The organism is Nocardia jejuensis NBRC 103114 (genome assembly GCF_001613145.1).
Lineage (GTDB): Bacteria > Actinomycetota > Actinomycetes > Mycobacteriales > Mycobacteriaceae > Nocardia > Nocardia jejuensis.
The window spans coordinates 57672-115342 of sequence record NZ_BDBU01000025.1; the positions used below are offsets into that span (position 1 = coordinate 57672).

A 57671-nucleotide genomic window follows, 5' to 3' on the forward strand; every position below is an offset into this window, starting at 1 on the left:
CCGGCCTGCACCAGCACCTCGTGCCCGTGCCGCACCAACTCCCCGGCGCCGGCCGGTGTCAGCGCGACCCGATACTCCTGCTCCTTGACCTCCTGTGGAACCCCGATCCTCATACCGCCATCGTTGCCCACCCACCCCGCACGACCCCTGAACGCCACGGCATCGATTCACCCACCGCGACGTCGCGAGTCAGATACGGGCGGCGGGCGACAACGCGACGCCCGGGGTCGGGACGACCAGCTGATCCGCGCGCCCGGCGTAGCCGAAGTTGCGGGTCAGGTAGTCGAGGGTTTCGGAGAAGTGCGCCCAGCCCTCGCCGTGCACCGGCACGATCGTCGCGTTCCCCAGGGCCGCTGCGGCTTTGACCGCGCTGCGGCCGTTGAGGGTCAGGTCGCTGTCGCCGAAACGGTCGACGTTCGCCGCGCCCACGAACAGGATGGCGACGTCGATGTCGAAGCGAGCGGCGATCTCGGTGACGAGATCGACCGAGGCGTTGTCGCCGGAGACGTAGACGGTCGGCAGCCCCGCGCCCTGCAGCACGAACCCGGTGACCACACCCGAGAGCGCCTCGGCGCCCTCCGGCCCGTGCAGTGCGGGCACACCGGTGACGGTGACCTCGCCGATCCGCACCTCCTCCCAATTGGCCAGGCCCTGAACGCCTTCCATGCGCGCGGCGGCGTCCGGAGTGGACAGCACCCGCTCGACACCGGCCAGGAACTCACGCCCCGAGCGATCGAGGTTGTCGGGGTGCTGATCGTGCGAGAGCAGCACCGCGTCCACGGTCCCGATCTCCGCGGCGGAGACCGCGGGGCCGGTCAGCTTGTGCAGGGTGATGGGCCCGGCGGGGTAGTCACCCGGCTCGTCGAACGTGGGATCGGTGAGCCACGTGAGGTTTCCGTAGCGCAGGCGCACGGTGGGCCCGCCGATGTGCAGGATCTCGAAGGGGGCCGCGCCCTCGGACCGCGAAGCGGTGGACTGCGAATCCGCCGACTGCGAAGGGGTGGACTGCGAGCCGGTGGCGGCGATCGTGTTCGTCATGGGATCGAGTTTCGTCCCGCCCGGCTCCGCGCAACAGTGGCCCGAAGGCCGCCCAGCGCTAAGATCGGGCCATGCATTCCGTGGCCGTGCTCGCGTTCGATCAGATCAGCCCCTTCCACCTGTCCGTGCCGGGCCTGGTGTTCGGAATGCACGGCGTCCAGGGCCAGGCCGAGTCGCCGTACCGGGTGCGAGTGTGTGCGGAGAACCCCGGAACGGTCTCCACCCCAGCCGGATTCGACATCACCGTGCCGCACGGACTGGAGGTGGTGGCCGAGGCCGACACCGTCGTCGTCCCGAGCTGGCGGCGCGATCTGCCGCTTCCCGATCGCACCCGCGACGCGTTGCGCGAGGCCCACGCGGGCGGAGCGCGCATCGTCGGACTCTGCCTGGGCGCGTGGGCGATCGCCGCCACCGGCCTGGCCGACGGCCGCGAGATCACCACGCACTGGTCCGCGGCCGAGGCGCTGGCCCGCGCCTACCCCGCCGTCCGGGTCCGCGCCGACACCCTGTGGTCCGACCACGGCGATCTCATCACCTCCGCGGGCGTGGCCGCCGCCCTGGACTGCTGCCTGCATCTGGTCCGCGCCGACCACGGCAGTCGCGTCGCGACCACCCTCGCGCGCGCCCTGGTGCTGGCCCCGCACCGCAGCGGCTCCCAGGCGCAGTACATCCCGGTGGCCGTGCCCGATGCCATCGACGACGACCCGATCGAGCACGCGATGCTCTGGGCCCGAACCCATCTCGACGAGCCCGTGGATCTGGACACCTGGGCCCACACCGCCCTCATGTCCCGCCGCACCTTCACCCGCCGCTTCCGCGACCGCACCGGCTCGAGCCCGCAGCAATGGCTGCTGCACCAGCGCGTGGATCAGGCCCGGCTGCTCCTGGAATCCACCGACGACACCGTCGAGCGCATCGCCGCCGAAACCGGCCTCGGCACCGCGGTCAACCTGCGCCACCATTTCCACCGCCTGCTCGGCACCTCCCCCGCCGCCCACCGCACCCAATTCCGCCGGGCCTCATAGGCGTCCGAGTCCACGAGTGGCCGCTGTTCGCGTGGATCCCGCGGTGCGACACAAAGGCCGCGAGCCGGGGCGAATGCGAAACGGACCGACCGCGCGCTAGGTTCTCGACTATGAGGATTCAGCTGGGCGAGCATGCGCCGCAGGTCGAGGACAGCGCGTGGATCGCGCCCAATGCCACGGTGATCGGGCGCGTGCGCCTCGGGTCCGAGGTGAGCATCTGGTACTCGGCCGTCGTGCGCGGAGACCTGGAGGACATCACCATCGGCGAGCGCTCCAATATTCAGGACGGCGCGGTGCTTCATGCCGACCCGGGGTTCCCCCTGACCGTGGGCGCGGGGGTGTCGGTGGGGCACAACGCGATTCTGCACGGCTGCACGATCGGGGACGATGTGCTGGTCGGCATGGGCGCGACGGTGCTCAACGGCGCGGTGATCGGCGCGGGCAGCCTGATCGCCGCGAATGCGCTGATTCCCGAGGGCGCGCAGATCCCGCCGGGGTCGCTGGTGGCGGGCGTGCCGGGCAAGGTCCGGCGTGAACTGGGCGACGCCGAGCTGGATCGGATTCGGCTCAATGCCGCCGTCTACCTGCACAACACGTCGCTGCACCGCTCCGGTCAAGAGTTGTGACTGAAGGGGGTGTGTGAAAAACCACACACTGAACAAGCGACCATATAAGCCGCTGTTAGCATCGTGCCCAAGCGTTCCCGGCGGCCCGGGCTGTGCCGCCGCAAGCCGGGTGCGCGCATGGGGCTAGCAGGAGGTTTCTACGGTGGCGTACGAGCACGACGGTATGCACCGGCGGCGGATCAGCGTGGCCGATATCGCCGAACAGCCGGGGGGCATCGAGGCGCTACAGCGCCGGGTTCACGAGTTGCGTTCCAATGGAATCGATTTCGCGGCGAACGCGATAGAGCACGAGATGGCGGCGCTGAACGTCCGCTGATCGGGTCGCCACGGCTGCCCACCGGACGGTCGGCACCCGGTCGCGCGCGCTGCGGTGAGATAATGGCGCGGCCATCGCCGCAATGTCGCGGATGCCAACCGATCGACTGGAGACTCGATGCCGTCCGTGCCCTCTATCCTGCAACGCATCCTGGAGAAGCCGCGGTCGGAGGGTGAACAGCTGCTCGAGAGCGCGCTCTCGGCGTTCCTGGACTTCGGCATCAAGCGAACCAGCATGGGGGAGATCGCCCGTCGCGCCGGCATCAGTCCCGCGACGCTGTACCGGCGCTTCGAATCCAAGAACGATCTGGTCGAAGCCGTCAGTGTGCGCGAGGCACAGCAGTTCATCGCCGAGATCGACGAGCGGGTCCGGCAGGTGGCCGGCAATGGCGACGCCGGCGAGGAACAGATGGTGGAGATCTTCGTCGCCTTCATCACCAATCTGGCGAACAATCAACTGCTGCAACGACTCCTGCGCACCGAACCGGACGTGATCCTGCCCCGGCTCACCACCGAGGCCGGGCCGATCCTCGCGGTCGGCCGCACCTACCTCGCCGAAAAGCTCCGCTCGCTACAGGAATCGGTGTCGGTACCGAGCTTCGACGCCGATCTGGTCGCGGAAGTCCTTGCGCGCCTGGGCCAGTCACTGGTGCTGACGCCGGACGGGTTGATCCCGCTGGCAGACGAGCAGGCGGCGCGCGAATTCGCGCGCCGCACCATGCTTCCCATGATCGGACTGCACCCGGCCTGAACCAGGCGCGGCCGCAAGGCTCCACCGGCGGCCAGGCCTTGTCACCGCCCCGCGGCTAGGCCTTGCTCGCGACCTTCGCGCCGTCCACCTCGACCTTCGACCTCGGTCGAGCGAAACGCCGCATGATCGGCAGATCGACCCACTGGTACAGCACCGCCGCGATCGCCGTCGCCACCACCAGGCTCAGCAGCGCGAACCCGGCCCAGCCCAGGATCCCGAACTGCCTGCCGCCGATGAGATGCCGGGTGATCAGCACCATCACCGGGAACTGGATCAGGTAGAAGGCGAAGGAGATGTTCCCCAGCCACACCATGCGCGGATGCGAGTTGAGCCCGCTGATCCCGGCCAGATCGCGCGCCGCCAGGGTGGCCACGACCGCGGTCATGGGCACCAGCAGCAACACCGACATCTTGTAGTTCACCGGCACCACCCAGGTGGCGGCGTAGGCGGCCACCAGGGCCAGCAGCGGCAGCGTCATCCGGGTGTTGCGCCAGCGGCCCTCGAGCACCATGCGCGCGGCCAGCACGCCCAGGAAGAACTCGGGCAGTCGCGAGCCGGGGAAGGTGTAGCTGAGCCAATACGACGGCGACACAGGGATGTTCGGCTGGACGAACCAGGCCGGTGACGCGTGCAGCTCGTAGTACGGCGAGTCGTTGCCCGGAACCAGTCGCGGTGCGAAGGCGTTCGCGATGCCCTTGGGCCCGTCGACCCACAGGAAGTACGAGGTGTGCAGCGCGATGATGGCGAGCATCAGCAGACCCGCCGCCAGCAGCAGCCGACGGGTGGGAATCTTCATGATCAGCGGGAGCACCAGCGGAAAGCTCAGGTAGAACAGCATTTCCGCGGCCAGCGACCAGGCGGGCACGTTCAGCCCGCCGATGGTGGTCCACTTGGGCACCCAGGTGTGCACCAGCAGCAGGTTCGGCACCCACACGATCAGCCGCGAGAGCGGAACGCTGGCAACGACTATGAACGCGGCCGCGGCCAGCAGATGCGTCGGATAGATCTTCAGCACCCGGCGCCGGTAGAACCCGCGCACCGACATTCCCGGCCGGAACGACCAGTAGATGATGAACCCGGACAGCACGAAGAAGAACGTGACGCCCGCGGCGCCGAGCTGCATCGGCACCCACTGGTGAATGTGCCGGAACAGCTCGGACTTCTGGAACGGATACACCGGCAGGAACACCAGCGCGTGCAACACGAACACCGCGAAGGCCGCCCACCAGCGCGCGCCGGTCAGCGACGGCAGCGCGGGACGCCGGTCGGCGAGCGCCGAAGCCGGAGATACCGGCGCCGCCGCACGCTCGGGCGCGCGTTCCGGCGCGACGGTGGCCGCCGCGCCGGGAATCGATTCGTCTCTGGCGGAGGATATCTCGGCAGAACGTGTCATTTTCCGTACCTGTCATAGATCGCTTTCGCGACGACGGCATCGCCCTGAGCGGACGGGTGAAAGAACAGACCGTCGACGTCCGTGCGCGGATCGGCCACACCGTTCAGCCACGGTTCCGTCGAGCAGAGTCCGTGCCCGGTGGTCAGCGCGCGAGCGTCGAGGAAGTCCAGTTTCAGGATCTGGGCGGCCTCGCGCTGCGCCTGGTTCATCCGATCGAAGTACTCGACGACCGCGCGCCCGCGCGGCTGGATGTACGGCGCGACGCCGAAGAAGTTGAGGCACAGGGTGTCCTGCCCCGACGGGAACAGTTCCGGATACCCGACCAGCACGATGCGCGCGTTGGATGCGTAGTACCGGATGTAGGTGACCACATTGCGGATGCGATCGGCGTAGATCGATCCCTTGACGCCGTTGTAGTCGGTCATACGACCCTGATCCACCGCATCGGGACCGCAGCCCTCGACGAGGTTGAACACACACTTCTGCAGCGAATTCCACAGTGTCTGTTTGGATTCGCCCCAGTGGTCGTTCAGACCCATCTGAATCGTCACCAGTTTGGTGCGCGGTCCGAACGCTCCGGCCTTGTCGGCCTTGGAGGTCTCCATGCCCAGCGTGTAGCCGGGCCCGCTGTCGATCGACGCACCCGGGCACGACGGGTCCTCGACCCGATCGGTCCCGTGCACCCCCATCAGCGCGCTCAGTTGCGCCGGCCACGCCGAGGCGCCGTGGTGCAGGCAGGTGTTGTCCGCCTCCATGAAATCCCACGCGTTGGCAGCGAACGAATCACCGAGCACCACCAGATCTTTCCCCTCGGGAGCACTGTCGGCTCCCGCTCCCCCGGCCCCGGTCACCGCCGCGGTGACCGCCATAGCGGCAGCACACAGCCACCGACCACTGTTGCCGAACACTTCGAATTACCCGGCTTTCTCAGTACCCTGCGCGGGGTTCGAACCCGGGAGCGTCGAGGGTCGGCGGGGCGGCGGGCTTCTCCTGCTGGGTCTGCGGCGCCGGCTTGGGTGCGGCGGGCTGGGTGACGACCGGCTCCGGAGCGGCCGGCTGCGGTGCTGCCGGTTCGACCGCGGCGGGCGCGGGTGCGGGGGCCTCGGTGGTGGGAGCGGGCGCGGGTGCGGCCGTGGTGCTCGCCGGAGCAGGTGGTGCGACGACCGCGCTGGTGCTGCTGGTGGCACCGCCCGATCCGTCGTCAGCCTTGTCGCTGCCGCAGGCCGCCACGCCGCCGACCAGCAGAACGCCGCCGATCAGAGCCGTCGCCGCACGTGCTGCGAATACACCGGATGTGGAGAACTTCATCAAAACCTCGAATCATGAACTGAAGTGTCCTCTGTTCACTTCAGCCCGGAGTGTACAAAGCCACCCCACAGCACACCGCGGATTCGAGAAAACCACACGACCCGATTTCCCGGGTCGGCTCGTCAAACACGGAGGCTATCAATAAACAACTCGTCGGGAGGTGCGTTTCCGCCGGAATTGCGGAAAACCCACGGACGCGGAAAGCCCCCTGTTCCGTCGGGGAACAGGGGGCGGATGCGGCCATATGCGGTTGGCCGCACCGGCTCACTGCGGCGTGGGAAGATTCCCCGCCGTCATGGCGGCACTGCCGGCCGCACCCGATACGACCGCGCTACCTGTCAAGAGGCCGCCGAGCAGCAGAGCAAGAAGCATCACACACACCTTTCGATCCGAACGAGACAGTTCGAAAAGTACCGATGCCCAACGGCATTCGACCAGGTCCAGCGGCATTCTCTGTGCCTACTCCATGCCGATACCCAGTAGGTTCACAGCCACCCGCACGCGCGCGGCGTGCCGGCGGCGACCAAACGGGCCTGCCTCACGCGATCGGGTCGCCGTGCCGCAGCGCCTCGACGATCGCGAGCGTCGGCGCGCGTCCGGCTTCGGTGTGACTGAGCATCGTGTATTCGGCCAGTCGCTCGTCGCCCGAGGCGATCGCGGCGATCAGATGCCGGTGCTCGTCGAGTTGTTCGGCCGAATCGCGCGCGGTGGTGAGAAAGAAGAGCCACGCCATCCGCGTGAGAATGGCGCGCATGAGCTGGGTGAGCAGCGAATTTCCGGCCAACTCGACGATCGTCCCGTGCAGCCGCGCATTCGCCTCCGCGATCCGCAACGGCTCCCCGGACTCGTTGGCCGCCAGCGATTCCGCGAGCGCCGCGTGCAACGGCGCGCTGTCGGCGCCCTGACGGATCCGGGCGGCGGCCAGCCGGGCCGCCACCGGCTCCAGCCCGATCCGCACATCGAACAGCTCGACCACGGCCGTGCGGTCCCAGCGGTGCACCACCGCGCTGCGCCGCGGTCGCGCACTCACCATTCCGTCGAATTCCAGGCGCGCCAGCGCTTCTCGCACGGGTAGTCGTGAGGTGCCCAGAATCTCGGCCAGCCGCGCCTCGGGCAGCTTCTCCCCCTCGCGGTACTCACCGGTGATGATGCTCCGCCGCAACTCCTCGTAGATCCGCCCGGTCTGGGAGGTGTCGTCGACGATTTCCGGAGCGGGACTCGGATTTCTGGGCACCGAGCCAGTCTAGGAATACGAAGCCTGCACAAGGAACCCTCGATCTGACAATCGACACCGTCGATCGCCGGATCGGCCGGATTCCGCACCGCACCCCGTCCCGTGATAACACCGGCGCTCTCACCATCGATTTTGTTGCGAATCCAGGACGCGCCGGGTGCGGCGATATCCGATACTGTCCCGGACCGCTCACGCGAATCCACGGGTGAGTAGCGCACAGGCTTTGGCCGGGGGACTCGCCACTGTCGCGCGCTGAGATTCACGAATCTTCTGGGAGGACAGCGTGCACACGATCATGAATTCTTCGGTGAGTCCGAAACGCCGGGTGCGCATGGCATTCGGCGCGGCAGCGCTCGTGGCGGTGGCCGTGCTCGGCACCGCGTGCAACGGGGACAAGGGAAATCCCGTCGCCGCGACCACCTCGGCCGGGCAGCCGGACGGGGCACAGCAGCAGAACGGCGGTGGACAGCAGAAGGACAAGCAGAAGCAGTCGACCGTCCGCACCATCGGCAAGACCGGCTGGTACGAGGGCTTCGAGATCACCGTCGACAAGGCGACCGTGGTGCCGGACGAGTTCGGCGGCGGCAAGCTGACCGTCGACATCACCTACAAGAACACCCGGCTCGACAACGCCACCATGAGCAACAACACCTATCTGCAGGTGGGTGGGCAGGTCGACGGCGGCGCGAGTTTCGACAGCCCGGAGGTGCCCGGAAAGGGCTCGGCCACCGGCAAGGTCACCACCCCCATCCGCGCGCTCGAGGATGCCAACCACTGGCTCGACACCGTGACCGTCCTCTACGGCCAGAGTTCGGACAACCAGACCAAGATCCCGCTCAGCGCGAGCGGCAAGGTCGAGAGCGTGCAGCCGCGATCGGTGAACGTCACCGGCACCCTGACGCAGGATCAGACCACCATCGAGATCACCGGCGCGACACTGACTCCCAGCTACACCAAGAACGAGCTGGGCAAGATGGAACTCGCGCTGCACGTCAAGATCATCGGCGGGTCCGGGATCAGCGACGGCGGGTCGAACATCTACTACGACTGGTTCAGCATCAAGACGCCCGCCGGGCAGCTGGTGACCGCCGACACTCGCGGCCCGATCAACGAGCTGCTCAACCGCAACGAGACCATCGACAACCCGAAGAACGAGGCGATCTTCGTGGTGCCGTCGCCGGGCACCGGGCAGTACGTGCTGACGTACAACGCGCTCAAGGACGCGGGCGCGGCGAGTGCGCCGACGCTGAACTTCACGGTCAGCTGAGCCGAACCGGCAGCCGAGTTCGCGTCGGCGTCCCGGTCACACCACCGACAAGGCAGGCCCCCAGCGGATTTCCGCCGGGGGCCTGCTGTGTCACTCGACCCGGTCGGGCACGGGCCACGGTCGTACGACGCGGGTCAGTTGTAGACCGCGCCGAACGACGGCACCGAGATGGTGCCCAGCTGATACTGGTACCCATCGGGATTGGCATCGCTGACCGGTACCGACCAGCGGTGCCACAGATTGCCGTAGACGGCGGCCACGATCATGCCGCTGCCGGTGTCCAGCGCTCGCGTGCGGATCGTGGTGTCGACCGGCACATCCTCGTGCACATTGAGAATCTCGGTGCCGCTGCGGCCGTTGGAGACATTGATCCACAGCACCTCGAGCTTGGCTCCGCCCTGATTCGGGGAGATCGTGCCGGGTCCGCCGAAGAATCCGAGGCGGAAACCGTCCAGCCCGAGCGCGATTCCGGATCCGTAGACTCCGGCCGCGCGCCCGTCCCGCCCGATGTCGGACTGCGCCGGAATCTGGAAGGGCTGCGCGGGCAGAGCGACCTGGTCTGTCCGCTGCCCGGATGAGATCAGTTGGTCCACAGCCTTTTCCGCGGCCGGATTACCGGCGGCGGCCACCCGCAGCTGCGAGGTGGCCTCGGCCCAGTCCAGGGCCGTGGGATCGGCCGCCGAATATCCGGTGGCGGCGACGGTGATCGCCGCGGTGGCGGCGCATGCGATGGTGAGGCGACGCGCAAAACTCAGTCGATGCATAACCAGCTCCTGGGGGTTCTCTGGCACAGCTTGCTGAAGAGTCGTTCGCAAGATACTTCAGTCCGAAAATACCAACCGGCATCGCTGATGCCGGGGCTGCCCCGGCCTCAGCCGTGCGGCCGCACCGGTAGGCCGGTCAGACCACGAATCACGACATTCGGATGCCAGCGCAACTCCGACTCGTCCACGGCGAGTCGGAGTTCGGGGAATCGGCGCAGCAGCGCGGTGAACGCCACCCGCGCTTCCAGCCGCGCCAGGGGTGCGCCCACACAGAAGTGGATTCCGTGCCCGAAACCCAGATGACCACCGTGATCAGCGGCTGGATCCAGCAGATCCGCGTCGCGGTAGTGCCGCGGATCGCGATTCGCCGCCGCCAGAGCGACATAGACGATCTCGTCCGCCGCGATGACGGTGTCGCCCACCGTGATCGGCGCGTTCGTGAAGCGCGGGGTGGACAGGTCGACCGGCCCGTCGAACCGCAGGAACTCCTCCACCGCGGCGGGCACCAGGGTCGGATCCGCGCGCAGCCGGTCCCACCAGCCCCGGTCTCGCATGAGCGCGAGGACCCCGTTGCCGATCAGATTGACAGTGGTCTCGTGGCCCGCGACCAGCAACAGCAGGGCCATGCCCACCAGTTCCGGCTCGCTCAACCGGGCGTCGTCGTCGGTGACCAGCACCGAGAGCAGATCGTCGCCCGGGTTCTCGCGCTTGTCCTGCAGCATCTTTCGCAGGAAGCGCACCATCTCGTCGTAGGCCCGGGCCGGGTCGGCATCCGGATCCAGCGTTCCCACCAGGGCTTTGGTCCACTCCCGGAAGGTGTCCTGGTCGTCGATCTCGACGTCGAGCAGATGGCAGATCACCGAGACCGGCAGCGGAACGGCGAAGGCCCGCAGCAGATCCACGTCCTCGCGCTGCGCCATCGCGGTCAGCAGTTCGTCGGCGGTTCGCTCGATCACCGGCTCCAGCGCGGCCACCCGCCGGGCCGAGAACGCCTTGGACACCGCCTTGCGCAGACGGGTGTGCGCGGGCGGATCTGCATTGAGCATGTGCCGCAGCGCCGCCGAGGTGCGCGGATCGGCCGCGTCACCGCGTTTGCGCGCGAGCATCGCGTCGAAGAGATCGATGTCCTTGACCAGCCGCGGATCCGCCAGCGCCGCACGACCTTCCTCGAAGCCCAGGATGATCCACCGCGTCAGACCGTCACCGAAATCCACCCGGCGCACGGGACCCTCCGCACGCCAACGCCGGTAGTACTCCTGGGGATCGGCGAAGAACGCACCGTCGAGTCGCTCGGTCACGAGTCGACGCTACGGACGCCCGCCGACACCGCGCAAGTGCCGCCGGCGGGCGAGGCCGCGCACCGAATCACCGGCAACCACCGGATCGATCCGGCGCACCGAATCAATTGACCGCACCGGTGATCGAGCGTGCCCGGTTGATCATCGCATTGACCGGACCGAACACGTCCATGTTCATCGGCGGCATCGAGTCGATGGCATGACGCAGCGAGTTGCCGGTCTCGTCGGGCTCGGCGTAGGCGGCCTCGGATACGCTCGAAACGAACTGCGCCACACTGGCCTTGACCGCCGCCACCGTGGAGGGCGTCGCGGCCGGAACTGGGGCGTGGCTCGGTTTCTTGGCCTTCGCCGGAGCGGGCGCCGGTGCGGCTGCTTCGGCCCCGTCGCTCAGCGCGCCGCCGACCACGGCCCACAGTGTTCCACCGCCCACGACGCAGCCCATCACCGCGCCCGCGACCACACCGCCCTGCACGCTCAGCGCCACCGCGGGAATCGCGGACACCAGGCCGCCGACCATACCGCCGGTAACCAGGCCCGAGACCGAACCCACCAGCGTCAGTACGCGTTCCGCGACGCGGCCGCCGCTCGTCACCACGGGCTCCCCGGCCACAGACTCTCCGCCCGCAGACTCTCCGCCCGCATGCTCCGAGCTCACCGGGACCGCCGCGACGGTCTTCGAACGCGCGGAATTCGCGGGTGCGGCGTCGGCCCGGGAGCTCGCCGGTCCCGCGCTCTCGGCGACGCTCGCGACCACGGCGGCGGGAGTCGTCACGAGATCGATTGCCGCGGAGGCCGCAACCGTCTGCTCGGACACCGCCGCTGTCCGAAGCACCGCATCCGCGCGCGGGAACTCACCGTGAACGACGGTGAGCTTCCATTTCGCTACGCCCCGGCAGAAAAGGCCCCGTTCCCGCGCCCACAGGTGCAGCCCGCCGCGCCGCCGCACCGTCGCCGAACTGACCCGAAGCGTGCGCAGGTCGTACGGCACCACCACCCGGGTCGACATGGCGTCGGGCGCGGAGACCTCACGGCTCATCAGGATCGGCAACCCCTGTGACGTGGTGAAACCGTACTTCCCAGCCTCTTCGAATCCCCCGACAGCAGATTCCTGAAAGCCTCGACTCCCCATGTCGAAACCCCCTCTCCGCGAAGCGAATACGGCCCATCGACAGGGCCGCGAGATCAGCCTGAACCACTCCGCCCTCCAGTGTGAACGAATTGCCCTAATTTCTCCCGTTCACAGCGCATTCGTTTCCTCTGGAACCCCATACGGCACATCGGCACACACCCGCCCCAGACCCCGGCAACCGTCCGGCAGGCGAAATCCACTTCTCGAGCGGGGATGATCACCGCTACTGTGCGCCCATGACGCGTTTGAATCAGATTGTCGCCGTAGAGAAAGGGATCAAGTCCCGAACCTTCTCCGAGCTCACCGAAGCCCACCACAAGCTGGGCAAGAGCCCGCTGCTGAGCGGCATCTCACGCACCTACCGCCCGAAGGACGAGGAGGGCGAGCAGCTGCCGCCCGAATCGACTCGCGTGCAGGTGAAGTCGGACGAGGTGCTCGCGGCCACGGCGGAGATTCTGACCAAACTGTTCGACGTGGTGGCCACCAAGGACTGGGCCAACTGCACGGCCACCGCCGACGTGGTGGTCGACGGCCGCACCCTGGTGCAGGACGCGCCCGTCACGTATCTGCTGTTCCTGGAGAAGCAGCTGATCGACCTGCACACCTTCGTGCGCAAGCTGCCGGTGCTGGACTCCTCGGAGACCTGGGAGTACGACTCCTCCGCGGACTGCTACGCCACCGAGCCGGTGCAGACCGTGCGCACCAAGAAGATTCCGCGCAACCACGTGAAAGCCGAAGCGACGGAGAAGCATCCGGCGCAGGTCGAGGTGTATCACGAGGATGTGGTGGTCGGTTACTGGCGCACCATCAAGTTCTCGGGCGCGCTGCCGGCCAAGCGGGTCAACGAGCTGACCGATCGCGTCGAGAAGCTCCAGCACGCGGTCAAATTCGCGCGTGAGGAGGCGAACAACGCCGAGATCACCCAGCGCAAGTTCGGCGCGGACGTCTTCGGATATTTGTTTGGCTGACCGCGCGGCACCGGCTAGGGTCGGTGCTGCGCAAGAGCGCAAGCTGAATCAGAAGTTCGATGTGACAGGCACTTGCGGTACAGCGGAGGTTCGAATCCTCCTCCCGCCACACACGGCGGGGTAGCCCAGCGGAAGAGGCGCCGCGGCCCTCAAACTCACGTTATCGCTCCAGTTTCAGCATTTTCCGCCGAACGCCGAATCGAAGGAACGGATCGACCACGCGAAGGTTGCGGGTTCAACTCCCGCCGGCTCAGCCACCAATGGGCCGTAGCTCAATCGCAGAGCATCGCGTCATTGAAACTCAGTTCGTTCTTAAACGTGTCGGCGCGTCGCAAATGGGCGGACACCGAGGCCCCGGGGCAGGCTAGCCCCCGGGGCTTCCCCATTTCCGGGGTGATTCAGCGGACCTGCGCGTAGAGGCCGTTCGCGAGCGCGGTGTCACCGGGCTCGGCGGGGTGGAAGGGAATCGCGTTGGGCTGCTTGGGATCCTGGTAGCTGTTGATCCAGGGCTGATCCGAGCACAGTCCGTGCCCCGCGGTCGCGGCGCGGGTATCGAAGAATCCGATCCCGAGCAGCTGCGCGGCCTCCCGCTGCGCCGTATCGAGGCGATCGACCATCTCCATCGCGCCCTGGCCGCGGGGCTGCACGAAATTCGTGACGCCGAACGCGCCGAAGCACACCGAGTTCTGACCGCCCTTGAACACCTCGGGGTAGCCCACGAGCACGATGCGCGCGGCGGGCGCGTAGTACTTCACGTACTCGACAACGCTGCGAATGCGATCGGCATAGGCCGCTCCGGTCACACTGCGCGGATCGGGCATCCGGCCCTGCCCGGCGGCGTCGGTGCCGCAGCCCTGCACCAGATTCAGCACGCACTGCTGCAGCGCGAACCAGGCGGTGGCCTCGGCGGTGCCCCATTTGTCGTTGATTCCGAACTGCAGCGCGACGACCTTGGTACGCGGCCCGAAGGCTCCCGCCTTGTCGGCCTGCTTCGTCTCCCAGCTCGCCGTGTAATTCGGCGGCGTGTCCAGCGATGCGCCGGGGCAGGACATATCCAGATAGTTATCGGTGCCCGCCACGCCCATCAGGCGACTGAGTTTCGTCGGCCACGAGGTGTCCCCGTGCCGGCATTCGGAGGTTTGGGACTGCACGATCCAAGCATTGGCGCTGAACGAATCCCCCAGTACGACAAGGTCTTTACCCTGCGGTGCGTCGGCAGACCCACTACCGACCGCCGAGACCGACGCGGCGATGGCAACCGCGGCCGTACATATCCAGCGCGCGCCGATTCTCATACTCACTGCGCGACGCCTCTCACTGCCCGGCCCGCGGCCGAAGCCACCGGCCGGAATCTGAAACACAAATTCTTCACTGGGGCGTGAGTGTAAACATCATCCTGGTTGCTCCGAAAGGATTCGGGGCACTTTCCCGGCCCCCCAATTCCTGTCCCCCCGAGACTGTGGGCACCCACAATCGACGGCGAACAGGCGTCCCACTCGCGTGGGACGAGTGGAACGCCTGCCGTCCACGCTCGGCACACGCGCTTACCGAGCGAAGCCGCTCACCGTATGGTGCCGAGCCCCGGCACCAGCGGAAGATCGAGCGCGGTGACCCACCCCGGCGGCAGATCGTTCACCGCGGGCACCGCGTTGAGCGCGCGCATGCCGGTGGCCAGACAGCCCGCGACCGCGGGCGTGCGGCCCGAGCCGTCGGTGAACCGGAAGGACGTCTCCTGCGAGATCGACGGCGAGCCGACGATGTCCACGCGATAGACGTCGTCGCGGGTGCCCGCGGGCCACTCGGGCGCGGCATCGAGGCCGATCCGGTTGACGTGTTCGAGCGTGATCACCTCGCGGTCGCGGTACACGCCGTTGATGGTGAAGCGGATCGCGGCCACGGTGCCCGCCTCGACGATCCCCTTGGCCGACACCCGATCCTCCGGTGTCACCCACTTCTCCCAGGTGGTGGTGATCCGGTCCAGTTCGATCCCCGCCGCCGCGGCGAGCATCGGAACGGTCCCGCCCCACGCCATGATCAGCACGTCGGGGTACTCGAGCATGGCCTGGAACTCCGGGGGATGCCCGATACCCATCTCGAATTCGTAGTCACCCTCGTAGTCGGTGTAGTCCAGCAGTTCCGAGGCGCGCACCGATTCGACCTCGCCGCACAGGCCCATCAGGGTCATCGGGAACAGGTCGTTGGCGAAGCCCGGATCGATGCCGGTGGTGAAGCAGGACGCCTTGCCCGCCTCGCACGCCTCGGTGATGGGATCGCGCCATACGTCCGGGGTCTGGGCCATGTCCGGCCACACCCACGGCGTCATCGCCGTGGAGCACACGTCGATCCCGGCTCGCAGGAACGAGCCGATCACCCGCATGTTCTCCTCGGCGAACTGCGCGGTCGGGCCGTAGTGCACCACCGCGTCGGGCCGCAACGCGATCAGGTCCTCGACCGAATCCGTTGCCAGCACCCCGGTTTCGCCCGCACCGCACAGCTCACCCGCGTCGCGACCGACCTTGTCGGGATTGCTCACCCCGACCCCGACCAGCTCGAATCGCGGGTGGCGCAGGATCTCGGCCAGGACCATCGATCCCACGACGCCGGTGCCCCACAGGACGATTCGCTTCTTCTCGTTCGACATCTTCTCGTTCGACATCTTTTCGTTCGACACTGCTACTCCTGAATTCCTGACGGTGCCGCGAGCCGGATCAGCTGTGGTACTCGCCGCAGTCGACGGTCAGCGTCTGACCGGTGACCGCGGAGGCGAGATCGCTGGCCAGGAACAGCGTGGCGCGCGCGACCTCCTCCGGATCCGCGAGACGCTTGAGATCGGTGGGTTCGGCCTTCTGCCGGTAGATGTCGTCGTGAGTGAGGTTCGCCTGCGACGCGAGCCAGTCGAAGTACGCCTTGTTCAGGTCCTCGTAGATATAGGACGGCGCGACGCTGTTGACCCGGATACCGCGCGGGCCGAACTCGGTGGCCAGCGACGAAGCCAGATGCGCCAGTGTGCCTTTGGAGAGTTTGTAGCCCGAGTACACCGGCTCGGAATCGTATTGCACGCAGGAATTGAGCATGATGATCGAGCCGCGCGATTCGGCCAGCGCGTCGGCGAACAATGTCGAAAGGCGCAGCGGCGCGAACACATTCGTCTCGTTCACACTGCGCAGCGCCGCCAATCCGATCTGGCTGATCGGGTCCATCGGCGGAATGGCGAAGGCGTTGTTGATCAGGCAGTCGACCCGGCCGAACTCGGCCAGGGCGGCCTCGACCAACGCGGCCCGCTGCTCCTCGTCGGTGATATCGGTCGGCACGATCAGCGCCTTGCGCCCGTGCGAGCGCACCAGCTCGGCCATCTGCTCCAGACGCGACTCGGTGCGGCTGACAAGTACCAGGTCGGCGCCCATGCGGGCGGCCTCCTCGGCGAGCGAACGCCCCAGGCCGGGGCCGACTCCCGAGAGCACGATGACTTTGTCCTGCAGCAGCGGCACCGGGCGATACGCCTCGGCGGGTGCGGACACATGCGCGGCAGCTGACACGGTTCCTCCTCGAACCCTCAAGCAGTTACAGAGTGTAACGACTTAGGTGTGACAGACTGTATCGACGTCTGCTCGTGATCACAAGGGATGGAGTTCCGTGACCGCACGTCATCGTCTCGGCCCGCATCGAGATCCCGCGGTGGATGAGGCGGTGCTCGAGGCGGCCCGGGCCCTGCTGGTCGAACGCGGCTACGCCGCCGCATCGATCGACGCGATCGCGAACCGCGCCGGGGTGAGCCGCCCGGCCATCTACCGCCGCTGGCCGTCCAAGGCCCACCTGATCGCGAAGGCCGTGTTCCCCAAACCCGGCACCGCCGAGCCGGCGCCCGACCTGATCTCGGAAATCCGCAAGGTCATCCGGGGCACCATCCAGCTCTTCGGCGCCCCCGCCGCCCGCGAAGCCATGCCCGGTCTGATGGCGGACATGCGCGCCGATTCCAGTCTCTACCAAAAGCTTTCGGCCCGCCTGGACACCCCCACCCGGCACGAGCTCGACGACTACCTGCAGGCCGAAACCCTCCCCGGCCATCCCACCCTCGACCCCAACACCCTCTTGGACGCCATCGCCGGAGCCGCTCTCTTCGCCATGTGCATCCGCAACATCGACGACCTCGACACCTTCGCCGAGTCTCTGGAGAATCTCCTGCTCTACGGCTTGGCAGGTCCCCCGCCCGACCCGGAATCCACCTGATCGCCGCCGCGGCGACGGTCAGCCGATCACCGGAAAACGGCGCTCGTCCGCGAGTTCGCTGAGCCGGTCCTGCATGCGGCCGGTCACCAGTTCGTATGCCGCGTCGAGATCGTCGGGCTCATGCCCGCCGGCCTCGAGCTCCGCGCGCAGATCGATCGGAGCGCGAAACTCCACGACGATCTTCGCGGGAAGGGGAATATGCCCGAACGCGTCGCTGATATTGATCCCCCACGGCAGCGCCAGCGAAATCGGAAACACCTTGACCCGCATCAACCGATCCAATCGGAGCGCACGGGCGATGCGATCGCCTCGCGTGAAGATGTACAGCGTTTCCTGCCCGCCGATGGTGACCACGGGAACGATCGGCACATTCTCCGCGAGAGCCAGCCGAAGGAATCCCTTGCGCCCCGCGAAATCGATCTGATCGGACTCGGACGTCGGCCGCATGACCTCCCAGTCCCCACCCGGATAGACCAGCACGGCGGCCCCGCTGCGCAAGGCGTCCCGGGCATTGTCCGGCGCCGCGGCCAGCGTCCCGTACTTCCGCGCGACCTGACCGACGCCGGGCAGCGACACCACCAGGTCATGTGCCAGTTGATAGAACGACCGATCCGCGCCGAAGTGCCGGAAGAACGCCAACGCGGTCACCGGCACCTCCGGCGCGGTGATCCCGCCGGTGTGATTGCCCACCAGCAGAACCGGCCCCTGTGCGGGGACCCGCTCGATGCCCCGTACCTCGGCACGGAAATACACCCGAACCAGCCGCCATCCCAATTCGACTGTCCGAGTGATGAATTGCGGATCCCGCTCGGAAAGGTCGGCGTCGGGCACCAGACGGCGCACCCATTCGGCCACGGTATCCACCGGCGACGACACTTCCCACTGCACGATCCAAGCTTGCCCGCGCCCGAACGGTTGAAACACCGCGCTGGTCATCGACGCTGCGGGCGGGCGAAAATGCAGTGGGAGAGCGACGCGCTCGAAAGCTAGTCTTCGATACCAGCGACCGAGACGACAGATCGAAAAACCCACCATGACAACACATGCCGCCGCATACACCCGGCCGCCGACGAATGACCCGTACGAGGATTTTCTGGCCGGCGTGCGGCAGACGTTCCAGTCGAATGCCCGCGAGGGCGTCGAACTGTTCACCGTGCACAGCGACGATCTGTACCAGGTGTTCCTCGACGCGCTCACCCCGGAAATCGCGGCGGAGAATTCCTGCGGAACCTGCCGCGCGTTCGTGCGGCGCCACGGCGGACTGGTCACCATCGACTCGAACGGAAAGTCGAAATCCGCGTTGTGGTCGGCGAAAGGCGTTCCCGCGCCGTACGCGACGGCGGTCGCCGCGCTCGCCGCCGAAGTCGAACGCCGAGCGATCACCTCGCTGTTCCGCTCGACCGCGACGAATTGGGGACATGCCGAGCGCGGCGGCTGGACGCATCTGGCGCTCACCCCGCCCGCGCACCTGGTGCACACCGAATCAGCCCTGACGACGGTGCGGCGGTATGTCGCGGCGAAGAATCACGACCACGAAACGCTCGCGCGCGCGGTCGAGGAATTCCCGGAAGCGGTCGTGAAAAGGACTGTGGCCCTGCTGCGCACCGAGAAGCTGTACCGCTCCGACGCCATTCTCGGAGTCGCGACCTGGCTGGCGGCGCTGCACGAGAGGCTCGACTCGGCGCCCCGTCGTGGTGAACCGGCTCAGCGCCGCCGCGAGAACCTGATCCGGCTCGCGGCCGCCACCGCGCCCGCGGGATATTGTCACGTCAAGAGCGGAATGATCGGCACCCTGCTGAGCGACCTGACCGACGGCCTCCCCTTCGCCACCGTCGAGCGCCGATTCGCGGAGAAGATGCATCCGCTGCAGTACCGTCGGCCCACCGCCGCGCCCACCGCGACGATGATCGCGCGCGCCGAACGCGTCATCGCCGAACTGCGCGCGGCCGGGTCCCTCGAACGACGCTTCGCGAGACTCGCTGACGTGCAGCCGATCTGGTCGACGACCGCGAAACAGGAGCGCTCCGGCGGCGTCTTCGGACATTTGACGCCCGCCGAGAAACACCGCGGAGCAACCGATCTCGACGTCCCTCCGGTGACGATCACCTGGGAGAAGTTCTCCCGCACCGTACTTCCAGCCGCGACGCACATCGCGTTCCGGGTTCCGCACGCGAACACCAGCTACGGCGCCATGGTGACCGCGGCGAATCCCGATGCTCCGCCGATCGTGCAGTGGGACAACCAGACCCGCCGCAACCCCGTGACCTGGTACGTGTACGTGAACGGCTCCGCACCGGGCAAGTGGGGCCTGCGCCCGGACGAGTATCGAACGGTGACCGCCGTGGTCCCGCACCCCGCGACCTGGCACGTGGCGAACGATCGCACCGGTCGCGAACAATCGGTGCTCTTCGCGCTCGCGGGCGCGACCGACACGACGTACTCCTCGGGCGCGGGCTTCTTCCCGGAGTTCCTGTCCAGTGAGCTGCACGAGATACGAAAAACCCTGGAGGAGTACGCCAAATCCGCGGTCGTCGCGGACCGTGACCGGGCCGAGGTCTGCGGGCTGCTGATCTCCAAGGGCGACGCGAGTGGCCACACCTTCCGCGTCACCTCCGACGGGGTCCGCACGCTGTACACCATCGACCGGTGGGACTGAGAAATTGTCGCGTGTGGCACAAAAGTGACGTGCCACGGTTTGCGGCGCGCTCTCGGGGTATCGCTATCCACGTGCCCGGCACGGCGACGTCCGTGCGGCACGGGCGATCGCGATGAAGCGGCGACGGGATGATCCCGTCGCCGCTTCGTCATTTCGAGACCAGGTAACGGATTTCGTCACCGAAAGGACCCACGAGCGATGACCGACACCATGACCGAATCCCCCACCGTCCGACTACAGATCGCCCACCCCGACCCGCACTCCCGGCCGGAACCGGCCACCCGCACACCCTCCCCCGAGTCTCTGGTGTGGCAGAACGCCAAAACCGTTCTGGTGACCCGGGTCGCCGGGGACCGGCATCTGATCACCGTGCCACGCCTGGTGATCCCGATCGGCGAGGCCGGGATCGCCTTCCGGGTCTCCTCGAACTCCGCCGAAGCCGAGCAGCTCGAGCAGGACAGCCGAGTGCTGGTCCAGCCCGCCGATTGGCGGGGCAACCCGATCCTCGGCACCCATCAGCGCCAGGGGCGAACCCAGATCGTCACCGCCGGAACGCTGCTCGCGCATGTGCAGTCCGAGACCGAGAGCAAATACCGCTGGCGGTTGTCGCTGGCGCGTCTCGGGCATCGGCTGGCGCACCGCGGAACTCCCTACGGCGACATCATCGCGCTGGTCACGGTGTTCGAGCCCAGCCCGATTCCGCTGCCCGCGCCGACCACCGCCTAGTCCGGAAGTCCCGCACGGCTCGAACTCGCTCCGCCCGCGCCGAAGTCGGCGGGATGAACGAGTCGGTCAGTCCCACCAGAATCGCCACAGCGGTGCGGCCGCCAGCGGTTTGAGCTCGTCGAGGGTTCCCGCGCCCTGGTGAACCTGGTCCGAGCAGTACAGGAACCGTTCCAGCGCGACCGACAACGCCGCATCGTCGTCCACGGGCGGGTTCGCGACCCGCAGTGTGAGGGTGTCCAGACTCAACGCGACCAACTCCGCACCCCAGTGCCCCGCCCAACGACGCAGCAGCGCAGCGTGATCCATGCCGTTCAGATCGTGATTGCACGCGCCCCACCAGTTCAGCAGGTACGGCACCAGCCAGGGATGTGCCGCGGGCACCAGGATGAGCTGATCGCTGTCGTCGTCGATCACATTCCACGCGTCGTCCCAGCCGAATCCCTCGTGATCACGGTCCTCGTCGGTGAGGTCGCGGGTGCTCCTGGGGACCGAGGCGACCTCGCCGGGGTCGGCGGCCACTGCTCGCTCGAGCCAGGCCGCGCCCTCGGATTCGATCGGCGCGGCGGTGTTCTCTCGCTCGCCCTCCGGCTCGAATTCCTCGAGGCCCTCCAGGGCGCGCGGCGCGATGAGCAACGGCCACAGGCCGGTACGCGCATACACCGCCCGAACGCGCTGCCACAGATCGGTGGCCGGGTAGCCCGTCTCCACCTGCGCCATCCAGACCGGATGCCCGTCGAGGGTCGCGGCGACTCGCGTCAGCGGCGGAAGTTCGATGCCGAGCGTCGCGTACAGCTCGGTCGGATCCAGATCTCCGGCCACCACCTCGACCGCCGGAGCCGGATCGGCGTCCGGTCGAAATGGTTTTACACCAAGTGAATTCAGCACGGCGTCATACAACCACTGATGGACGACAACAGATTCCGCGACTGCACCGCGCGAACGCGATCGGCCATCCCGCGAAACCGGGATGGCCGACCGTGCCGAAAGCTCTCGCGTCGAGAGGGAATCACCCCACGGTGAGCGCATCCGAGCGATCCTGCGACACCAGCTGCGGGTACGTCGGGTATTCGATACCCGAGATGTACTGCACGGTCCGCACGACCTGGCACGAGTAGCCGAATTCGTTGTCGTACCAGAGGTACAGGATCGCGGTGTCACCATCGACGATGGTGGCATTGGCATCCACGATCGACGCCGCACGCGAGCCGATGAAATCGCTCGACACCACATCGGTGGCGGCGGTGTAGTCGAGATTCCGGCTCAGCGACCCCGACAGCGACACCTGACGCAGGTAGTCGAGAACCTCTTCCCGGGTGGTCTCGCGCTGCAACTGCAGATTCAGGATCGCGATCGACACATCCTGGGTGGGAACGCGAATCGAGCTGCCGGTGATCTTGGCCTTGAAGTCCGGCATCGCCTTCGCGACCGCGGAGGCCGCACCGGTCTCGGTCAGCACCAGGTTGAACGGCGCGGAACGACCGCGTCGGTCGGCCTTGTGATAGTTGTCCAGCAGGTTCTGGTCGTTGGTGAACGAGTGCACCGTCTCCACGTGACCGCGCACGATGCCGAACTCCGCGTCCATCGCCTTGAGCGGCGGCACGATCGCATTGGTGGTGCAGGACGCGCACGACACGATCGTGTCCGACGGATCCAGCGCCAGATGGTTGACCCCGTGCACGATATTCGGCACGTCGCCCTTGCCCGGCGCGGTGAGCAGCACCTTCGCGATGCCGGGCCGCAGATGCTGCTCCAGACCCGCGCGGTCGCGCCACTTACCGGTGTTGTCGATCAGGATCGCGTTCTCGATCCCGTACTCGGTGTAGTCGATCGCGGCCGGGTCATTGCTGTAGATGAACTTGATGACATTGCCGTTGGCGATGATCGCGTTGTTCTCGGCATCGACCTTGATGGTGCCGTTGAACTTCCCGTGCACCGAATCCCGGCGCAGCAGCGACGCCCGCTTGACCAGATCGTCCTCACCGCCCTTGCGCACCACCACGGCCCGCAGGTTCAGCCCGTTCCCCGACCCGGTCTTCTCGATCAGCAGCCGGGTGACCAGCCGCCCGATCCGCCCGAACCCGTACAGCACCACATCCCGGGGCCCCTGGGCCTTCGCCTTGTTCCCGTCGGTGATGTCGGCGAACACGGCGGCCGTGAACTCCGGTACCCCCAGTCCCTGTCCGTCGGCCCGATACGCCATCACCAACCGGCCGAGGTCGATCTTGCACGGCCCCACATCCAGCGCGCTGATCACCTCGAGGAACGGCAGCGTCTCCTCGATCGAGAGCTCCTCCCCCTCGATCTGCCGCGCGAACCGATGCGTCCGCAAAATACTGATCACCGACTTGTTCACCAGCGACCGGCTGTGCAGAAGGATGGTCACACCCTTCTCGCGGTACAGCCGTCCGATGATCGGAATCATCGCCTCCGCCGAAGCCTCGTGAGCGTTCCAGCGGTCAAGATGGTCGTTAGTCAACACACGTCCTCGGGGTTCCCTAGCAGTCCGACCCTTCGATGCTAACCACCCCCGTAACCTTCACAAACGCCAGCTACCCCACTGTGAGCTGCACCTCTACGCACGGCGCCGACGTCGGGCCGCGATATCGCCCGGTCGTGTAATCGCGCACACGAGGTGGTTACGACCTGTCGCCGTGTGATAGCCCTGACGATATGGGACAGCGCTACCACCACCTCGCGTTCGGAGCCGAAACCCTCGCGCGACAGCGCGCCGTCGGCAGCATCACCGCCTACGGCGCCGACCTCACCGCACCCATCGCCGCACCACAGGAACTCGACTCCCGCGAAATCGCCCTCATCAAGAGCGTTTTCCAGTTCCAGATGGCCACCGTGACACCGGCGGGCTGGCCGTACATCCAATACCGCAGCGGCCCACCAGGATTCCTGCACCACCTCGGCGGCTCCCGCATCGGCTTCGCCGACTTCCACGGCAACCAGCAGTTCGTCTCCGTCGGCAATATCGACTCCAACGGAAAAGTAGCGCTCTTCCTCGCCGACTACCCCCTCAAACAGCGTCTGAAGGTATTCGGCCACGCCACCGTCGTGGACGCGGCAGACGACCCCGAACTCCTGGCCCGCCTCCGCAAGATCGGCAACGCGGAAATCGCCGCCCGCTGCGAACGCAGCATCGTCATCGACGTCGAAGCCTTCGACTGGAACTGCTCCCGCAGCCTCATCCCCCAATACCGCCGCGAAGAAGTCCAGGCCCTCAATCAGCGCCACGCAGACGAAATCGCAAGGCTCCGAGCCGAACTCGACGAGGCCAGAACCCAACTGGCCGCGCGTCAGGACGGGTGAATTCCACCGGTGGTGATATCGACACCGCCGACGTCGCTCGGCGCTGGTCGCCAGTTTTCCGACGATCAGTTCGTCGGGTCGGGGCGGTGGCGGTGGGGGTCCGTCGTGCGAGCGGGGTAGGTCACGATGCGTTGGGCGACCCGCGCGGCCATGAGGGTGGAGACGCCGCTGGGCAGCAGGGGGTCGTAGCCGGTGAGTTCCGCGATGCGGGAGAGCCGGTACGTGACCGTGTTGCGATGGATGAACAGCGCTTGAGCGGCGGCGCTGTGGTTGAACTCGTTGTCGATGAACGAATCGAGTGTTTCCAGCAGCGCGGGATTATCGGCAAGCGGATCGAGCAGCGCGGCCAGGGCCGCCAGCGTGGCACCGCCCGCGGCCACGGAGTATTCGAACATCATGTGCTTTCGGGTGCAGATGGTTTCGGGCCGGGCCAGAGCACGGGCCGTCTCGGCGACGGTGTGCGCCTCGGTGTAGGCCCGGGGGATGTCGGCGCGAGCGAGTGCGGTCGCGACGCCGATCCAGCACTCGGGCTGAACGGCTCTGCTGGGCAACCCGATTCGCCGGGCCAGCGCCGCCGCCGGGTCGCCTTCGTCGACCGGGCGCCGAGGAACGAGTGCGATCCAGCCGCCGTTGTCTCGGTAGAGGAAGGTACCCGGAAGCAGCCCGAGCCGATTGCGGATAGTCGTGAGGGTGCCGGGCGCCGGTTCGCCGAGCCGTACCGCCGCAACCAGGAACGCTTCCGCGATGGGAATTTCGGGTGTGCCGTTCCAGGTGACCTCGCGTCCGGCCAGCAGGTCCGCGGCGATCTCGCCCTGTCGTTCCAGGACGTCCCAGCGTGGTTGCCGACTGTCCTCGACCAGTGCGGTAGCGATGTGCGTGACCACCAGATTGAGGTAGTTGGTCAAGCGCAGCCCGAGTTCCGGGAGCAGCAGGTACTCCGCCACGTCGAGGGCGGGGATGGATCGGCGCCACAGGAACGCGGTGCCGACCCGGTAATTGGTCAGGATCTCCTCGAGGGACATACCGTCCCGGATCAGTCGCAGCGCCCGCTCGACCAGCGGGCGCGTGTCTTGCCGGGACAGTTCGTCGTCCATGGTGAGCGAGCGGAAGAACAGTGCGATATTGAGCTGCACGCTCGGCACGAAATCCGCGTCCAGCATCGAATGGGGCAGCAGATCATCGGTTTTGAGCGTGGCGGCCAAGCTCGCCGTCTGGGCGTGAATCCGCTCGATCACGTGCTGCCATCGCTGGTCGCGCGCGAGTTCGGGCTCGGGGGAATACATCTGAGTCATGTGCCCTCCTAAGACACCGATACCGCGTCGACCGTTGCGATCACGCGCCCGGGAAGCCGGCCGGCAGTGGCGCGGGGAATCCGAGATTGAACTTCGGACCCGGGGACAGACCTCGCAGCACGGCGCTGGTCCACGCCACCGACGGGGTCCAGCCGGTCACGGCGTTGACTCCGTGCTCGGGCAGGGGCACGGTGATGAACCGCAGGTCCGCGCCGCTGTCCCAGTACTTGTTCACCGTCGGCAGCACAGTCGAGGGTGGTACGACCTCGTCCCAGATGCCGTGCCACCACAGGATCGGGGTGTCCGGGATGTGTTTGCCGAGGCTGTTATCTTCCAGCACCCGCATGATCGCGGGTTCGGTTTCCATCGATTTGCCCGGTTTGAAATAGGCACTGAGTGGGCGGTATATCCCCGAGGGAGCGATGGTGATGACGCAGCGCGACTGGAAATCGCTCAGCAGTTGCCTGCCTTCCTCGGTCAGCAATTCCTCGGGCCGGAACACCTCCGGGTATTCCCGTGCCAGGGCTACGAACCCGAGCCACATGGTGAAATTGCCGATCCCGGCGAGTCCGGGTTGCGGCTGGACCGCGTACTGCGCGATACCCGTGAGACTGCCGGGGGTGGCACCGACCGCCGTGCCCAGCAGCCGCACATCAGGCGCGTAGGTCGCACGCAGTTCCGCCGCGCGAATCGAGCCCGAGCCGCCACCGGAATACCCGTACAGCGCGATGCCGGCATCGGCCAGGCCCAGCTCCGTATCGTTCTTCACCGCACGCAAGCTGTCCAGCACCATCTTGCCTTCGGCGTAGGTGTTGAACGTGTTGAACTTGCCGTCGAAGTCGGGGATGTTGATCGCGAAGCCCTGCATCAGCCAGTAGATCGCGAGCGCCGACTCCTTCATCGTGCCGACCTGCAGCGTGTACGACGGATTGCAAGAGGAACTGGTGGAGTCGATGGCCTCCTGGAACGACAGCACCGGCCGGGTACTGCCCTGCCACGGAATGCCGGGCACGATGACGGTCGTGGCCGTCACGATCGGATTGTCGTGAACATCGTTGGACCGGAACAGCAATTGCTTGGTGTACACCGGAAACGGGATGCCGAGCAGCCGGGTCTGCACCTCCCGGACGCGCACGATCTGACCCGGCGCATAGGAGGCGAGATCCTCCGGGTCGTCGTACCAAGGATCTTCCGAGGGTGTCGGAATCGGCAGCAGATCGTAGACCTGCGGTTCGGACGGCAACTGCGGTAACTGATTCTGGTCCGGCGGAAATGCGATATCAGCGGGATCGCCCACCGCAGTACCCGCCCCGACCAGCACCGTGACCGCCGATATCGTCGCGACAGTCAGGTGTCGCAACCGCGTTGTACCCATCAAATCCTCCAGCGTCATTGCCACGAAGTGTCCACACCCTCTCGGCGTCTGGAACCAGAACATCGCATGACACAGTCCGGAGTCTTCGGCACGATCCCAACGGTGAATGCCGACATTAGTGCGCACGCACAGCCGAGTCGGCCGGCACTTCATTCGACTCGATGCGATTGCTCGCGGTGTGCTCGGGAGGTGATGTCGAAATTTGGCTGCGCTCGGTGGGCCCGATTCATCCGCCAGCCACATCGCGCGCGGACACCGCCCGAAGCACTCGCGCGTGTTACGAGGGCCGCCTGAGCCCGGACCGCTCACCGCACTGAGCAAAGCGGCAGGCGGGAGCGTTGGCGGCGAGATCGACTGCCGCGCAGGCACATCCTGCCGAAGAGGATCGCACCCTCGATCTCACCGATTCGCTAGGGGCCGAGAAGATTTGGCTCCGGCTCGCACGGGGGTTCAGCGCGCGATGGCATCGACACAAAGGTGGTACGGGCTCGCGCCTCGGGGGCTTCGCGCGCTCACGCGCCGGATGACCGACCGACGTTCAGAAAGCGTTCGACCGCAGTATCGAGCGCGACGCCGAACTCATCGCAGCTGGTGATCTGTAGACATTCAATGCAGTCGCGAGGAGATCTCCGCAGCGGCCTGGTCCAGGTCGAGAACGCGCTCCATGGGTGACATTCTTCCTCGATCGTCTGATGGACACTCCGGATCACGTCGCTTGGCACGCGACATCACTGCCGGGCAACACGATTCGGCGCACCCCGAGGTGTCGCCTTCGACTGGTCGTTGACTCTGCTGCGACCACCCGAACCGCTGCGCAGGACTGCCGATTACACGTTCTGCACGAACCCTGTCGGCACCACCCATGAGAAGGCCTGTCCGATGCCACGCTGAACCCGACGTGGACTTCTGGACGCCGCACAGCGGGTTCGGCGAATAGAAGCGTCTGCGGGTCAGCCGGGCTGCGGGCTCGTGGCCCGGTTCGCGGGGGTGCAGGAAATCGCCAGCATGGTGGGGATGGTGCTGAACCACTTCTGATAGTCGGTCCACTCGGCGACCGGAATGTCGTTGTGCGGCAAAGACGGTGGCTCGTGAACGCCGGTGATGACCAGTCCGTGGGCGACCAACTTCTCGACGTACCACGACAGTGGGCGGTGGTAATGACGGTGCCCGCCGAACGATTCGATCCACCGGGTTTCCTGCTCGAGATAGCCGGTGATCTTGCGATAACGTTCGCCGGAAGAGCCGCCGTCGACGATGTCGTGGCTGAAGAAGGCCGGATGCAGCACCGAGAAGACGAACGCACCTCCGGCGCGCAGCGCCACGGCGACATCGGCGATCAGACGATCCAGCACCGGAATATCCATGAGGACCATATGCGCGACGACTCCGTCGTACCGGCGGTCCGGGTCGGGCAGGCCGAGCGCGAGATCATGCTGCCGGAAATCGATCTCGGGATATCTCGATCGGGCAGTGGTCAGCAATGCTTCGCTACCATCGATGCCCGTGACGCGGGCGCCGGCCTGCCGCATCTGTTCGGCCAACCAGCCATGTCCACACCCCAGATCGAGGACATCACGATCGGCGACCGGACCGAGCTTCGACCACAGGAACCCGTGAATCCGCCGATAGAAGCTATCGGTAGACCCCGGCACAGTCGATACATAGTTGTCAGCGGCAACGTCCCACAACCGCAGATCCTCAGAACTGTTCGTCACCGAAAAAAGCCTGCCCGGCTTCGGCACATCGATCAAATTCGCATGGCGAACCTGCGCTCGGCACTGGTGGTGCTTGGTTCGATGGACACCGACAGGACGCCAGCTCGGCGTCGGTCAACCGTGGGGCGAACCCGATCGGCGGTCGCCACGGCCCGAGATCAAGGCGAGCATCAACGAATCGTCGACGGTCAGGAACCGCGCGGTGGCAAGGGTGTCGATGTCATGGCTCATACCCTCGCCCTACCAACTGCGCCTCGCACTCACGCCGGAAGGCGTGCAAACCATTGCCTGGCAACATTTCTCATGATCAACCTGGCTTCGTGCCGCCGACAACCATCACAACCCGAGGTAGTGAACATACGCATGCGCCCCACCATTTACACCGTCGACCATCGGGGTCCCGGACGGTTGAGCATCATGGCCAAGCCGCGCGGCGGAGAGTGGCTCGAAGATGAGATGAGCGCGCTGAAGGCGCTCGGCGTCGACCACCTGGTCTGCGCGCTCACCGCCGCCGAGCTCTACGAGTGCGATCTCGGCGACGAAGAACGCGCGGCACGCGAGGCGGGCCTGCGGTTCGTTTCCATCCCGATCGTCGACCGGAGTGTGCCCGATCAGGCCAGAGTGCTGCCGACTCTCCAGCACCTCGCGGGCGAAATGAACGACGGCGCACACGTTCTCACCCACTGTCGCTTCGGCATCGGCCGCGCATCACTGTTGGCAGCCGCGCTCCTCGTCATCAACCACACCGACCCCGACACGGCATGGAACCGACTCGAGCAGGCGCGTGGACTCACCGTCCCCGACACCCCCGAACAACGGGCATGGACCGACGCACTGCCGCGACGGCCGCTGCACTGACCACGGCTGGGATCCACACCCCTGGAATTACTCATACAGGCATGGCCGTCATCCGTCAGCCCGCGTCGCTCTGGTCAGAACATCCCCTCGTACCCGCGAGCTCGAGGCCTCATCGAAGCGGCCGGCACAGTGCATCGGAAGATCAAGCGGCCGTGCCGTTCCGACATCGACCGAGCGTCCGCACATACCCACAAGCGGTCATCGGCGACCTTGGTCCGAAGCAGGTGAGCGGCTCAACACGAGTGAGCGGTTTCAGCTGTTCTTGAAGGGATTGAGGATCTTGCCGGCGAGGTAGCCCAGGCGGATGGGCAGGGGCTTCATGGCGGCAGCAGAGATCTTGTTGACAGTGCCCGGGACGCACACGGGTTTGCCTTTCATCACGGCTGCCCACCCCTCGGTGACCACTGCGTCGGGCTGCTGCCACAGGATCCCGGGCAGGTGGTCAGCTCGGTCGCGAGTGCCCATCACATCGTGGAACTCGGTGCGGGTGAAGCCGGGGCACAGGGCGGTGACGTGGATGCCGTGGGGTTTGAGTTCCATGTCGAGCGCTTGCGAGGTGTTCAGGACGTACGACTTGATACCGGTGTAGAGCAGGCTGGCCGCGGGTGGAGCGAACGCGGCGACGGAGGACAGGTTCACGATGCGGCCCCAGCGGCGTTCCTTCATGCCGGGGATGACCAGGTGGGCGAGTTGGGTCTGGGCGGTCATCATCAGCTGGATTTCACCGGCCAAGACCTCCCACGGGGTGTCGGCGAACGCCGTTTTACCCGACAGTCCCGCGTTGTTGATCAGGATGTCGATGTTCAGGCCTTGCCGGTCGGCGTGGTCCAGGACGGCGGCGGGTGCGGCGGGATCGGTGAGGTCGGCGGCGAAGACCTCGCAGCGCACATCGTGCCGTGTGGTCAGCTGCGCGGCGAGTTCCCGCAGTCGGTCGTCGCGGCGAGCGACCAACAGCAGCTGGTAGCCGCGTGCGGCCAGGTGGTGGGCAAACGCCGCGCCGATCCCGGCGGACGCGCCGGTGATCAGCGCGGTGCGAGGGGAGGTGGTCATGGTTCCTTCGCTCAGGTCGGGGGTGAGGGGTCAGGCAGGTGGGCCGGGCAGCTCACGGCGGCCGGGAGTGAAGCCGGGCCGGGCTGTGCCGATGTCGCCGCGGTACGGACCGACCGGGCCGGTCAGCAGGAACGGGCGGGGAACGCGGCGCTGAGCGTCGGTGAATCCCCAGGTGCCCATGCCCAGATAGACGCCGGGCGCGGCACGCCGCACCTCGTCCACCATGTGGATCGAACCGCACATCGAGGAGTAGGCACGATAGATGAGCGTGTAGGCCGGAGCGCCGTCGTAGCGGGACTCGGCCAAGAGCGTGCGCATCGGATAGCGCTGCCGGACCCGGCCGAACTCACTGAAAGTGTTGTAACCGCGCCCACCGTTCTCGTCGACCGGCCGAAATGCCTTGCACAGCCACGGCCCGAGCGGGTTGGCCACGGCCACCTTTCCGGTCACCACGGCGAACAGATTCGGCTGAGCCAGCAGGACGGCGGCGTACTCGCCGTCGATCTCGGCGATCGTGGGAGCTTCCAGAGTGGTGAACACGTCGAGCAGGCCGCCGGTGTCGAGCAGGCTCAGTTCGGCGACCGCGTTGTCGGGGTCCATGGGAACCAGCCTCATCTCGTGAGTTTCTTGAACGTCGCTCAAGAAGCCTAACGCCTTCTTGAGCGATGCTCAAGATAAGGTGGCGAGGTGCCCAGGAACCGAGGCCCGCAGAACCGCGAGGAGAAGCGCGAGGAGATCATCGCCGCCGCGCAGCGCCTGCTCATCGACGACGGCTTCGAGTCGGCGTCCACGGCGCGGATCGCGAAAAGCGCAGGGGTCACCGTCAATACGATCTACTGGTACTTCCAGGACAAGGACGAGTTGCTCATCGCGGTCCTGGACCGCATCCTGGCCGAGGCACTCGCCACCTACGCGGAGATCGACGGCCTGCCGCTGAACGACCGGCTGCTATGGGTGGTCGATCAGCTGGAACAGCTGCACGGGCTGGTCAACACCGTGCACGCACGCGCCGCGACCTCCCCCGCCATCGACGCCTGGCACACCGGTTTCCACCAACTGGCCGACGCGCTCTTCGCCGACAACCTCCGCACCGCCGGTGTCGCCGCGACCGATTTCGCCGCCATGTCCGCCATCGGCACCTTCGTGATCGAAGGACTCCTCACCCACAAGCGCGACGACGCGGACAAGCGAGCGGTCATCGACCTGCTCGTCCGCAGTCTCATCGCCGCCTCCGGCCAACCCGGGGTGAGCTGAACCGCCGGATCTGCTTCGCGGCCTTTCGAATACCCGAGCAGACGGCCGATCCTCGTGGCCGGGCTCGGGTCATTGAGATTCATCATTCGACGGGAATCGTGACGCTCGAAACCAGCGGCAGTTCACGCTGTGTCACCGGTGTTTTCGGCGTCGGCACGCTGGCGCGCGGTGACCGCGGACTCGGTGGTCGTTGCGAGCGGTCCGGAACGGAATCATCACCGGACCTTGTAGACCCACACACGAGGGGCGATCAGCTCACCCGTACCGGTCCAGGCATAGCTGTGTGCGATCCCGTCGCCTCTGTACCCCCTCAGATATTCGAGCATGTCCGCACGTGTGACACGACCGGATGCGATGCCGCGCAACACGATTGCGGTGAGGTCGTAGCCTTCCACCGACTCCTGCCCTGCTGTACCGCCCGTCAGCGCCCGATACTGTGCGAGAAACTGATCGGTGACCGGGCCGCAGCCGCACGACACAATCGCGCCTGCGCCCTCCGATCCGGTCGCGCCCGGAAACTCCGGGCCGAAACTGCCGTCGCTGGTGGCGAATGCCGCCGTGATGCCCGCTTCCCGGAGTCGTCGCAGCAGCGGAGCCGCCTCGGTGGAATAGCCCGCATAGATGACGGCATCCGGCCCGACTTCGCCAATTTTCGCGACGACCGGGCCGAGATCGGCTCCGGCGGTAATCGTCGCCTCACACTGCCGATTGAACGCTGGACTGATCGAACTGCCCAGCCCCGCACCGTAATCCGTATTGTCCATCACCACGCACACACTGCGATGACCGGCGACTCCGGTCAGATACCGGGCCAGCGCCGGGCCCTGCACCTCATCGTTGGCTATCCCCCGGAAGTAGCTGTGCCATCCGTTGGCCGACAACGACACCTGCGTACCCATGGACAGGAATGGCAGACCGGCAGCATCGAATGTTGGTCCCGCGGCTTTGGTCTCACCCGAGAACAGCGGACCGATCAGAGCAACGATCGAGGAATCGGCGACGATCTGCTGGGCAAGTGGTTTTGCCGTCTGCGGGTCGCCCGCTGTGTCGAGGTCACGCACCTCTACGCGGCAGTCCGGGTTCTTCCGGTTGAACTGCTCCACCGCCAGTCGCACACCACCGATCACATTGCCGCCGATCGCCCCGTTGGGACCGGTCAGCGCGCCCGCCATCCCGATCGCCAGCGGCTCGCACACCGCCTTGCCGTCCCCGGCCGGATCCAACGGGGTCCCCAGCGGAGCTCCCTGTCCGCCCTGCGCGTCGACCTGAGTCAGCGGTTGATAGGCGGGATCCACTGCGACCCGCGTGCTCAGACTCGCATCCGGTTCCGCAGTGGCGCTGGGGGGGCGCTGACGACGACTCGGAATCCCTTGTCGACCAGACTATTCCAGCCGAAACCGCAAGCACGGCGACGAGAGTTGCCGCACCACCCGCGACCCATGGCGTACGGCGGAACCTCGACGATCCCTTCTCGGGCGCCGGGTCCAGGACCTCGGGCCGCACACGGAGAAGCGTCACCGGCGCGCCGACGGCTGAGCCGCCGATCGCCGCCGACGCTGTAGGAGCGCTCGGAGCGGTCACGGTGACGTGGGCCGGTGCCGCTTCACGGGAACCTTCGGTCGCCCAAACATCCTGCGACAAAGCATGTGCCGCCGCTGCGGCGAAGTCACCACAGGAATCGAACCGATCGACCGCGCGCTTGGACAGCGCCCGCGACAGTACGACGTCGAGGGCGGCCGGCACCGCCCGATTCCTGGAGCTGACCGGCGGCGGCGGATAATGTAGGTGCCCGGCCACCACCGCTGCGGCACTGTCGGCCTCGAATGGGGTTGCGCCGCAGAGCAATCGATAGAACGTGCAGGCCAGCGAATACTGGTCGGATCGTGCGTCCAGCACTGCGCCGGCCAGCTGCTCAGGCGACGCATAAGCCAAGGTGGCGATGAGGGTACCGGTTCGGGTCAGGTTCGCCGCATCATCGCGCAGTCGCCCGATTCCGAAGTCCGCCAGCAAGACACGCTCACCACGCCCTGGTTCCGATCGAGCCAGCATGATGTTGGCCGGCTTCACGTCCCGGTGAATGATCCCGACCGAATGCGCATAGTCGAGCGCCCGTGCGGTCTCCACGATGATCCGGATCGCCCGCGCCGGAGTCAGTTCAGCCGCATCCAGCGCGGCGACATCCAGCCCGTTCACGAATTGCATTGCGATCCACAGCCGCCCGCCGTCTACGCCCCGGTCGTACACCGACACGATATTCGGATGGTCCAGCCGGGCGATCAGCTCGGCCTCTCGCTCGAACCGCGCCCGAATCTCGCTGTCGGTCGCGAATTCCTGGCTCAACACCTTCAAGGCGATCCGTCGCGGCAATCGTGGATGCCGCGCCAGAAACACCTCCCCCATGCCGCCACCGCCGAGCCTCCGCTCGATCAGATATCCAGCGACAATCTCACCCGCGCGCATCGACCGATCCCCTCACCCCTACCAGACTCCCGAACGGTACACGGCGCCGGTTCGAGGCGGAATCGGCCGATTGCCGGTATCGGGTACAGGGTTTCGCACCGACCAGACCAGACCGACTCGCATTCGGTACTTACGCCAATGACCATTCGACTCAGGAGTGTTCCAGCAGGAGGTGTAACCGTCGACTACTCCACGCATGATCTTCTTGTTCGAGTCATGCTCTTCGACACCGCTTCTGCGACCCTGCCCAGCGGCACAGAGGGTTTCGAACCGTTCAGGCGTCAGACGTGAGTCCGGCCCGAGCCGCAGATTCACATCCGCGACGTTGGCCCACATCGGAATCGGCTCGGGACCTTCGTGTGGCAGTAGCTATCGCCCGCCCATTGCGGGACATACCCAGGTTTCAGCGGGCATGTACCCGTCCCGGCGTCCCGCGCTGCGGACGTCTGTCCTCCACCAGCGCTGCCAGATTGCGGGCACCGTTGAGATCGCGATCCAACCGATGCCCGCAGCTGCCGCAGTCGAATCTCCGCTCGCGCCGACGAAGTTTGGGCTTTCACCTGACGCTACAGCCGCCTGAGCCACGCCGTCACACCCTCCAGATGCTTCAGGTTCGATCCAGACCCAAAGAAAACCGGCAGGGATCTCACGGGATCCTTGCCGGTTGGAAGTGGGCGCACGCGGGATCGAACCGCGGACCGCTGGTGTGTAAAACCAGTGCTCTACCGCTGAGCTATACGCCCGGACGTCCGGGAGGAACCCCCGGGCCGGATTGCTGCCCCCGGGAAGATTTCGAGGGCAACGGGTTATGAATCTAGCGTGGCCAAGGCTTTCTCCCAAGCCTGCTGGTCACGGGGCTCGCCGGGGCCGTTCATCTCCGAGAAGCGGATGATTCCGTCCTTGTCGATGACGAAGGTGCCGCGGTTGGCGTAGCCGGATTTGTCGTTGAAGACGCCGTAGGACTGGGCGACCGCGCCGTGCGGCCAGAAGTCCGAGAGCAGGGGGAAGGTGTAGCCCTGTTCGGCGGCCCAGATCTTGTGGGTGGGCGGGGGGCCCACCGAGATGGCGAGGATCTCCGCGTTGTCGTTCTGGAACTTGGGGAGTTCGTCACGGACCTTGCAGAGTTCGCCTTGGCAGATGCCGGTGAAGGCGAGGGGGTAGAAGACGATCAGTACGTTCTTCTCGCCGCGGAACGTCGACAGGGTGACTTCCTGGTTGTTCTGGTCCTTCAACGTGAAGTCCGGTGCGACCGTGCCGACTTCGAGCGGCATGCGGGAAACCTCCATCTGTCGGGCATTCGTACGGGCGGCGCGACGCTGCTTGCGCAGAACGTACACACCGCCCGTTCGAAAACCTTAGCGAAGACGCGGTTAGCGCTGCTTCGAGGGCGTCTTGGGCTGCACCAGTCGGCTGCCGGACCATTCGCCGAGACTGATCGACGAGGTCTGGGTCAACCCTGCGGGAGATGCCGATTCGGCGATCTCGGCCGGGTCGACATGTCCGTCGTGGCCGGTCTTGGGCGTAAGCACCCACACGATGCCATCATCCGCGAGCGGAGTGATCGCATTGAGCAGTTCGTCGACCAGGTCTCCGTCACCGTCCCGCCACCACAGCAGCACGACGTCGACCACCTCATCGGTGTCCACGTCGAGCAGCTCGGACCCGATGGCTTCTTCCACCGAGACCCTCAGGTCGTCGTCGGTATCTTCGTCCCAGCCCAGTTCCTGTATGGCCATCCCATGTGAAATGCCAAGCTTCTGAGCGTAGTTCTGCGCGTCCGCCGCGGCGACCACGGTGGTGTCCTCCTCAACTCCAGACAATAGGTAGATGCAAGCGAACATGGTAAAAGCCCATAGCGCAAGCCGATCGGCCAGATTCGCACCCTAAATGTCGTATGTGAGACCGGTTCAACGGGCAGGGCACGCACTTCGGACAGCGTTCAACGAGTCGTTGACCTTGCGACTCGCTTCGTTCAGCGGTGCGACAGAGGACGTACTTGTCGTTTTGCGCACCTCGGCGGCGAGTCCGCGCGCGGCGGCCACGTAATCGGTGAACTTCTGGCCAAGTTCCGCCGGCAGATCGGCGCCGGAGGCACTCACCCGGGTCTCGACCGTCTTGGCGGCGTCGTCGAGCGCTCCGGCCGCGGCGTCCCGCTTGGCCGACTGGTCTCCAGCGTTCGCGTCGTGCGCGTCCACGAAGTCGTTGTAGCTGTCCACGGCCGGGCCGGTGGTGGTGCGGAACGGGTCGCAATTATCCGTGGTCGCCTTCGCCTGCGCCGCCGCGGCTTTGGACGAGGAGGCCGCCGCCGAGGACGTCGCGGCCTCGGCTTTGTACGACGTCACCTGGGCTTGATCGGCTGTCGGCGTACCCTCGACATTGTTCGCGCAGCCGGCGACAACCAGTCCGGTCCCGACCGCCAGGGTCGCGCACGCCAACCCGAACCCACGCGGGTTCAGCTTCATCGTCTCCCCGTTCCTGCCTCGGCGGTCTCGAAAAGATCACGCTCGCAGGGCCCTCGCGGGTACCACGAGCCGCCGCCTCCGGGCCCTCGGCGGTTCCCTGGAGAACCGTACTGGATTTCCGACTGACATGATGACCTGTGACGCACCGTGCACAAGGATGTGAGGTGCGCCGCAGAACCAATCGTTACGGGTACGCCGCGAACCAGCGGATGCCCGGGGTAATGACGCTCATCAGATGTCCCACCCCATGTACGAGGAGCAAACGTCTTGACCGACCTGATGCACCCTTTTTCATCGTCGTCGAGCCCGAACGGCACGGCACGTAACCGCCCGGCGGGGGGCCGGGTACGAGTGATTCGCGAGGGGGTGGCGTCATACCTGCCGGACATCGATCCGGAAGAAACCAGCGAATGGCTCGACTCCTTCGACGAGATGCTCGATCGTGAGGGACCCGGGCGCGCCCGGTACCTCATGCTGCGCCTACTGGAGCGTGCCGGAGAACGCCATGTCGCGATTCCCGCACTGACTTCCACCGACTACGTCAACACCATCCCCACCGAGAACGAGCCCTGGTTCCCCGGCGACGAAGAGGTCGAGCGGCGCTTCCGGGCCTACATCCGGTGGAACGCCGCGGTCATGGTGCACCGCGCGCAGCGCCCCGGTATCGGTGTGGGCGGCCATATCTCGACCTATGCCTCGTCCTCGGCGCTGTACGAGATCGGCTTCAACCACTTCTTCCGCGGCAAGGATCACGCCGGCGGCGGCGACCAGATCTTCGTGCAGGGCCACGCCTCCCCCGGCGTCTACGCCCGCGCGTTCCTCGAGGGCCGTCTGACCGAGGATCAGCTGGACGGCTTCCGCCAGGAGTACAGCCACGGTGGCCCGGGCAAGGGCCTCTCGTCGTACCCGCACCCGCGTCTCATGCCGGACTTCTGGGAATTCCCCACGGTCTCCATGGGTCTGGGTCCGATGAACGCCATCTACCAGGCGCGTTTCAACCACTACCTGCACGATCGCGGGATCAAGGACACCTCCGATCAGCACGTGTGGGCGTTCCTGGGCGACGGCGAGATGGACGAGCCGGAATCGCGCGGCCTGATCCAGGTCGCGGCCAACGAGGGCCTGGACAACCTGACCTTCGTGGTCAACTGCAACCTGCAGCGCCTGGACGGCCCGGTTCGCGGTAACGGCAAGATCATTCAGGAACTGGAGTCTTTCTTCCGCGGCGCCGGCTGGAACGTCATCAAGGTGGTCTGGGGCCGCGAGTGGGACTCGCTGCTGCAGGCCGATCGCGACGGCGCCCTGGTCAACCTGATGAACACCACGCCCGACGGCGACTACCAGACCTACAAGGCCAATGACGGCGCGTACGTGCGCGAGCACTTCTTCGGCCGGGACCCGCGCACCAAGGAACTGGTGAAGGGCCTCTCGGACGGGGACATCTGGAACCTCAAGCGCGGCGGGCACGACTACCGCAAGATCTACGCGGCCTATGCGGCGGCGATGGCGCACAAGGGACAGCCGACGGTCATTCTGGCCAAGACCATCAAGGGCTACGGCCTGGGCAAGCACTTCGAGGCCCGCAACGCCACGCACCAGATGAAGAAGATGACCCTGGACGACCTCAAGTCGTTCCGCGATGTGCAGCGGATCCCGATCTCGGACGCCGAGCTCGAGAAGAACCCGTACCTGCCCCCGTACTACCACCCCGGCCAGGACGCGCCGGAGATCCAGTACATGATGGGCCGGCGCAAGAATCTGGGTGGATTCCTGCCCGAACGCCGCACTTCGGCTAAGCCCCTGCAACTTCCGGGTGACGAGGCGTACCGCACCGTCCGCAAGGGCTCGGGCAAGCAGAGCGTCGCCACCACGATGGCGTTCGTCCGCCTGATGAAGGAACTGCTGCGCGACAAGGAAATCGGCAAGCGGATCGTGCCGATCATCCCCGACGAGGCCCGCACCTTCGGTATGGACTCGTGGTTCCCTTCGTTGAAGATCTACAACAGGAACGGTCAGCTGTACACATCGGTCGACGCCGAGTTGATGCTTGCCTACAAAGAGAGCTCGGTCGGGCAGATCCTGCACGAGGGCATCAACGAGGCCGGATCGACCGCGTCCTTCACCGCGGTCGGCACCTCCTACGCCACCCACGGCGAGCCGATGATCCCGCTCTACATCTTCTATTCGATGTTCGGTTTCCAGCGCACCGGCGACGGTCTCTGGGCCGCGGCGGATCAGATGTCGCGCGGATTCGTCCTCGGAGCTACCGCCGGGCGAACCACATTGACCGGTGAGGGCCTGCAGCACAACGACGGTCACTCGATGCTGCTCGCCTCGACGAACCCGGCGTGTGTTCCCTACGATCCGGCGTTCTCCTTCGAGATCGCCCACATCGTGCGGGACGGTCTGCGGCGCATGTACGGCGGCGGCGCGTCGACCTCCACCTATCAGGAGGCGCTGCCCGGCACCAATCCCGAGTCGCACTCGCAGCATCACGAGTTCGGCGGCGAGGACATCTTCTATTACATCGCCCTCTACAACGAGCCGCAGTCGCAGCCGGCCGAGCCGGACAACCTGGATGTGGAGGGTCTGCTGCGAGGGCTCTACCTCTACAACCGCGGCGCGGAAGGCGATGTGCGCGCTCAGATCCTGGTCTCGGGCGTGACCATGCCCGATGGTCTGCGCGCGCAGCAGATCCTCGCGCAGGAGTGGGGTGTGCAGGCCGATGTCTGGTCGGCGACCTCCTGGGGTGAGCTCCGCAAGGAAGCCCTGGCCAAGGAGATCGCGAAACTGCGCAATCCGCAGCAGGATCCGGGTCTGCCGTACATCACGCAGGTCCTGTCGCAGGCGGAAGGCCCGTTCGTGGCCGCCTCCGACTGGATGCGCGCGGTGCCGGATCAGATCCGCCAGTGGGTTCCGGGCGACTTCATCTCCCTGGGCACCGACGGCTTCGGCTTCTCCGACACGCGCCCCGCGGCGCGCCGGGTATTCAACGTCGACGCCCAGTCGATCGTGGTCGCGGCGCTGTCCGGATTGGCGCGCGCGGGGAAGATCGACCAGGCCACGCTGGTGGAGGCGGCCGCTCGATACCGCATCGACGACGTCAACGCCGCGCCGAAGGCGGCACCCGGTACCGAAGGCGGCGACGCATAACGGACCATAGGCACTGTGGAACGTAAACCGCCGAAACCGCGCCGGATCAACGAAGGTTCCTCCGAACACGAGGTGTACCTGCCCACCGGTGCGCTTTCTCCGAACCGGCAGACCCGGGATCCGCTCCCGGACACACTGCTCAAAAGGGTGAAGCAGTTCTCCGGTCGCCTGTCGACCGAGGCTGTTTCCTCCATGCAGGATCGGTTGCCGTTCTTCGCCAATCTGGACGCCGCCCAGCGCGCCGGCGTCCAGATGCTGGTGCAGACCGCGGTGGTGAACTTTCTGGAGTGGCTGCAGGATCCGGAAAGCGATATCCGGTTCAGCCTGGACGCCTTCCAGGTGATCCCCGACGATCTGGCGCGGCGGCTCACGCTGCGCCAGACCGTCGACATGGTCCGCGTGGCCATGGAGTTCTTCGAGCAGTGGCTGCCGGCGTTGGCGCGCAACGACCGGCAGCTGGTGGCACTCACCGAGGCGGTACTGCGATACGGGCGCGAGCTCGGTTTCGCGGCCGCCTCGGTGTACGCCAGCGCCGCGGAATCGCGCGGCGCGTGGGACACCCGACTGGAGGCGTTGGTCGTCGACGCCGTGGTGCGCGGCGATACCGGCCCCGAAATGCTTTCCCGCGCAGCGACTCTCAACTGGGACGCCACCGCGCCCGCGACAGTTCTGGTCGGCACACCCCCCAAAGATCAGGTGGCGGTGGGCAGTTCGGTACACGCGGTGGCGGCGCGGCACGGCCGCAATGCCCTTGCCGTGGTGCAGGGTTCGCGCCTGGTGATGGTGGTCAGCGGACACCTCGGCGATCCGCTCCACCCCTCTCCTTTTCTCTCGGACTTGCTCAGCGAGGTGTTCTCCAGTGGTCCCGTCGTGATCGGCCCGACCACTCGCACGCTGTCCGCGGCGCATGTCAGCGCGGTGGAGGCCATGGCCGGAATGGAGGCCGTGGTGGGCTGGCCGGTCGCGCCACGCCCGGTGCACGCGTCGGAATTGTTGCCCGAACGGGCGCTGCTGGGAGACCGGGCGGCGATAGACGCCCTGAACAACTCACTCGTGTTACCGTTGGCCGCCAGCGCGGACTTGGCCAACACCTTGGACGCGTATCTGGACTGCGGTGGAGCCGTCGAGACTTGTGCCCGCCAGCTGTACATCCATCCAAATACCGTGCGCTATCGCCTGAAGAAAATCGCCGACGTCACAGGTCGGGATCCGATGAATCCGCGCGATGCCTACGTGTTACGAATCGCCGCCACAGTAGGCAGGCTGACAAGAACTCGTAACGAATCACCCACTTCTGCCCCAGATGTCGCTCCCGTCACAGATCCCAAAGATGGGATGTAACGAGATCCAGGAATCGGACGATCCGCCCAACCCACTTGCCCTTTTGTGGACACCCCACAAAACTGCCGACAAACCTTCATTCGCGCCGACATCTCTCGAGACCCCCGCCACAGTGTTCTCTTAGAGGCGTGACACTCGCGTTGTTCGCCCCAGGACAGGGGTCTCAGACACCAGGCATGCTCACTCCGTGGCTTGAACTGCCCGGCGCGGCTGATCGAATCGCGCTGTGGTCGAAGGCTTCGGGACTCGACCTCGCCAGGTTGGGCACCACCGCGACCGCGGAGGAGATCACCGACACCGCGGTGACTCAGCCGCTGGTCGTGGCGGCGGCTCTGCTCGCGTTCGCGGAAATCCCCCAGGATTCGCTTCCCGCGGATACCATCGTCGCCGGACACTCGGTCGGTGAACTTGCCGCCGCTGCCGTCGCCGGAGTCATCTCCGCCGACGACGCGGTGACATTGGCCGCCATCCGCGGAGCGGAGATGGCCAAGGCTTGCGCGCTGGAGCCGACCGGAATGTCCGCGGTTCTCGGTGGTGACGAAGCCGCCGTGCTCGCCCGGCTCGAAGAGCTCGGCCTGATCCCGGCCAACCGCAACGCGGTCGGACAGATCGTGGCCGCGGGTACGTTGGACGCGTTGGCAGAACTCGCGGCCAACCCGCCCGAGAAGGCTCGGATCCGGGCCCTCCCGGTAGCCGGCGCCTTCCACACCGCATTCATGGCTCCTGCCCAGGAAGCCGTGGCCGCGGCCATTGCTCAGATCGCTCCCGGCGAGCCGACCCGGGTTCTGCTGTCGAACTTCGACGGCAAGCCGGTCGTCTCCGGACAGGACGCGATCGACAAGCTCGCTGCTCAGGTCACGCGCCCCGTGCGCTGGGACCTGTGCACCGAAACCGTTCGCGCGGCGGGAGTTTCCGCGGTGGCAGAGCTGCCACCGGCCGGAACCCTGGTCGGAATCGCCAAACGGGAGCTCAAGGGCACCCCGAATCTGGCGCTGAAGACCCCCGCGGACATCCCCGCGCTGGTCGAACTCAACACCACGGACTAGCTTGACTCGCGGCCCTACTCCTTCAACGGCGACGGAGTGCCAACGGGCCGCAAGATTCACAACACAATCCCGACCCATCAACAGGATTAAGAAGGGAGCCACCAAAGTGGCCGCTCTGACCCAGGAACAGATCGTCGAAGAGCTCGGCAAGATCATCGAAGAGGTGACCGGTATCGAGCCCTCCGAGGTGACCATCGAGAAGTCCTTCGTCGACGACCTGGACATCGACTCCCTGTCGATGGTCGAGATCGCCGTTCAGACCGAGGACAAGTACGGCGTGAAGATCCCCGACGAGGATCTCGCGAGCCTGAAGACCGTCGGCGACGCCGTTGCTTACATCCAGAAGCTCGAGGCCGAGAACGCTGACGCGGCCGGCGAGCTCAAGGCCAAGTTCGGTAGCGAGTAGGAACCGACACTGTGACCACTCCTTCCACTTTGAACGGGAACTTCCCCAACGTCGTCGTAACTAGCCTTGCGGCGACCACGTCGATCGCGGGTGACGTCGATGCGACGTGGAAGGGCCTGTTGAACGGCGAGAGCGGAATCGACGTTCTCGAAGATGACTTCGTCGCCGAGTACGACCTTCCGGTCCGCATCGGCGGTCATCTGAAGGTTCGGCCGGACACTCTGCTCAGTCGAGTCGAGTGCCGGCGCATGGCGTACGTCGAGCAGCTCGCGACCGTTCTCGGTCGCGAGGTGTGGAAGAACGCCGGTTCTCCGGAGGTCGACCCGCTGCGGCTGGGTGTGGCCATCGGTACCGGTCTCGGCGGCGGCGACGCGCTGATCGATTCGGTCGACAAGCTGAAGAACGGTGGCTATCGCAAGATTTCGCCGCTGGCTGTTCAGATGGTCATGCCGAACGGTCCGTCCGCGGTCGTCGGTCTCGAACTCCAGGCCCGCGCAGGAGTGATCACTCCGGTTTCGGCGTGCTCGTCGGGTTCGGAAGCCATTGCTAACGCGTGGCGCATGATCGTCATGGGTGACGCGGACATCATGGTCACCGGTGGCGTCGAAGGTTTCATCGATGCGGTGCCGATCGCGGCGTTCTCCATGATGCGTGCGATGAGCACCCGCAACGATGACCCGAAGGGCGCCTCGCGTCCCTTCGACAAGGATCGCGACGGCTTCGTCTTCGGCGAAGCGGGCGCGCTCATGGTCCTCGAGACCGAAGAGCACGCCAAGGCCCGTGGTGCCACGATCCACGCCCGAGTCATGGGCGCGGGTATCACTTCGGACGGCTTCCACCTGGTGGCGCCGGATCCGGAGGGCAGCGGAGCCGGTCGGGCGATGTCCCGTGCGATTCAGACCGCAGGTCTGACCGCGAAGGACATCACCCACGTCAACGCTCACGCGACTGCCACCCCCATCGGTGACACCGCGGAGAAGAACGCGATTCACAAGGCCGGCGTCTCGCACGCCTCGGTGTACGCACCCAAGTCCGCCCTGGGCCACTCGATCGGCGCCGTCGGCGCGCTCGAGTCGGTACTCACGGTCCTCAGCATCCGGGACGGCATCGTCCCTCCGACGCTGAACCTCGAGAACCAGGATCCGGAGATCGACCTGGATATCGTGCACGGCGAAGCTCGCCGTCAGGATATCGAGTACGCGATCAACAACTCTTTCGGTTTCGGTGGGCACAATGTCGCGCTCGCCTTCGGCCGGTACTGATTCCCGGTTTCCACCGGTGATCCGAACCGGTTTGTAAGACACGCAGTCCCGACGGGGGTTCCGGATGGAGATCCCGCACCCGGAGCCCCCGTTGGGATAGACATTTCGCAGCCGCTCTCAGCGACCGCACCTTCCTTCAGAGGAGAGTCCGCGATGACCATAATGGCTCCCGCACACGCTGACACCGCGACCGATCCCCGTGACCCGCTGGGCCGGTTGCAGCGCTTCTTCGATCCCGGAACCGTTCTGCCGCTGCACCCTCGCGACAAGTCCGGCGTGCTCGCCGCGATCGGCGAGGTCGACGGCGTCCGTACCGTCGCCTACTGCTCCGACGCCACCGTCATGGGCGGCGCGATGGGCGTGGAAGGCTGCAAGCACATCGTCGACGCGATCGATACCGCGATCGACTCCAAGACTCCTGTTGTCGGCATCTGGCATTCCGGCGGCGCCCGCCTCGCAGAAGGTGTGGAGGCGCTGCACGCGGTCGGCCTGGTCTTCGAGGCCATGGTCCGCGCGTCCGGCCAGGTCCCCCAGATTTCCGTGGTGCTCGGCTTCGCGGCCGGTGGCGCCGCCTACGGTCCCGCGCTGACCGACATCGTGATCATGGCCCCCGAAGGCCGTGTCTTCGTCACCGGACCGGACGTCGTGCGTTCGGTGACCGGCGAGAACGTGGACATGGAGACCCTCGGTGGACCGGTCACCCACGGCAAGAAGTCCGGCGTGTGCCACATCGTCGCCGATGACGAGGCCGACGCCATGCACCGCGGCCGTCGCCTGGTCTCCATGTTCGCCGAGCAGGGTGCCTTCGACCTGGTCGCCGCCGAACACGGCGACGTGGACCTCAAGGCCCTGATGCCCGCCTCCGCCAAGCGCGCCTACGACGTCAAGCCGGTCATCCACGAACTGCTCGACAATGTCGACGGCGAAAGCACTTTCGAGGAGATGCAGGGCGGCTACGCCCGCAGCATCGTCACCGGCCTGGGTCGGCTCGCGGGGCGCACCGTCGGCGTACTGGCCAACAACCCGATCCGCCTGGGTGGTTGCCTCAACTCCGAAAGTGCCGAGAAGGCAGCGCGTTTCGTGCGCCTGTGCAACGCGTTCGGCATCCCGATGATCGTCGTCACCGACGTTCCCGGCTACCTGCCCGGGGTCAGCATGGAGTTCGAGGGCGTGGTCCGCCGCGGCGCGAAGCTCCTGCACGCCTTCGCCGAGGCTCGCGTCCCCCGTGTCACCCTGGTGACCCGCAAGATCTACGGCGGCGCCTACATCGCCATGAACGCCCGTTCCCTGGGCGCGACGGCCGTATACGCCTGGCCCGGTTCCGAAGTCGCCGTCATGGGCGCCAAGGCCGCGGTCGGCATCCTGCACAAGAAGGCCATCGCCGCAGCGCCGGAACACGAGCGGGAAGCCCTCCTCGAGCGGCTCACCGCGGAGCACGAGGCCGTCGCCGGCGGTGTCGAGCGTGCCGTGGCCATCGGCGTCGTGGACGAGGTCATCGACCCCGCCAAGACCCGCTCGGTGATCGCCGCGGCCCTGGCCGCAGCGCCTTCGCGACCGCAGCACAACAAGAACATCCCGCTGTAATCCCTTACGCGGCAACAGGAAAGGCGGCCTCCGGTGGAGGCCGCCTTTTCTTGTCTCCGAGCTGCGGCAGGGACGTCAGGAGACCAGGCGGATCTCTTCGGCGGACTCGTTCTGGCTGGCGCATTCCTGGTACGGGTTGGGGTCGCCCTGACGCTCGCCGCAGACCCAGCGGATATCGGCGACCGTGACCGCTATGTCGCCGTCGGCCTTCTTGGTGCGTTCGGTGGCGTAGGCGTTGACGACCTCGGCGGCGGTCTGGCAGAACTCGTTCCCCTTGGCGGTGCTGGCGACGATGGCCAGGCCCCAGGGGCCGGTGCCGCACTCGGCGAGCTCGTGGCCGGCGGCCGGGAAGGCCGAGGCGGAGGTCGCGGGGGCCAAACTCGCGGTGCTGGTACTCGCGGTCCCGGTGGCGGCCGCCGGGCTGCTGCTGGAGGTGTCGTTGCAGGCGGAAAGCCCGAAAGCCAGCGCGGCGGTCAGAGTTCCGAGGGCGATCCTTGCTGCGGTGTGTCGCACGAGCTCTCCTTGTCGTCCCCCGCGGGATTTCCAGTGGCCGCTTCGCATTCTGCCCGGATCCGGGTCGCGGGGGCGGTCACAACGCGCGGGCCGGTGCGCCCCGAGTACCCGCGAATGGACGGGACGAACAGAGATCGTCCCGAGGGCAGGGTTGCGGTCGACCTCAGCCGACGTCGCGGCGGAGCCAGGTGACCTCGGCGCCCTCGCCGCCGAGGCGGTAGGGCTCGAGTTCGTCGTCCCAGGCGGTGCCGAGGGCGCTGTCGATCTCGGCGGCGATGTCCTGGGCGGAGGAGCGGCCACGATCGCGGGCTTCGGCGACGATGGCGCGCAGCCGCATCTCACCGACCATGACGTCACCGTTGGCGCTGGTGGCCCCGTGCCACAGTCCGAGGCCTGGGACGAAGCTGTATCGCTGCCCGTCGACGCCCTCGCTGGGGTCCTCGGTGATTTCGAAACACAGAATCGGCCAGTCTCGCAATGCCTTGGCTATCCGACCACCGGTACCGACCGGCCCGTACCAATCAGTGGTGGCACGCAGGCTTCCGGCGGCCGCCGGCTGGCTGGTCCACCGCAGTTTCGAGGGGGCCTTGAGGGTGGATGTGAGCGCCCATTCGATATGCGGGCACAGCGCGGCCGGCGATGCATGGATGTACACGACTCCAGACGTCGCCTCCGCGAACTGACTCGACACGCGCACCACTGACACCTCCGGCTCGGACGAGGGACGTCTTCCCCAACTTCCCCGCCGAGCGGCGATGCCCGAGTTTACTGGAGTGCCCGGTGTTACGAGTGTTGCTTCACGGACGTGTCGCGTTTCCACGGAAATACGGCGCGTACTAGCCAAACTCCGCGATCACGGCGTCGCTGAGCGCCGGCCACGCGATTCTGGCCCAATCTCCGAAATTTTCGTCCGCCAGCGACAGGCACGCCATACCCACCTCCGGGTCCACCCAGAGGAACGTCCCCGACTGCCCGAAGTGCCCGAACGTGCCCGGCGAATTCGAGCTGCCCGTCCAGTGCGGCAGTTTGTGATCGCGGATCTCGAATCCCAATCCCCAGTCATTGGGTCGCTGCGATCCGTAACCGGGGAGCACGCCGTTGCGATCCGGGAACTGCACTGTGGATGCCTCGGCGACCAGCTCCGAACTCAATACCGTCGGATTCAGCAATTCACCAGCGAACCGCAGGAGATCTGCGACAGAGGACTTACCCGCGTGCCCCGCCGGCCCCTCCAGCGTTGACGAATTCATCCCCAGCGGTTCGAACACCGCCTCGTGCAGATACCGCTCGAACGCGATCCCGCTCTGCGCGGCCACGAATTCGGCCAGCACTTCGAATCCGGCGCTCGAGTAGATTCGCCGCGCGCCGGGTTCGGCCAGCACCTCGGTGGTGTCGAAGGCCAGGCCGGAGGTGTGCGCCAGCAGATGCCGCACCGTCGACCCGGGCGGACCGGCGGGCTGATCGAGCTCGATCGCACCCTCCTGGACCGCGACCAGGACCGCGTACGCCACAAGGGGTTTGGTCACCGACGCGAGCTTGAACACGCGATCGAGGTCACCCTCGGTATCGACCACACCGCGGTCCCGGACCACGACTCCCCCGGCCGCATGTCGAACCGGCCACCGTTTGATCTGCTCCAGCGCTCGCACACCTCGAGCCTACGAGTCGATCCCGAGTCCCGCGTTCGGGGGCCACGGCGCGCCCGTCGACGACCTAGGTTCCGACCGGCCGAGCGCCATCGACCGTGACTCCCGAGTGCCGCCGACCCTGCCGATGTGCTCGCCCGCGCATTCCGAGCCCGAGGGTACGTTCGCCGCGGCGCGGTCGGGCTACGAATCCGAGTCCGGCGCACCACTTTCACCGGATGTCACACGGTTCAGCGCCGAGCGGCGACGCCCATACCCGAAATAGACCACCAGCCCGACCGCCGACCACAGCGCGAACGCCAGCCAGGTGACACCGGGCAGATGAGCCAGCAGGTACACACACATTCCGACGCCCAGCACCGGCACCAGCGGCACCAGCGTCCGGAAGGTGCGCGGCAGATCGGGTTTGGTCCGGCGCAGCACCAGCACGCCGACATTCACCAGCCCGAACGACACCAGCGTGCCGATATTGGTGGCGTTCACCAGTTCTCCGAGCGGGATCAGCGCCGAGAGCACCGCCACCACGCCGCCGACCACGAGGATATTGGTGGTCGGCACCTGCTTGGCGCCCACGCGCGAGAGCACCCTCGGCATCAGCCCGTCCCGGGACATGGACACCAGGATTCGGGTCTGCCCGTACAGCACGGTCAGCACCACCGACGCGATCGCGACCACCGCTCCGGCGGCGAGAATGGTTGCGGGCCAACTCTTTCCGGTCACCTGCTCCAGCACGGTCGCCAGTGACGCCCCGGACCCGCCGACGCCGTCGATTCCGGACGCGCCGACCGCGGTCAGGGCGACGAGCACGTACATCAGGGTGACGATGCCGAGCGAGATGATGATGGCGCGGGGCAGATCCCGCTGCGGGTTCCGGGCCTCCTCACCGGCGGTGGACGCCGCGTCGAAGCCGATGAACGAGAAGAACACCATCGACGCCGCCGAGGTGATGCCCGCGACCCCGGCCGGCGCGAACGGATGCAGATTGCCCGAATCGAACGCGGTGACCGCCACGATCACGAAGAACACCAGCACCGCGATCTTGATCATGGTGGTGATCGTGGTGACCCGCGCGCTCTCGCGCACGCCTTCCAGCAGCACCGCCGTGGCGATCAGAACCACCACCGCCGCAGGCAGATTGACGACTCCGCCCTCGCTGGGCGCCGAGGACAGCGCATCCGGGATCCGCCAGCCGACCGTCGAGCCGAGGAATTCGTTCAGGTACGCACCCCATCCCACCGCGACCGCCGCGACGGAGACCCCGTACTCCAGCAGCAGGCACCATCCGCACACCCAGGCGACGATCTCGCCGAGCGTGGCATAGGTATAGGAGTAGGCCGATCCGGACACCGGCACCGCGCCCGCGAGCTCCGCGTACGAGAGCGCCGAGAACAACGCGGCCAGCGCCGCGACCACGAACGAGATGACCACGGCCGGACCCGCCAGCGGCGCGGCCTCGCCCAGCACCACGAAGATCCCGGTGCCCAGCGTCGCGCCGACCGACAGCGCGATCAGCGACACCAGCCCCATGCTCCGCCGCAGCGCGGTGTGTTCACCGTCCGCGGCGATCTGTTCGACGGGTTTGGTTCGCAGCAACGAACCGGTAATCCGAGCTAGTCCAGGCACGTCCGGCCACGCTACCTGGTTTCGAGTCGCCGACAGGCCAAGGGGTCTCGTGTCGAAAACCTCATAGCCCCAAGTCAGCTACCTGGCCGCACGCCGGACCGGACCATCGATCACCGGGGATCCGACGGTTCGCGTGATCGGCTGAGCGGCACCGTCTCACCGGGCCGAAAGTCATCCCGGCAACAACGAGCGCACCTCGATACTCCGGCCACCGTGCCGCACTGCCGATGCGATGGCACGATCATCGCCTCGCCGCCTCGCCACCGACCGGTCATGGCAATTCCGCTCTGTTCGGCGTCTCCGCAAGTCGGCCGTGGCGTACTCGACCTCCGGGCAGGTTTGTCGCGCGGCATGCGTGCGGGCCGCGTCGTCGTACCGCTTCCGGACTCACAGCCCGGTCCGATGTCGTTGTTGTAGCCGGGCAGTCCGTCGGTGCTCGTTCCCACTCGGCATCGATGGCATGCACCCGGGATCAGTCGCTGAGCCCTCCCGATGTGGAAGTGGGCGATTTTGGCGGATTGGGGCGATCGCCGGGATCGGGGCCGCGGTTACGATCGGGCACTATGAGCGAGCGGGTGACGGTCCACGGTGAGGTGGACAGCGGGTTCGGTCCGGTAGCCGACGCATTCCGGCGGAACTTCGCCGAGCACGGCGAGATCGGCGCCGCGGTCTCCGTCTACGCCGGGGACAAGCCGGTGGTCGACCTGTGGGCCGGGCACCGCGATCGCACGCGCACCAAGTCGTGGGAGCGCGACACCATGGCCCCGGTGTGGTCCTCCACCAAGGGCATGGCCGCGTTCGTGGTGGCGTCCGCGGTCTCACGGGGCCTGCTGGACTACGAGGCCCCGGTCGCGAAGTACTGGCCCGAATTCGCCGCCAACGGCAAGGACTCGATCACCGTCCGGCAGCTGCTGGACCATCAGGCGGGGCTGGCGGCCCTGGACCGCACGGTCCGGCTCACCGATATGACCGACCCGGATGCCCTCGCGGTCGTGCTGGCCGCGCAGAAACCGTTGTGGAAGCCGGGAACTCGGCACGGCTATCACCCGATCACCGCAGGGCTGTATCAGGGCGAGTTGATCCGCCGCGTCGATCCGGCGCACCGCACGCTGGGCCGGGTGTTCGCCGAGGACTTCGCCGCGCCGCTGAGGCTCGACTTCTACATCGGCCTGCCGGAGGACGTGTCGATGGATCGCGTCGCCACGCTGTCCGCGACGCAGGGCCTGGATGTGCTGCGCTACGAGCGGGATCTGCCGCTGCGCATCGGTGTTCAGCTGTACGCCAAGCGCGGGCTCTCCTTCCGTGCCCTGAACAGTCCGCAGGTCGGCGCGCCCGCACGGGGCGCGCGACGGGAATTCCTGTCGGTGGAGAGCCCGGCCGCCGGTGGTGTGGGCACGGCCCGCTCGCTGGCACGGGTGTACGGCGCGGCCGCGGGCGGCACCGGTGAGCTGCCGATCGATCCGGATCTGCTGGCCCGCTTGGCATCCGCGAAGGTCGCCGACGACGTGCCCGCGGAGGACCTGGTGCTGCTGACGCCCAGCCGATACCACCTCGGCTTCCGCAAATCGCGCGGCAGCTTCCGATTCGGCAGCGATTCGCGCGCCTACGGCACCACCGGCTACGGCGGCTCCTTCGGATTCGCCGATCCCACAACGGGTCTCGGCTTCGGCTACAACATGAACCGGCTCGGCATGGCGGTCCTGGACGACGTGCGCTCCCGCAATCTGCGCAACGCCCTGCTGCGCTGCGGCTGATCCCCGCCGCGCGTGAACGCGACTGCGGCAGAGTAGGACCGACGACCTTCGCGTCGACGACAGTTCACGCGACGAAGCGGGCACTTCGCGGATGCAGGCGAGACCGCGCCGGTGTCCACCGGCGCCGAAGCTAGCCGCGCTCCACGTCGTGCACGTGATGGACGAGGTCGTGGGCGAAGTACTTGGCCAGGGTCTCGACCGTGAACCGCGAACCGTTGCTGCGGCGCGCGATCAGCCCGAGCTCGGCCGGTGGAACGGATTCGAAAGCGCGAGCGGCGGTTTCGGCGACGGAGGTCAGCTGCTCGGCGACCGCCTCCGGCCGCTGCGCGCGATAGTTCTCCGCCACGGCGGTGATGTCCTGATCCCAATCGGCGAACATCGGAACGCCCGCCTCGACGATGACGTCGGGGTCGTAGCCGCCGATCACCGGGCCCGGCCGCGCGGAGGCGGTGCGGGCGATGTCGAGGCGGTGCTCGAAGATTCGGCACACATCCCGCACGTGGGCGGCGTATTCGAGGTCGGACCAGGTCGAATCGTCCGGGCGCACACCGGCATCCGGGCGGTCGAGCACAGCGTTCAGGCGGGCGGCGCTGTCGCGGATCATGCCCGGGACCGCCGCGTAGGCGGTGGTCCCGGGGTCGAATCCGCAGTCGGGGCAGGCGCGTTCGAGGACCCAGGTCCAGTCCTTGGCATCGGGAACGATCGGCATGACCGATAACCTATCGTGGCAGTAAAGTTTCGGCCACCAATATCCCGCCACGCCGCATCGAGATCGCGACAGATTCGCTCACTCCGCGATGCGCCGCGCCTTCTCGAACAGTTCGAGGGTGATCGCGTGCAGGAAGTCACCGACCTGCTTGGGCGCCTTGCCCGCACACGCGCGCGCGTACGTGCCCTCCAGCACGATGCCGAGCTTGAAGCAGGCGAGCACCGTGTACCACGGCACATTGCCGAGATCGCGATCGGAGAACTTGCCGTAGTGGGCCACCATCTCCTCGACGGTCGGCAGCCCGCCGACCGCGCCGAGACTGCCGATCAGCGCGGCGCCGGTGGTGCCGGGCTCGGGGCGGGTCGCGATCTGCCAGCCCAGGTCCAGCAGCGGGTCACCGATCGTGGACATCTCCCAGTCGACCAGCGCCACCACCTGCGGACCGTCGTAGGAGAACATGATGTTCGCGAGGTGGCAATCCCCGTGCAAGATGCCGGGCTTCCACTCGCTGGGCCGATTGCGATCGAGCCAGTCCCCGACCGCCTCGACGCCGGGGATCTGCGGTCCGGTGTAGCCCTCGTTGGCGCTGTAGGACTCGAGTTCCTTGAGCCAGCGCGGCACCTGACGCTCCAGGAAACCCTCGGGCTTGCCGTAGTCGGCCAGACCGAGCGCCTCGTGGTCCAGCGAGCCGAGCCGCGCGATGGCCTCGACCGCGGACAGGCCCATCTGCCGCCGGATCTCGGCATCGTTCGCGTGGAGTTCGGGCAGTTCGTTCTGCGGGTTGAACCCGTCGATGGGCTCCATCAGATAGAAGTACGCACCGATGAGCGATTCGTCCGCACCCGCGGCGATCACCCGGGGCGCGCGCACGCCGGTGCCGTCGAGCGCGCCGAGAATGCGGGATTCGCGGCGGATGACATTGTTGCTGGCGGCACGCAGGTGCTTGGGTCCGCGCCGCAGCACGTAGGCGCGGCCGCCGCGTTCGAAGCGCAGCATGATGTTCTGCGTTCCGCCGCCGAGCGGCCGCACCTTCTCGAACTCGCCGCCGGGCAAGCCCTGCTCATCCATCCATTTACCGACGATCTCGAAATCGACGACGTCACGATCCACTTCGACCGGCTGCGCTACAGACATGCTCCACATTGTGCCGTACGCCACCGGACAAACTGAAGGCATCCGCCAGCAGTAGTGGTGGCCGCCTCGTTCGCGCAGGTCGAAGCACGGTGAGCCGGGAGTGCTGGCGTAAAGTTCGCGCCAAATGCGCACGCTGTTGATCGACAACTACGACTCGTTCACCTACAACCTGTATCAGCTGATCAGTGAGGTGAACGGGGTAGAGCCCGTCGTGATCCGCAACGACGAGGTGCGGGATCCGGCGGACCTGGATCTGGACGCGTTCGACAATGTCGTGATCTCTCCGGGCCCCGGACGACCGGACGTCATGCGAGATTTCGGCGTCTCCGCCGCCGTGATCGCGCACTCCCGACTGCCGTTGCTCGGGGTATGCCTGGGCCACCAGGGAATCGTGCTGGCCGCCGGAGGCGTGGTGGGCGCCGCTCCCGAGGCGCGGCACGGCTACCCGGATCGAATCACCCACGACGGGCGGGATCTGTTCGCCGGACTGCCACAGGATTTCACCGCGGTGCGCTATCACTCGCTCAGCGCGACGCTGCCCCTGCCGGAGGCGCTCGAGGTCACCGCGACCGCCCCCGACGGCGTGGTCATGGGCGTGCGCCATCGCACGCGGCCGCAGTGGGGCGTGCAGTTCCACCCGGAATCCATTGCGAGCGAACACGGCTCGACCCTGCTGCGGAACTTCCGCGACCTGACCGCCGAGTTCGCGCCGACGAGACGCGCCGCGCGCCGCCACGACGGCCACGACGGCCACGACGGCCACGACGAAAATCCACCGCGCGCTGCCGATACCGCGAACGTCCCTGATCCGACACCGGCGCGAACGGACCAGGTCATGACGGGTCGCGGCCCTGAAGTGTCGAATTCGGAAGCCTGCCCGGAGAGTCAGCGAGCATTATCGCCCGATACCGGACCGGACAGACCAGCATCGATCGGTTCCGACCATGAGCGGATCACCGAGGACGGAGATGCAGCGTCGAATTCAGCCGCTGACAGCCAGCATCGGCGGGCGCCGTCGCCCGACATCGATGTGGGCGCAGCGGCATCGACCGGCCGCGACCGAGCCACCGGCCCCGATGTAGAAGCGGCTCATACGGTGTCGATCGGTGTGACCGGCGCGGGGATGCCTGCCGAGATCCGCTACACGGTCGAGCACACGGTGGTGGAGCGGGCGGTGGACGCGGAGGAGGTGTTCCTGCGGTTGTACCGGGACTCACCGACCGCGTTCTGGCTCGACAGCGAGCACGTGGAACCGGGCCTGGATCGGTTCTCGTTCCTCGGGGACGCGTCCGGGCCGCTGGCCGAAACAGTCCGGTATCGCGTGGGTTCGGGCAGCGTCGAGGTGGAATCGGCAGCCGGTGCGCGATCGGTTCCGGGTGGGGTGCTCGAGTATCTATCCGGGGAGCTACGCCGCCGAAGAATCGAATTCCCGGATGTGCCTTTCGATTTCGTGGGCGGGTACGTCGGCTATCTCGGTTACGAGATGAAGGCCGACTGCGGCGCGGCGGTCACCCATCGCGCACCCACTCCGGACGCGCAGTGGATCTTCGCCGATCGCCTGATCGTGGTCGATCACGAGGCGGGCCGCACCCACCTCATGTCCCTGGCCGAGACAGATCCGAATTCCCTTCGGGCCGCGAAGGTTTGGCTGTCCGCGACGCGGGCTCTCGTGGACACGGTGCCCACCTGGGAGAACCCGCCGCCGCTGGAATTGCGCACCGACGAGCGCACCGTGGCCCCGCTGCTGACCCGTGGCCGCGACCGCTATCTCGCCGATGTGCGGGCCAGCCAGGATCAACTGCACGCGGGCGAATCCTACGAAATCTGCATCACCGACAGCGCGTATCTCCCCGCCGCGAGCGACGGTCTGGACGTCTATCGCACGCTGCGCCGCTGCAACCCGGCCCCGTACGCGGCCTTCCTGCGGTTCACCGACCTGGAGGTGGCCTGCTCCTCCCCCGAGCGGTTCCTCAAGCTCGACCGCGCGCGCACGGTGGAGAGCAAGCCGATCAAGGGCACCGCGCCGCGCGGCCGCACCCCGATCGAGGACGAGCGGCTGGCGTCGGAGTTGGCGCGCAGCCCCAAGACTCGCGCCGAGAACCTGATGATCGTCGACCTGCTGCGCAACGATCTGGGCCGGGTCTGCGAGATCGGGACAGTCCACGTTCCCGAACTCATGGCCGTGGAGACCTACACCACGCTGCACCAGCTGGTCTCCACCGTGCGCGGCACCCTCCGCCCCGAACTCGACGTGATCGACTGCCTCCGAGCCTGTTTCCCGGGTGGCTCGATGACGGGTGCGCCCAAGCTCCGCAGCATGGAGATCATCGACACCCTGGAAACCGAAGCCCGGGGCATCTATTCGGGCGCCATCGGCTTCCTGGGCCTCGGCGGCACCGCCGACCTCAATATCGTCATCCGCACCGCGGTCCGGCACGAGAACCGCTGGCGCATAGGCGCGGGCGGTGCGGTCGTGCTGGACTCCGATCCCGACGAGGAGTACCAGGAAATGGTGTGGAAGGCCGCCGCCACCCTGCGCGCGCTCCCCGGCCTGGCCGTGCCGGAAACGGCCCCGCTGCCCTCTGCGTGACTCGCGAGGGCTTCCGGGTTGCTCGCGCTCCGCGATTACTCGTCGGCGGGCAACGCAGGGCGAGCGCTCCGCGGCGAGCGTGAAGGATCCGCCCCGCCGCATGCGGTCCCTGATCGCCTGTGCCGGAACTATTTCCGACGGCCGCGAGTGGGTTTCGGTGCGGGCTCCGGCGCGGGAGGCGTCTGGTCGCGCCCGGTGAGACGGCCCAGCAGGGAGACGCCGGGGAGCTTCTCCAGACGGCCGAAGAGTTCCTCGGCCATGGTGGTCGCGGATTCGAGCCGGGTCAGCAGGCGGTCGTAGGCGACGAAGGCGGGTTCGGCGAGAGCGAGGGTGCGGTCCAGGCGGTCGATGGTGGAGTTGAGGCGTTCGACGGCGCTGGTGAGGTTCTCGATGAGGTCCGGGAGCTGGGCGGCGAGCTGGATGGAGGCCGGTGGCAGCCGGACCGCGGTGTCGAAGGCGGTGCTCGCGGTGAACTGTGCCGAATCCAGGGCCTGTCCGGCCACGTTCTGGGCCGAGCCCAGCGCCACTCCGGCGGCGGTCTGGGCGGCGTCGACGGCGGCCTGTGCGGCGGCGAGGATATCGCCGGCGGTGGGGACGCGCGGCGGTTGTGCCTTCGCGCGCGGGGTGGTGGGCTTGCGCTCGGGACCCTTCGGAGTGGTCATACGTCCACTGTGCCGCAGCGGCTGCCTCGCGCAAGTCGAACAGCGGTCCCGCCATGCCGATTCGGAATCGAACCGAGTCCTGCCACAGGCCGAATCTCGCACACGGTGTGCGCCCGAGCGGATCTGTCGCCGACGCGGCCAGTCCGGCCCGGGCCTGATGGTCGCCGGGTCCCGGTCGCGCGCACCGCACCGGGTCACCGCTCGGGCGAGCTCACCGATCCGGCCGACGCCGACGTACGCGGGCCGGTCGGATCCGTGATCGGACCGGGTGGTTTCGCAGGTGGTAAAGGGTGTCGGAGCCGCGTGGCATAGTTCGATCACGATGAAACTCACCAAGGGTGGCCATGCGCCGGTTCCGACATCGCTTCTGACGGTTGTCCTTTCGTGGCAGTCCGACGACGCGGTGGACGCGCATGCGCTGCTGCTGTCGGAATCGGGGCGGGTGCGCTCGGACCGGGATTTCGTGTTCTTCAACGCGCCCCGGCATGTGTCGCAGGCGGTGACGCTGGATCAGGAGCCCGCGCCGGGCACCGCGCGGTTGTCGGTCTCGCTGCCGCGCACCGAATCCGAGGTGTCACGGATCGTCATCACCGGATCGGTGGACGGCGGCGCGTTCACGGACGTCCCCGGGCTGGTGCTGACGGTGTTCGACGACAATCGCCCCGTCGCGTGGTTCGAGGTCGCCGACTCGGACTCTGTGCAGGCCATGATGTTCGGCGAGTTCTACCGCCGCGACGGGCAGTGGCGGTTCCGCGCGGTCGCCCAGGGCTGGGCGAGCGGGCTGGCGGGGATCGTCACGGAATTCGGCGTCCAGGTGGACGAGCCGGGCCGCGGTCGAGGAGCCCCGGACGGGTCCTCGCTCGAACGTCGCACGCCCGCGGCCCCGCCGGTGTTGCCGCCGAATCCCGAGCGGGCCGACTGGCATCCGGATCCGCGGCATCCCGGCGCACTGCGCTGGTGGGACGGTTCGGAGTGGACCGATTCCACCCGCGCGGCACCCTCGGCCGATGCCCGGCACTGCCCGCGCTGCGGCCGCCCGCGACGCTGGCGGGTGTTCGGCCGCCCCGCGCCGTGCCGGGAGTGTTCGGAGCAGATCGAGGAATACCTGCGCGGCTGGCGCGGTCGCGCCGAGCGGGTGTTGCGTACGGTCGGACCGCGCGGCCCCGATTGGGACATGCTCTGGACCGCCCTGCGGTTCCAGCGCATCGATCGGGCCGCCGGGCTGGAGGTGCTGCGACCGGTCGCGCACGACCACGTCGAGCGCGCGGTGGCCTTCTCCTTCGCCGACGGCATCGTCGAGCAAACGGAGATGGACGCGTTCGACCACGCGGTCGCGGAGCTGGCGCTGACCGGCCCGCTCATCGAGGATCTGCGTCGCCGAATGCAGCGCGGCCGCATGCTGACTCGGCTGCGATCCGGTGAGCTGCCGGTCATGCGGGCACCGGGCCTGCACCTGGATCCGGAGGAGCAGGTGCACCTGGATGTGCGCGCGATCCATATCCGGCAGCTGGCGCGCGGCCCCAAGCTCACCGAGGGCCGACTCATCTGCAGCAACAAGAAGCTGCGCTTCACCGGCGTGGATACCGGCACGGAAATGCCCTGGGCCCGAGTGATTTCGGTGACCTCGGAGAGTGGACGTGTCGCGGTGGCCGCGACCTCGGCGCGCGGTGGCGCGATATTCGAGGTGGCCGATCCGGATCAGGTGGCGGCCGCGATGGAGGGCGCGCTGCGGGTGGCCAAAC

The 57671-nt window shown here is 66.9% G+C and carries 53 protein-coding genes, 1 tRNA gene and 1 pseudogene (2 of these 55 cut by a window edge); 21 read left to right on the forward strand and 34 right to left on the reverse strand.

Translation table 11 applies throughout. The features are described from left to right. Both ald and NJ1_RS20670 read right to left on the reverse strand, forming a co-directional pair. Window positions 1-113, reverse strand: partial view of an alanine dehydrogenase gene (ald, locus tag NJ1_RS20665; RefSeq protein ID WP_067697154.1) — the beginning only. Its footprint begins 988 nt before the window's first position; only the first 113 of its 1101 coding nucleotides appear in the window; the start codon lies at window positions 111-113; the stop codon falls past the left edge of the window. A 76-nt stretch (window positions 114-189) separates the two neighbouring features. Beyond that, window positions 190-1038 carry an MBL fold metallo-hydrolase gene (locus tag NJ1_RS20670; RefSeq protein ID WP_084478566.1) on the reverse strand — a complete coding sequence of 283 codons (849 nt, stop codon included), beginning with the start codon at window positions 1036-1038 and terminating at the stop codon, window positions 190-192. 71 nt (window positions 1039-1109) lie between these two features. On the opposite strand from NJ1_RS20670, the gene NJ1_RS20675 reads away from it, so the two are divergent. From NJ1_RS20675 to NJ1_RS20685, 4 genes are all read left to right on the forward strand, one after another. Further along, on the forward strand, window positions 1110-2063 hold the full coding sequence (locus NJ1_RS20675; protein WP_067696931.1) for a GlxA family transcriptional regulator: 954 nt from the start codon (window positions 1110-1112) through the stop codon (window positions 2061-2063). Between the two features lie 110 nt (window positions 2064-2173). After that, on the forward strand, window positions 2174-2689 hold the full coding sequence (locus NJ1_RS20680; RefSeq protein ID WP_067696933.1) for a gamma carbonic anhydrase family protein: 516 nt from the start codon (window positions 2174-2176) through the stop codon (window positions 2687-2689). Window positions 2690-2831: 142 nt separating this feature from the next. Continuing rightward, entirely contained in the window at window positions 2832-3005 is a 174-nt protein-coding gene (locus tag NJ1_RS39755; protein ID WP_169813174.1) for a hypothetical protein, read from the forward strand. Window positions 3006-3122: 117 nt separating this feature from the next. Continuing rightward, the gene (locus tag NJ1_RS20685) at window positions 3123-3755 is read left to right on the forward strand and encodes a TetR/AcrR family transcriptional regulator (protein ID WP_067696935.1); all 633 of its coding nucleotides are present in this window, start codon (window positions 3123-3125) and stop codon (window positions 3753-3755) included. Window positions 3756-3810: 55 nt separating this feature from the next. Here NJ1_RS20685 and NJ1_RS20690 read toward each other — a convergent pair whose 3' ends face one another. From NJ1_RS20690 to NJ1_RS20705, 4 genes are all read right to left on the reverse strand, one after another. Continuing rightward, a complete protein-coding gene (locus NJ1_RS20690) occupies window positions 3811-5148 on the reverse strand; it encodes an acyltransferase family protein (protein WP_067696937.1) in 1338 nt (445 codons plus the stop codon). Beyond that, window positions 5145-6017 carry an SGNH/GDSL hydrolase family protein gene (locus NJ1_RS20695; protein ID WP_067696939.1) on the reverse strand — a complete coding sequence of 291 codons (873 nt, stop codon included), beginning with the start codon at window positions 6015-6017 and terminating at the stop codon, window positions 5145-5147. The genes NJ1_RS20690 and NJ1_RS20695 overlap by 4 nt, the downstream gene beginning before the upstream one ends. A 58-nt stretch (window positions 6018-6075) precedes the next feature. After that, window positions 6076-6456 carry a hypothetical protein gene (locus tag NJ1_RS40065; RefSeq protein ID WP_067696941.1) on the reverse strand — a complete coding sequence of 127 codons (381 nt, stop codon included), beginning with the start codon at window positions 6454-6456 and terminating at the stop codon, window positions 6076-6078. Between the two features lie 538 nt (window positions 6457-6994). Further along, entirely contained in the window at window positions 6995-7690 is a 696-nt protein-coding gene (locus NJ1_RS20705) for a GntR family transcriptional regulator (RefSeq protein WP_084478567.1), read from the reverse strand. Window positions 7691-7997: 307 nt separating this feature from the next. Here NJ1_RS20705 and NJ1_RS20710 point away from each other — a divergent pair, with 307 nt between their 5' ends. After that, window positions 7998-8957 carry a hypothetical protein gene (locus NJ1_RS20710; protein ID WP_157574114.1) on the forward strand — a complete coding sequence of 320 codons (960 nt, stop codon included), beginning with the start codon at window positions 7998-8000 and terminating at the stop codon, window positions 8955-8957. Between the two features lie 134 nt (window positions 8958-9091). Here NJ1_RS20710 and NJ1_RS20715 read toward each other — a convergent pair whose 3' ends face one another. The 3 genes from NJ1_RS20715 to NJ1_RS20725 all read right to left on the reverse strand — a co-directional run bounded on the left by NJ1_RS20715 (window position 9092) and on the right by NJ1_RS20725 (window position 12055). Next, on the reverse strand, window positions 9092-9721 hold the full coding sequence (locus tag NJ1_RS20715) for a hypothetical protein (protein WP_067696945.1): 630 nt from the start codon (window positions 9719-9721) through the stop codon (window positions 9092-9094). A gap of 107 nt (window positions 9722-9828) precedes the next feature. Continuing rightward, the gene (locus tag NJ1_RS20720) at window positions 9829-11019 is read right to left on the reverse strand and encodes a cytochrome P450 family protein (RefSeq protein ID WP_067696947.1); all 1191 of its coding nucleotides are present in this window, start codon (window positions 11017-11019) and stop codon (window positions 9829-9831) included. A gap of 103 nt (window positions 11020-11122) precedes the next feature. Next, window positions 11123-12055 (reverse strand): hypothetical protein, encoded by a 933-nt coding sequence (locus NJ1_RS20725; RefSeq protein ID WP_157574115.1) that lies wholly within the window; start codon window positions 12053-12055, stop codon window positions 11123-11125. Window positions 12056-12384: 329 nt separating this feature from the next. Here NJ1_RS20725 and NJ1_RS20730 point away from each other — a divergent pair, with 329 nt between their 5' ends. Beyond that, window positions 12385-13116 (forward strand): DUF7873 family protein, encoded by a 732-nt coding sequence (locus tag NJ1_RS20730; RefSeq protein WP_067696951.1) that lies wholly within the window; start codon window positions 12385-12387, stop codon window positions 13114-13116. 398 nt (window positions 13117-13514) lie between these two features. Here NJ1_RS20730 and NJ1_RS20735 read toward each other — a convergent pair whose 3' ends face one another. The 3 genes from NJ1_RS20735 to NJ1_RS20745 form a co-directional block, all read right to left on the reverse strand. Then, window positions 13515-14411 carry an SGNH/GDSL hydrolase family protein gene (locus NJ1_RS20735; protein ID WP_245717502.1) on the reverse strand — a complete coding sequence of 299 codons (897 nt, stop codon included), beginning with the start codon at window positions 14409-14411 and terminating at the stop codon, window positions 13515-13517. 266 nt (window positions 14412-14677) lie between these two features. Next, window positions 14678-15757: an NAD(P)H-dependent amine dehydrogenase family protein gene (locus tag NJ1_RS20740; RefSeq protein WP_067697159.1), complete on the reverse strand. Its 1080-nt coding sequence runs from the start codon at window positions 15755-15757 to the stop codon at window positions 14678-14680. Window positions 15758-15824: 67 nt separating this feature from the next. After that, window positions 15825-16652, reverse strand: coding sequence for an SDR family oxidoreductase (locus NJ1_RS20745; protein ID WP_245717494.1), 828 nt, complete (start codon window positions 16650-16652; stop codon window positions 15825-15827). Window positions 16653-16749: 97 nt separating this feature from the next. On the opposite strand from NJ1_RS20745, the gene NJ1_RS20750 reads away from it, so the two are divergent. Next, window positions 16750-17343, forward strand: a complete 594-nt coding sequence (locus NJ1_RS20750; RefSeq protein WP_067696955.1) for a TetR/AcrR family transcriptional regulator — start codon at window positions 16750-16752, stop codon at window positions 17341-17343. A gap of 18 nt (window positions 17344-17361) precedes the next feature. Here the strand turns inward: NJ1_RS20750 and NJ1_RS20755 are convergent, their stop codons facing one another. After that, on the reverse strand, window positions 17362-18231 hold the full coding sequence (locus tag NJ1_RS20755) for a lysophospholipid acyltransferase family protein (RefSeq protein WP_245717495.1): 870 nt from the start codon (window positions 18229-18231) through the stop codon (window positions 17362-17364). Window positions 18232-18376: 145 nt separating this feature from the next. Between NJ1_RS20755 and NJ1_RS20760 the strand changes: the two genes are divergently transcribed. Further along, the gene (locus NJ1_RS20760; protein ID WP_084478570.1) at window positions 18377-19999 is read left to right on the forward strand and encodes a DUF8224 domain-containing phage-derived protein; all 1623 of its coding nucleotides are present in this window, start codon (window positions 18377-18379) and stop codon (window positions 19997-19999) included. A gap of 198 nt (window positions 20000-20197) precedes the next feature. Continuing rightward, a complete protein-coding gene (locus tag NJ1_RS20765; RefSeq protein ID WP_067696957.1) occupies window positions 20198-20725 on the forward strand; it encodes a hypothetical protein in 528 nt (175 codons plus the stop codon). Window positions 20726-20791: 66 nt separating this feature from the next. Here NJ1_RS20765 and NJ1_RS20770 read toward each other — a convergent pair whose 3' ends face one another. Together NJ1_RS20770 and NJ1_RS20775 are read right to left on the reverse strand one after the other, a co-directional pair. Then, the gene (locus NJ1_RS20770) at window positions 20792-21610 is read right to left on the reverse strand and encodes a DUF4253 domain-containing protein (protein ID WP_169813175.1); all 819 of its coding nucleotides are present in this window, start codon (window positions 21608-21610) and stop codon (window positions 20792-20794) included. Window positions 21611-21731: 121 nt separating this feature from the next. Beyond that, the gene (locus NJ1_RS20775; RefSeq protein WP_067697166.1) at window positions 21732-23201 is read right to left on the reverse strand and encodes a glyceraldehyde-3-phosphate dehydrogenase; all 1470 of its coding nucleotides are present in this window, start codon (window positions 23199-23201) and stop codon (window positions 21732-21734) included. A 194-nt stretch (window positions 23202-23395) separates the two neighbouring features. Between NJ1_RS20775 and NJ1_RS20780 the strand changes: the two genes are divergently transcribed. After that, a complete protein-coding gene (locus NJ1_RS20780; protein WP_067696962.1) occupies window positions 23396-24040 on the forward strand; it encodes a pyridoxamine 5'-phosphate oxidase family protein in 645 nt (214 codons plus the stop codon). A 65-nt stretch (window positions 24041-24105) separates the two neighbouring features. Here the strand turns inward: NJ1_RS20780 and NJ1_RS20785 are convergent, their stop codons facing one another. The 3 genes from NJ1_RS20785 to NJ1_RS20795 form a co-directional block, all read right to left on the reverse strand. Next, entirely contained in the window at window positions 24106-25332 is a 1227-nt protein-coding gene (locus tag NJ1_RS20785) for a PucR family transcriptional regulator (RefSeq protein ID WP_067696964.1), read from the reverse strand. Between the two features lie 40 nt (window positions 25333-25372). Further along, window positions 25373-26725, reverse strand: a complete 1353-nt coding sequence (locus NJ1_RS20790; RefSeq protein ID WP_157574116.1) for a lipase family protein — start codon at window positions 26723-26725, stop codon at window positions 25373-25375. Window positions 26726-27657: 932 nt separating this feature from the next. After that, window positions 27658-28449, reverse strand: coding sequence for a class I SAM-dependent DNA methyltransferase (locus NJ1_RS20795; RefSeq protein WP_245717503.1), 792 nt, complete (start codon window positions 28447-28449; stop codon window positions 27658-27660). A gap of 336 nt (window positions 28450-28785) precedes the next feature. On the opposite strand from NJ1_RS20795, the gene NJ1_RS20800 reads away from it, so the two are divergent. Continuing rightward, a complete protein-coding gene (locus tag NJ1_RS20800; RefSeq protein WP_067697169.1) occupies window positions 28786-29280 on the forward strand; it encodes a phosphatase domain-containing protein in 495 nt (164 codons plus the stop codon). 252 nt (window positions 29281-29532) lie between these two features. Here NJ1_RS20800 and NJ1_RS20805 read toward each other — a convergent pair whose 3' ends face one another. Further along, complete coding sequence (locus NJ1_RS20805) at window positions 29533-30330, reverse strand: SDR family NAD(P)-dependent oxidoreductase (RefSeq protein WP_067696968.1); 798 nt, start codon at window positions 30328-30330, stop codon at window positions 29533-29535. A 30-nt stretch (window positions 30331-30360) separates the two neighbouring features. Beyond that, entirely contained in the window at window positions 30361-30945 is a 585-nt protein-coding gene (locus NJ1_RS20810) for a hypothetical protein (RefSeq protein WP_157574117.1), read from the reverse strand. Between the two features lie 72 nt (window positions 30946-31017). Between NJ1_RS20810 and NJ1_RS20815 the strand changes: the two genes are divergently transcribed. Further along, the gene (locus NJ1_RS20815) at window positions 31018-31584 is read left to right on the forward strand and encodes a TetR/AcrR family transcriptional regulator (RefSeq protein WP_067696972.1); all 567 of its coding nucleotides are present in this window, start codon (window positions 31018-31020) and stop codon (window positions 31582-31584) included. 215 nt (window positions 31585-31799) lie between these two features. On the opposite strand, the gene NJ1_RS20820 is transcribed toward NJ1_RS20815, so the two are convergent. The 7 genes and pseudogenes from NJ1_RS20820 to NJ1_RS20840 all read right to left on the reverse strand — a co-directional run bounded on the left by NJ1_RS20820 (window position 31800) and on the right by NJ1_RS20840 (window position 36506). Further along, on the reverse strand, window positions 31800-32756 hold the full coding sequence (locus tag NJ1_RS20820) for a branched-chain amino acid ABC transporter substrate-binding protein (RefSeq protein WP_084478573.1): 957 nt from the start codon (window positions 32754-32756) through the stop codon (window positions 31800-31802). Continuing rightward, on the reverse strand, window positions 32638-34044 hold the full coding sequence (locus NJ1_RS40605; RefSeq protein ID WP_245717496.1) for a serine/threonine-protein kinase: 1407 nt from the start codon (window positions 34042-34044) through the stop codon (window positions 32638-32640). Before NJ1_RS40605 ends, NJ1_RS20820 begins: the two co-directional genes overlap by 119 nt. A 403-nt stretch (window positions 34045-34447) precedes the next feature. After that, a pseudogene (locus NJ1_RS41030) lies at window positions 34448-34573 on the reverse strand (zinc ribbon domain-containing protein); the annotation flags it as partial. 142 nt (window positions 34574-34715) lie between these two features. Continuing rightward, window positions 34716-34787 (reverse strand) — tRNA-Val (locus NJ1_RS20825). Window positions 34788-34850: 63 nt separating this feature from the next. Continuing rightward, complete coding sequence (locus NJ1_RS20830) at window positions 34851-35315, reverse strand: peroxiredoxin (RefSeq protein WP_067697173.1); 465 nt, start codon at window positions 35313-35315, stop codon at window positions 34851-34853. A 99-nt stretch (window positions 35316-35414) separates the two neighbouring features. Beyond that, on the reverse strand, window positions 35415-35837 hold the full coding sequence (locus tag NJ1_RS20835) for a DUF3052 domain-containing protein (protein WP_084478588.1): 423 nt from the start codon (window positions 35835-35837) through the stop codon (window positions 35415-35417). 114 nt (window positions 35838-35951) lie between these two features. Further along, on the reverse strand, window positions 35952-36506 hold the full coding sequence (locus NJ1_RS20840; protein ID WP_067696976.1) for an Rv2240c family protein: 555 nt from the start codon (window positions 36504-36506) through the stop codon (window positions 35952-35954). Window positions 36507-36785: 279 nt separating this feature from the next. On the opposite strand from NJ1_RS20840, the gene aceE reads away from it, so the two are divergent. From aceE to NJ1_RS20870, 6 genes are all read left to right on the forward strand, one after another. Beyond that, on the forward strand, window positions 36786-39659 hold the full coding sequence (gene aceE / locus NJ1_RS20845; RefSeq protein ID WP_157574132.1) for a pyruvate dehydrogenase (acetyl-transferring), homodimeric type: 2874 nt from the start codon (window positions 36786-36788) through the stop codon (window positions 39657-39659). 45 nt (window positions 39660-39704) lie between these two features. Beyond that, the gene (locus tag NJ1_RS20850) at window positions 39705-41000 is read left to right on the forward strand and encodes a PucR family transcriptional regulator (RefSeq protein ID WP_422615765.1); all 1296 of its coding nucleotides are present in this window, start codon (window positions 39705-39707) and stop codon (window positions 40998-41000) included. A 128-nt stretch (window positions 41001-41128) separates the two neighbouring features. After that, complete coding sequence (locus NJ1_RS20855) at window positions 41129-42046, forward strand: ACP S-malonyltransferase (RefSeq protein ID WP_084478575.1); 918 nt, start codon at window positions 41129-41131, stop codon at window positions 42044-42046. 106 nt (window positions 42047-42152) lie between these two features. Beyond that, entirely contained in the window at window positions 42153-42452 is a 300-nt protein-coding gene (gene acpM / locus NJ1_RS20860) for a meromycolate extension acyl carrier protein AcpM (protein ID WP_067696984.1), read from the forward strand. A gap of 11 nt (window positions 42453-42463) precedes the next feature. Next, window positions 42464-43714, forward strand: coding sequence for a KasA/KasB family beta-ketoacyl-ACP synthase (locus NJ1_RS20865; protein WP_067696986.1), 1251 nt, complete (start codon window positions 42464-42466; stop codon window positions 43712-43714). Between the two features lie 153 nt (window positions 43715-43867). Beyond that, on the forward strand, window positions 43868-45298 hold the full coding sequence (locus NJ1_RS20870) for an acyl-CoA carboxylase subunit beta (protein ID WP_067696988.1): 1431 nt from the start codon (window positions 43868-43870) through the stop codon (window positions 45296-45298). A 75-nt stretch (window positions 45299-45373) separates the two neighbouring features. On the opposite strand, the gene NJ1_RS40855 is transcribed toward NJ1_RS20870, so the two are convergent. From NJ1_RS40855 to NJ1_RS20890, 4 genes are all read right to left on the reverse strand, one after another. After that, a complete protein-coding gene (locus tag NJ1_RS40855; protein ID WP_067696990.1) occupies window positions 45374-45811 on the reverse strand; it encodes a hypothetical protein in 438 nt (145 codons plus the stop codon). Between the two features lie 163 nt (window positions 45812-45974). Beyond that, window positions 45975-46508, reverse strand: a complete 534-nt coding sequence (locus NJ1_RS20880; RefSeq protein ID WP_067697175.1) for a DUF3145 domain-containing protein — start codon at window positions 46506-46508, stop codon at window positions 45975-45977. A gap of 139 nt (window positions 46509-46647) precedes the next feature. Continuing rightward, window positions 46648-47460 (reverse strand): serine hydrolase domain-containing protein, encoded by an 813-nt coding sequence (locus tag NJ1_RS20885; protein WP_067696992.1) that lies wholly within the window; start codon window positions 47458-47460, stop codon window positions 46648-46650. Window positions 47461-47640: 180 nt separating this feature from the next. Next, window positions 47641-49080, reverse strand: coding sequence for an amino acid permease (locus NJ1_RS20890; RefSeq protein ID WP_067696994.1), 1440 nt, complete (start codon window positions 49078-49080; stop codon window positions 47641-47643). A gap of 563 nt (window positions 49081-49643) precedes the next feature. Here NJ1_RS20890 and NJ1_RS20895 point away from each other — a divergent pair. Continuing rightward, window positions 49644-50834: a serine hydrolase domain-containing protein gene (locus tag NJ1_RS20895; RefSeq protein ID WP_067696997.1), complete on the forward strand. Its 1191-nt coding sequence runs from the start codon at window positions 49644-49646 to the stop codon at window positions 50832-50834. Window positions 50835-50964: 130 nt separating this feature from the next. Here NJ1_RS20895 and NJ1_RS20900 read toward each other — a convergent pair whose 3' ends face one another. Together NJ1_RS20900 and NJ1_RS20905 are read right to left on the reverse strand one after the other, a co-directional pair. Then, window positions 50965-51543 (reverse strand): DinB family protein, encoded by a 579-nt coding sequence (locus tag NJ1_RS20900; RefSeq protein ID WP_067696999.1) that lies wholly within the window; start codon window positions 51541-51543, stop codon window positions 50965-50967. A 78-nt stretch (window positions 51544-51621) separates the two neighbouring features. After that, complete coding sequence (locus tag NJ1_RS20905; RefSeq protein ID WP_084478576.1) at window positions 51622-52686, reverse strand: phosphotransferase family protein; 1065 nt, start codon at window positions 52684-52686, stop codon at window positions 51622-51624. 115 nt (window positions 52687-52801) lie between these two features. Between NJ1_RS20905 and pabB the strand changes: the two genes are divergently transcribed. Further along, window positions 52802-55267 carry an aminodeoxychorismate synthase component I gene (gene pabB, locus NJ1_RS20910; RefSeq protein ID WP_067697003.1) on the forward strand — a complete coding sequence of 822 codons (2466 nt, stop codon included), beginning with the start codon at window positions 52802-52804 and terminating at the stop codon, window positions 55265-55267. 128 nt (window positions 55268-55395) lie between these two features. Here the strand turns inward: pabB and NJ1_RS20915 are convergent, their stop codons facing one another. Next, the gene (locus NJ1_RS20915) at window positions 55396-55929 is read right to left on the reverse strand and encodes a hypothetical protein (protein WP_084478577.1); all 534 of its coding nucleotides are present in this window, start codon (window positions 55927-55929) and stop codon (window positions 55396-55398) included. Between the two features lie 322 nt (window positions 55930-56251). Between NJ1_RS20915 and NJ1_RS20920 the strand changes: the two genes are divergently transcribed. After that, window positions 56252-57671, forward strand: the 5' portion of a protein-coding gene (locus tag NJ1_RS20920; RefSeq protein WP_067697005.1) for a TerD family protein. 221 nt of this gene lie beyond the right edge of the window; 1420 of the gene's 1641 nt are visible here — the first part of the coding sequence; the start codon lies at window positions 56252-56254; its stop codon lies off the right edge, out of view.

Bases quoted from the DNA above. Each gene is read 5' to 3' on its own strand.
- NJ1_RS20805 (WP_067696968.1), bottom strand. From the start codon at position 30,330: ATGACCACCTCCCCTCGCACCGCGCTGATCACCGGCGCGTCCGCCGGG.
- NJ1_RS20870 (WP_067696988.1), top strand. From the start codon at position 43,868: ATGACCATAATGGCTCCCGCACACGCTGACACCGCGACCGATCCCCGT.
- NJ1_RS20820 (WP_084478573.1), bottom strand. From the start codon at position 32,756: ATGGCGGGCGCGCTGACCGGTCCCAACGGGGCGATCGGCGGCAATGTG.
- NJ1_RS20765 (WP_067696957.1), top strand. From the start codon at position 20,198: ATGACCGACACCATGACCGAATCCCCCACCGTCCGACTACAGATCGCC.
- NJ1_RS20895 (WP_067696997.1), top strand. From the start codon at position 49,644: ATGAGCGAGCGGGTGACGGTCCACGGTGAGGTGGACAGCGGGTTCGGT.
- NJ1_RS20780 (WP_067696962.1), top strand. From the start codon at position 23,396: ATGGGACAGCGCTACCACCACCTCGCGTTCGGAGCCGAAACCCTCGCG.
- pabB (WP_067697003.1), top strand. From the start codon at position 52,802: ATGCGCACGCTGTTGATCGACAACTACGACTCGTTCACCTACAACCTG.
- NJ1_RS20810 (WP_157574117.1), bottom strand. From the start codon at position 30,945: ATGAGGCTGGTTCCCATGGACCCCGACAACGCGGTCGCCGAACTGAGC.
- NJ1_RS20690 (WP_067696937.1), bottom strand. From the start codon at position 5,148: ATGACACGTTCTGCCGAGATATCCTCCGCCAGAGACGAATCGATTCCC.
- NJ1_RS20840 (WP_067696976.1), bottom strand. From the start codon at position 36,506: ATGAAGCTGAACCCGCGTGGGTTCGGGTTGGCGTGCGCGACCCTGGCG.
- NJ1_RS20715 (WP_067696945.1), bottom strand. From the start codon at position 9,721: ATGCATCGACTGAGTTTTGCGCGTCGCCTCACCATCGCATGCGCCGCC.
- NJ1_RS20695 (WP_067696939.1), bottom strand. From the start codon at position 6,017: ATGGCGGTCACCGCGGCGGTGACCGGGGCCGGGGGAGCGGGAGCCGAC.
- NJ1_RS20900 (WP_067696999.1), bottom strand. From the start codon at position 51,543: ATGCCGATCGTTCCCGATGCCAAGGACTGGACCTGGGTCCTCGAACGC.
- NJ1_RS20785 (WP_067696964.1), bottom strand. From the start codon at position 25,332: ATGACTCAGATGTATTCCCCCGAGCCCGAACTCGCGCGCGACCAGCGA.
- NJ1_RS20730 (WP_067696951.1), top strand. From the start codon at position 12,385: ATGACGCGTTTGAATCAGATTGTCGCCGTAGAGAAAGGGATCAAGTCC.
- NJ1_RS20735 (WP_245717502.1), bottom strand. From the start codon at position 14,411: ATGAGAATCGGCGCGCGCTGGATATGTACGGCCGCGGTTGCCATCGCC.
- NJ1_RS20680 (WP_067696933.1), top strand. From the start codon at position 2,174: ATGAGGATTCAGCTGGGCGAGCATGCGCCGCAGGTCGAGGACAGCGCG.
- NJ1_RS20675 (WP_067696931.1), top strand. From the start codon at position 1,110: ATGCATTCCGTGGCCGTGCTCGCGTTCGATCAGATCAGCCCCTTCCAC.
- NJ1_RS20760 (WP_084478570.1), top strand. From the start codon at position 18,377: ATGACAACACATGCCGCCGCATACACCCGGCCGCCGACGAATGACCCG.
- NJ1_RS20905 (WP_084478576.1), bottom strand. From the start codon at position 52,686: ATGTGGAGCATGTCTGTAGCGCAGCCGGTCGAAGTGGATCGTGACGTC.
- NJ1_RS20685 (WP_067696935.1), top strand. From the start codon at position 3,123: ATGCCGTCCGTGCCCTCTATCCTGCAACGCATCCTGGAGAAGCCGCGG.
- NJ1_RS20830 (WP_067697173.1), bottom strand. From the start codon at position 35,315: ATGCCGCTCGAAGTCGGCACGGTCGCACCGGACTTCACGTTGAAGGAC.
- NJ1_RS40065 (WP_067696941.1), bottom strand. From the start codon at position 6,456: ATGAAGTTCTCCACATCCGGTGTATTCGCAGCACGTGCGGCGACGGCT.
- NJ1_RS20800 (WP_067697169.1), top strand. From the start codon at position 28,786: ATGCGCCCCACCATTTACACCGTCGACCATCGGGGTCCCGGACGGTTG.
- NJ1_RS20915 (WP_084478577.1), bottom strand. From the start codon at position 55,929: ATGACCACTCCGAAGGGTCCCGAGCGCAAGCCCACCACCCCGCGCGCG.
- NJ1_RS20740 (WP_067697159.1), bottom strand. From the start codon at position 15,757: ATGTCGAACGAGAAGAAGCGAATCGTCCTGTGGGGCACCGGCGTCGTG.
- NJ1_RS20790 (WP_157574116.1), bottom strand. From the start codon at position 26,725: ATGACGCTGGAGGATTTGATGGGTACAACGCGGTTGCGACACCTGACT.
- aceE (WP_157574132.1), top strand. From the start codon at position 36,786: ATGCACCCTTTTTCATCGTCGTCGAGCCCGAACGGCACGGCACGTAAC.
- NJ1_RS20670 (WP_084478566.1), bottom strand. From the start codon at position 1,038: ATGACGAACACGATCGCCGCCACCGGCTCGCAGTCCACCCCTTCGCAG.
- NJ1_RS20725 (WP_157574115.1), bottom strand. From the start codon at position 12,055: ATGAGCCGTGAGGTCTCCGCGCCCGACGCCATGTCGACCCGGGTGGTG.
- NJ1_RS40605 (WP_245717496.1), bottom strand. From the start codon at position 34,044: ATGCGCGCGGGTGAGATTGTCGCTGGATATCTGATCGAGCGGAGGCTC.